Source organism: Pseudomonas sp. BAY1663 (genome assembly GCF_000582595.1).
Classification (GTDB): Bacteria; Pseudomonadota; Gammaproteobacteria; order Pseudomonadales; family Pseudomonadaceae; genus Stutzerimonas; species Stutzerimonas stutzeri_AF.
In genome coordinates, this window is record NZ_AZSV01000013.1 from 1 (window position 1) to 56,107 (window position 56,107).

The following is a 56,107-nucleotide window of genomic DNA, read 5'->3' on the forward strand; positions in this document are numbered from 1 at the left end:
TCCTTGCGGGAGAGGGTGATACAAGGACCGACGCTCATTCGAACGGCCGCGACGGCTACCCGGCCCCGTTTCCACAGGGAGAAGTGCCGCCGGTGCGCACAACGCGCCGGCGGTGCGGTATGAGGAGTTTCGATGCGAACCATCGACAATCTCAGGCCGGCCGGCGGATCGTTAGTGAACGATCCCAAGGTTCGGGCATGGCTGTTTCAGATTATTGCCGTCATCGCCGTCGTGGCGTTCGGCTGGTACCTGTTCCACAACACCCAGACCAATCTTGCCCATCGTGGCATCACCTCCGGCTTCGGTTTCCTGAACAACGCCGCCGGTTTCGGTATTTCCCAGCACCTGATCGACTATAGCGAGAGCGACTCGTACGGACGGGTATTCTGGATCGGGCTGCTCAATACCTTGCTGGTCAGTGTGGTCGGCATTTTCTTCGCCACCATCATGGGCTTCATCCTCGGTGTCGGGCGGCTGTCGAGCAACTGGCTGATTCGCCAGCTGGCGACGCTCTACATCGAGATCTTTCGCAATATTCCGCCACTGCTGCAGATATTCTTCGTCTATTTCGCGGTAATCGGCCCGCTGCCGGGGCCACGCAACAGCCTGAATCTGCTGGATATCATCTTCATCAACAATCGCGGGGTGCAGATGCCGGCGCCGAGCGCCGCCGACGGTTTCTGGGCATTCTGGCTGTCGCTGTTCGCCGCGCTGCTCGCCGTGGTCGCGCTCAATCGCTGGGCGCGTGCACGGCGCCATGCCACCGGCCGGACGTTTCCGGTGTTCTGGAGCAGCCTCGGCCTGTTCGTCGCGATTCCCTGGCTGGTCACGCTGGTCACCGGCGCGCCGTTCCTCTGGGAAGTCCCGCAGTTGCAACGTTTCAATATCCGCGGCGGCTGGGTGGTGATTCCCGAACTGGTGTCGATCGTGGTGGCGCTGTCGGTCTATACCGCGGCATTCATTGGCGAAACCGTGCGCGCGGGTATCCAGTCGGTCAGCCATGGCCAGACGGAGGCCGCGGCGTCCCTCGGCTTGCGCCCCGGCCAGGTGCTGCGGCTGGTGATCGTGCCGCAGGCGCTGCGGGTGATCGTGCCGCCGCTGACCAGCCAGTACCTGAACCTGGCGAAGAACTCCTCGCTGGCCGCGGCCATCGGTTACCCGGACATGGTCTCGCTGTTCGCCGGCACGGTACTCAACCAGACCGGCCAGGCCATCGAGACCATGGCCATCACCATGAGCGTCTACCTGGCCATCAGCATCAGCATTTCGCTGCTGATGAACTGGTACAACAAGCGCATTGCGCTGATCGAACGGTGAGCGCATGACTCTGCATACCTTCAAGCCCGACCTGCCACCACCGACGATCAGCATCGGTGCCCTCGGCTGGCTGCGGGCCAACCTGTTTTCCAGCTGGTTCAATACCCTGCTGACGCTGTTGGGGCTGTACCTGGTCTGGCTGATCCTGCCGCCGGTGCTGGAGTGGGCGATCTTCAAGGCGGACTGGAGCGGGGAAACCCGCGCCGACTGCAGCCGTGAGGGCGCCTGCTGGGTATTCGTGCAGGTCCGCTTCGGCCAGTTCATGTACGGCTTCTACCCGACCGAACTGCGTTGGCGCGTGGATGCCGCGGCCTGGCTGGCGATCATCGGCGCCGCGCCGCTGTTCCTGCGGCAGATGCCGCACAAGCTGCGCTACGGCCTGGGCTACCTGCTGGCTTATCCGTTGCTGGCCTACTGGCTGCTGCACGGCGGCTTCTTTGGCCTGCAGACGGTGTCCACCAGCCAGTGGGGCGGCCTGATGCTGACCGTGGTGATCGCCGCGGTGGGCATTGCCGGAGCGCTGCCACTGGGCATCCTGCTGGCGCTGGGGCGGCGCTCGGACATGCCGGCGATCCGCGTGCTCTGCGTGACCTTCATCGAGTTCTGGCGCGGCGTACCGCTGATCACCGTGCTGTTCATGTCGTCGGTGATGCTGCCGTTGTTCCTGCCCGAGGGCATGAACCTCGACAAGCTGCTGCGGGCGATGTTGATGGTGGTGTTCTTCGAGGCCGCTTATATCGCCGAGGTGGTGCGCGGCGGCCTGCAGGCGATCCCCAAGGGCCAGTACGAGGCCGCGGCGGCGATGGGGCTGGGCTACTGGCGCAGCACGCTGCTGGTGATCCTGCCGCAGGCGCTGAAGCTGGTGATCCCGGGCATCGTCAACACCTTCATCGCCCTGTTCAAGGACACCAGCCTGGTGATCATCATCGGCCTGTTCGACTTCCTCAACAGCATCAAGCGCGCCACTGCGGACCCGGCCTGGCTGGGCATGTCCACCGAGGGCTACGTGTTCGCCGCGCTGGTGTACTGGATGTTCTGTTTCGGCATGTCCCGCTACTCGATGCGCCTGGAGCGCAAGCTGGACACCGGCCACAAGCGTTAGGAGCTTCATATGAACGAGACCAGCAGACAACCCGAGCAAGCGAGCGGGCCGATCATCCAGATGCAGGGCGTGCACAAGTGGTTCGGCCAGTTCCACGTGCTCAAGGACATCAACCTGAGCGTGCGCCAGGGCGAGCGCATCGTGCTCTGCGGCCCCTCCGGCTCCGGCAAATCCACCACCATCCGCTGCCTCAACCGGCTGGAGGAGCACCAGCAGGGGCGTATCGTCATCAATGGCGTGGAGCTGACCAACAATCTCAAGCAGATCGAGGCGATCCGCAGTGAAGTCGGCATGGTCTTCCAGCATTTCAACCTGTTCCCGCACCTGACCGTGCTGCAGAACTGCACGCTGGCGCCGATGTGGGTGCGCAAGTTGCCACGGCGCCAGGCCGAGGAGATCGCCATGCATTACCTGGAACGCGTGCGCATTCCGGAGCAGGCCGGCAAGTTCCCCGGCCAGCTCTCCGGTGGCCAGCAGCAGCGGGTGGCGATCGCCCGCGCGCTGTGCATGAAACCGAAGATCATGCTGTTCGACGAGCCCACCTCGGCGCTCGACCCGGAAATGGTCAAGGAAGTGCTCGACACCATGATCGGTCTCGCCGAGAGCGGCATGACCATGCTCTGCGTGACCCACGAGATGGGCTTCGCCCGCACGGTGGCCGACCGGGTGATCTTCATGGACAAGGGCGAGATCGTCGAGCAGGCCGAGCCGGAGACGTTCTTCAATAACCCGGTCAACGACAGGACCAAGCTGTTCCTCAGCCAGATATTGCATTGAGGGCAGCTTGAAGCCGGAAGCCTGAAGCTGGAAGAAAAAAGCGGGAAAGTGCTTGGCGAGACTTTGGTGTCGGCCCGCACACTGTTTTCCAGCTTCCAGGCGAGCAGAGCCACGGTGGATGTAAAAAGCGACATCCACCCTACGCCAGCTTGCAGTGCCCTTCGGCTGCCGTCATGAGCTAGAATACGCGGCCCGACTGCTCCCCTCCGAGGCTGTTCCGACGATGTTGATCCTGCGCGGCGCTCCCGCTCTTTCCGCCTTCCGTCACGGCAAGCTCCTGGCACAACTGACCGAGAAGGTCCCCGCGGTGAGCGGGTTGTATGCCGAGTTCGCTCATTTCGCCGAGGTATCCGGCGCGCTTGGCGCCGATGAGCAGCACGTGCTGGCCCGTCTGCTGAAGTACGGCCCCAGCGTACCGGTGCAGGAACCCGCTGGCCGGCTGTTCCTGGTGGTACCGCGCTTCGGCACCATCTCGCCCTGGTCGAGCAAGGCCAGCGACATCGCCCGCAACTGCGGCCTGGACAAGATCCAGCGTCTGGAGCGCGGCATCGCCTACTACGTGCAGGGCGATATCGCCGACGCCGACGTGCCGCTGGTCGCCGCCGCGCTACATGACCGCATGACCCAGCTGGTACTGGGTCGCTTCGAGGAAGCTGCCAACCTGTTCAGCCATGCCGAGCCCCGGCCGCTCACTGCCGTGGACGTGCTCGGCGGCGGCCGCGCCGCGCTGGAGCGGGCCAACGTCGAGCTGGGCCTGGCCCTGGCCGAGGACGAGATCGACTACCTGGTGCAGGCCTTCACCGGCCTGGGGCGCAACCCGCACGACATCGAGCTGATGATGTTCGCCCAGGCCAACTCCGAGCATTGCCGGCACAAGATCTTCAACGCCAGCTGGGACATCGACGGCGAGAGCCAGGACAAGTCCCTGTTCGGCATGATCAAGAACACCTACCAGTTGCACAGCGAAGGCGTGCTGTCGGCCTACAAGGACAACGCCGCGGTGATCGTCGGCCACCCGGCCGGGCGCTTCTACCCGAACCCCGCAACCGGCGAGTACGCGGCGAGCCAGGAGCCGGTGCACATCCTGATGAAGGTGGAAACCCACAACCACCCGACCGCCATCGCCCCGTTCCCCGGTGCCTCCACCGGCTCCGGCGGCGAGATCCGCGACGAGGGCGCCACCGGCCGCGGCGCCAAGCCCAAGGCCGGCCTGACCGGCTTCACCGTCTCCAACCTGAACATTCCCGGTTTCGAGCAGCCCTGGGAAAAGCCCTACGGCAAGCCCGAGCGCATCGTCACGCCGCTGGACATCATGATCGAAGGCCCGCTGGGCGGCGCCGCGTTCAACAACGAGTTCGGCCGTCCGGCGCTGACCGGCTATTTCCGCACCTTCGAGCAGGCGATCGAGACCCCGCGCGGCGACGAGGTGCGTGGTTACCACAAGCCGATCATGCTCGCCGGCGGCATGGGCAACATCCGCGAAGACCATGTGCAGAAAGGTGAAATCAGTGTCGGCGGCAAGCTGATCGTGCTCGGCGGCCCGGCCATGCTGATCGGCCTGGGCGGCGGCGCGGCTTCGTCGATGGCCACCGGTACCAGTTCGGCGGACCTGGATTTCGCCTCGGTGCAGCGCGACAACCCGGAAATGGAGCGCCGTTGCCAGGAAGTCATCGACCGCTGCTGGCAGCTGGGCGAGCGCAACCCGATCAAGTTCATCCATGACGTCGGCGCCGGTGGCCTGTCCAATGCCTTCCCGGAACTGGTCAACGATGGCGGCCGCGGCGGGCGCTTCGAACTGCGCAGCGTCCCCAACGACGAACCGGGCATGGCGCCGCTGGAAATCTGGTGCAACGAGTCCCAGGAGCGCTACGTGCTCTCGGTCGACGCTGCCGATTTCGAGCGCTTCAAGGCCATCTGCGAGCGCGAGCGCTGCCCGTTCGCGGTGGTCGGCGAGGCCACCGAAGAACCGCACCTGACCGTCGCCGACAGCCACTTCGGCAACAAGCCGGTGGATATGCCGCTCAACGTGCTGCTCGGCAAGGCGCCGCGCATGCACCGCAGCGCCAGCCGCGAAGCCGAGCTGGGCGATGACTTCAAGGCCGCCTCGGTCTACCTCGACGATGCCGTGTCGCGCGTGCTGCGCCACCCGGCCGTGGCCAGCAAGAGCTTCCTGATCACCATCGGTGACCGCAGCATCACCGGCCAGGTGGCGCGCGACCAGATGGTCGGTCCCTGGCAGGTGCCGGTGGCCGACTGCGCCGTCACCGCCACCAGCTACGACGTGCATACCGGCGAAGCCATGGCGATGGGCGAGCGCACCCCGCTGGCGTTGCTCGATGCCCCGGCGTCCGGGCGCATGGCCATCGGCGAGACGCTGACCAACCTCGCCGCCGCGCGCATCGAGAAGATTTCCGACATCAAGCTGTCGGCCAACTGGATGGCCGCCGCCGGCCACCCCGGCGAGGACGCGCGGCTGTACGACACCGTGCGCGCCGTCGGCATGGAGCTCTGCCCGCAGCTGGGCATCACCATCCGGTGGGCAAGGACTCGATGTCGATGAAGACCCGCTGGCAGGATGGCGATGCGGAGAAGAGCGTGACCTCGCCGCTGTCGCTGATCGTGTCCGGCTTCGCCCCGGTCGTCGACATCCGCCAGACGCTGACCCCGCAGCTGCGCCTGGACAAGGGCGCCACCGACCTGATCCTGATCGACCTCGGCCGCGGCCAGAACCGCATGGGCGCCTCGATCCTCGCCCAGGTCTACGGCAAGCTCGGCCGCCAGGCACCGGACGTCGATGATGCCGAGGACCTGCAGGCGTTCTTCGCCGTGATCCAGGGCCTGAATGCCGACGGCCTGCTGCTGGCCTACCACGACCGTTCCGACGGCGGTCTGCTGACCACCGTGCTGGAAATGGCCTTCGCCGGCCATTGCGGCCTGAACCTGAGCCTGGACGGCCTGCTGGACGATGCCGACGACATTCCGGCCGTGCTCTTCAACGAGGAGCTGGGCGCGGTCATCCAGGTGCGCCAGGACGACACCGAAATCGTCCTCGCGCAGTTCAGCGCGGCCGGCCTCGGCGATTGCGTCGCGGTGATCGGCCAGCCGGCCAACAATGGCTATGTGTCGGTGCGGCTCGACGGGAATGACGTCTTCAGTGGCGATCGCCGCCTGCTGCAGCGCCAGTGGGCCGAGACCAGCTACCAGATCCAGCGCCTGCGCGACAACGCCGAGTGCGCCGACCAGGAATTCGACGCGCTGCTGGAAGAGGACAATCCGGGCCTGAGCGCCAAGCTCAGCTTCGACGTCAACCAGGACATCGCCGCGCCCTATATCAAGCGCGGTGCCCGCCCGCAGGTGGCGGTGCTGCGCGAGCAGGGCGTCAATGGCCAGGTGGAGATGGCGGCGGCCTTCGATCGCGCCGGCTTTAGCGCGATCGACGTGCACATGAGCGACATCCTTTCCGGCCGTGTCAGCCTGGATGCGTTCAAGGGCCTCGTCGCCTGTGGCGGCTTCTCCTACGGCGACGTGCTCGGCGCCGGCGAGGGCTGGGCCAAGTCGATCCTGTTCAACGCCCGTGCCCGCGACGGCTTCCAGGCCTTCTTCGAGCGCAACGACAGCTTCGCCCTCGGCGTGTGCAACGGCTGCCAGATGATGAGCAACCTGCATGAGCTGATCCCGGGCAGCGAGTCCTGGCCGCACTTCGTGCGCAACCGCTCGGAGCAGTTCGAGGCGCGCGTGGCGATGGTCCAGGTGCAGGATTCGCCGTCGATCTTCCTCCAGGGCATGGCCGGTTCGCGCCTGCCGATCGCCATCGCCCATGGCGAGGGGCATGCCGAATTCGAAAGCGAGGAAGCCCTGCTGCAGGCCGATCTGTCCGGCAGCGTGGCGCTGCGCTATGTCGACAACCACGGCAAGGTCACCGAGCGCTACCCGGCCAACCCGAACGGCTCGCCGCGCGGCATCACCGGCCTCACCAGTCGCGACGGCCGCGTGACCATCATGATGCCGCACCCGGAGCGGGTGTTCCGCGCCGTGACCAACTCCTGGCGTCCGGACGACTGGCAGGAAGATGGCGGCTGGATGCGCATGTTCCGCAATGCGCGAGTGTGGGTGGGCTGATCGGCTGAAACCCGGCTCGTTCCCCGCAGGCCCGCTGATGCGACGTATCAGCGGGCCTTTTCAATTGCTCTGCCACTTGCGTGTTGCTCGAAGTGTCGAGGTGTTCTGAGCGTCCGTAGGAGCGGGCCGTGCTCGCGAAGCCTTGCGTGCTGGAATATTCGCGGGCATGGCCCGCTCCTGCAGGGGGACGTCTGTCCGCAACAGCCAACTCAGGCAGAGCCTTTCAATTCGGCCATGCGTTGCCTCGTGAACCGGCCCCGGTTGGCGATGTCTCAGTTTTGATTTGCAACACTTTTTGCTGCAAGCATAAATGGCAAAATGCCACCTTATTTTTGCCCGATGCGCTGGCGCCGGGTTTCTTCCGCACGGAGAGGTCGATGTACAAGCTGTGTTTCTATGTTCCGGAAAGCCATCTGGAAGCAGTCAAGAAAGCAGTCTTCGCCGCTGGGGCTGGCCGCATCGGTGCCTATGACAGCTGCTGCTGGCAAGTGCTCGGGCAGGGGCAGTACCGCCCGCTGGAAGGCAGCCAGCCGTTTCTGGGCCAGTTGGGGCAGGTGCAGCACGTGGCCGAATGGAAGGTGGAAATGGTCGTCGCCGACGAACTGATCCACGACAGCGTCAAGGCGATGAAAAAGGCGCATCCCTACGAAACGCCAGCCTTCGATGTATGGCGGCTGTCGGACATGCAATTCTGAGCGACGGCGTCGCAACATGCAGAAACCCGATCGGAGCGGACCGATCGGTTTTTTTCTTGCGCTTCAGGCGGCGACGTTCAGCTTCACCTGAGTAGGGGCAGGCTTCGTGGGCGGCGGCTACCAGCGCCTCGGCTTTTTTCGGCAAAAGCAACCAGTGGCCCGCTGCTTCGGGCTACGGGCGAATCTCGATCAGGGTGCCGTCCTTGACCAGTGTCCAGATTTCGCGCATGTCGTCGTTCGTCAGCGCGATGCAGCCCTCGGTCCAGTCCAGGGTGTGGAAGAACCACTCCGGATATTCCTCGTCCCGCGGGGTGCCGTGGAGCATGATCATGCTGCCGGGGGTTACGCCTTGTTCCTGGGCGCGGGCGAGGTCGCGGGCATTGGGATAGGAGATGTGCATGGCCAGGTTGTACTTGTCGCTGGTCTTGCGCCAGTCCACCCAGTAGAAGCCCTCCGGCGTGCGCTGATCGCCTTCGCGCAGCTTCGCCCCCCGGGGCTGCTTGCCCAGCGAGACACGGTAGCTTTTCAGGGCCTGGCCGCGGCTGATCAGGTGTAACTGCCGCTCCGACTTGATCACCAGGATCTTGTCGATGGATGTTTCTTCTAGGCTGGGCGTCGCGTTGGCGTGGGAGAGCGCGGTGAAGGTGAGGCAGAAAAGGGCGAACAGCCAACGCATCGAGGCTTTTCCTGAAGTGGACTGCATCAGACCTGTGTTTTGCGCATGGGAGGCATGGCCTCGTTGCGTACCGGGAAGGTCTGCTGCACCCGGTCGGCAAAGAAGCATTCTAGGGTACGGCCGATGGTCGGAAAAGCCAGCTCGGACCAAGGGATGTCCTGCTGCTGGAAGAGCCTCACTTCCAGGCTCTCGTCGCCGGCGCAGAAGTCCAGGTCGACCAGTTCGGCACGAAAGAACATGTACACCTGGTTGATGTGCGGCAGGTCGAACAGCGTATACAGCTGCAGATTCCGGACCCTGGCACAGGCTTCCTCCAGGGTTTCGCGCTGCGCGGCCTGCTGCAGGGTTTCGCCGTTCTCCATGAAGCCGGCTGGCAGGGTCCAGTAGCCAAGGCGTGGCTCGATCGCGCGCCGGCAGAGCAGGATGCGGTCTTCCCAGACGGGCACGCAGCCGGCGACGATACGCGGATTCTGATAGTGCACGGTCTGGCAGCTGTCGCAGACGAAGCGCGGTCGGTTGTCGCCGTCGGGAATGCGTACAAGCACCGGGCTGCCGCACAGGTTGCAGAATTTCATGGGCGATTCCTGTGGCCTCTGGCGAATCTTGGTTCGTGCGTGGCGATTCGGCAAGGCGCGTCGCGGCCGGCGTTGGCTGAAGATGTCATGCCGGGGTCGATAGGTTTCCGGGGAGGCCTTGGGCGGTTGCGCCTTTCATGCCATGATTCCGGTCAAAGACGAAACGAGAATATTCATGCTGGAGACAATACTCCAACGGGTGCGCGACTATTCCCCGCATCTCCTGGAGCCGGAGGGGCGCTTGCCCGAAGCGGCCGTGCTGATGCCGATCACGCGCAGCGAGTCGCCGGAGCTGGTGCTGACGCTGCGCGCTGCCGGCTTGTCCACCCATGGCGGAGAGGTGGCCTTTCCCGGTGGACGACGCGATCCGGAAGACCGCGACCTGCTGCAGACCGCTTTGCGCGAGGCCGAGGAAGAGGTGGGCCTGGCACCGGGAATGGTCGAGGTGGTCGGCCCGCTGAGCAGCCTGGTTTCGGTGCATGGCATCCACGTCACGCCATATGTGGGGCTGGTTCCGGATTACGTCGAGTACCGGGCCAACGATGCCGAGATCGCCTCGGTGTTCTCGGTACCGCTGAGCTTCTTCTGCCAGGACCCGCGCGAGGTCACCCATCGCATCGATTACCTGGGGCAGAGCTGGTACATCCCTTCCTACCGTTATGGCGAATACCAGATATGGGGGCTGACGGCGATCATGATCGTCGAGCTGGTCAACCTGGTATACGACGCCGGTATCGAAATGCGCCGCGCGCCGGACTCCTTCATCGACCTGTCCGGCCGTGGCAAGCCCTGAGTGGCGCCATGCCGAGGCGTTTTCCGGTCTGCCGGCGTTCCATTGATCTGAGAGAGAGGTCCGCTTTGTGAAATATCGTCTGGGAGAGTCGCGTGTCGAGGCCCATCCGCAGAGCTGGGTCGCGCCCAATGCCACGCTGGTGGGCAAGGTCCGCCTGGATGCGGGCGCCAGTGTCTGGTTCGGCGCGGTGCTGCGCGGGGACAACGAGTTGATCCATATCGGCGAGAACAGCAACGTCCAGGATGGCAGCGTGATGCACACCGACATGGGGCACCCGCTGACGTTGGGAACGGGGGTGACCGTCGGCCACAACGCCATGCTGCACGGTTGCACCGTGGGTGACTACAGTCTGATCGGCATCAATGCGTGGTGCTCAATGGCGCGAAGATCGGCAAGCACTGCATCGTCGGCGCCAACACCCTGATCGCCGAGGGCAAGGAAATTCCCGATGGCTCGTTGGTGGTGGGCTCGCCCGGCAAGGTGGTGCGCGAGCTGAGCGAGGAGCAGAAGAAGATGCTCGAAGCCAGCGCGGCCCATTACGTGCACAACGCCCAGCGCTACGCCCGCGATCTGGAGCGCGATGAGTGACCGCCACGGAAAAACCGGTTGCCTCGCCCTGCGTCAGCCTTTGTGCGCTGGACGGGGACGATGTCTGCGTGGGTTGCCAGCGCAGCGCCGACGAGATCCGGCGCTGGGGGCTGATGGATGACCAGGAGCGCCGCGAAGTGCTGCGGCGCTGCAGCGAGCGGGCCCGTCTCGGCGGCCTGCTGATGTGAGGCGTACTGCGCGCCCGGCTTTACTTCAGAAAACGAGGAATCCCATGCCACGAATAGGCACCCCGCTGTCCGCCAGCGCCACCCGTATCCTGCTCTGTGGTTGCGGCGAGCTCGGCAAGGAACTGGTCATCGAGCTGCAACGCCTGGGCGTGGAGGTGATTGCCGTCGACCGCTACGCCAACGCGCCGGCCATGCAGGTCGCGCATCGCAGCCACGTGATCGACATGCTCGACGGCGCCGCGCTGCGGGCGGTGATCGAACAGGAGCGGCCGCATTACATCGTGCCGGAGATCGAGGCGATCGCTACCGCCACGCTGGTGGAGCTGGAGGGCGAGGGCTATACGGTGATACCCACCGCCCGCGCGGCGCAGTTGACCATGAACCGCGAAGGCATCCGGCGCCTGGCGGCCGAGGAGCTCGGCCTGCCGACTTCGCCCTATCGGTTTGCCGATTCGCTGGAGGAATGCCGCGCCGCGACGCAGGCGCTGGGCTTTCCGTGCCTGGTCAAGCCGGTGATGAGCTCCTCCGGCAAGGGCCAGTCGGTGCTGCGCAGCGCCGCCGATGTCGAGGCGGCCTGGGATTATGCCCAGGCCGGTGGGCGGGCGGGCCGGGGGCGGGTCATCGTCGAGGGCTTCATCGACTTCGATTACGAAATCACCCTGTTGACCGTGCGCCATGCGGGTGGCACCAGCTTTTGCGACCCTGTCGGACACCGCCAGGAGAAGGGCGATTACCAGGAGTCCTGGCAGCCCCAGCCCATGGCCCCGGCGGCCATGGCGGAAGCGAAGCGGATCGCGCTGGCGGTCACCGATGCGCTCGGTGGGCGTGGCATCTTCGGCGTCGAGCTGTTCGTCAAGGGCGACCGGGTGTGGTTCTGCGAGATCTCGCCGCGGCCGCACGATACCGGTCTGGTGACCCTGGTTTCCCAGGACCTGTCGGAGTTCGCGCTGCATGCGCGGGCGATCCTCGGCTTGCCGATCCCGGCGATTCGCCAGCTCGGCCCGGCCGCTTCGGCGGTGATCCTGGTGGAGGGCGAGTCGAGCGAGGTGAGCTTCGGCAACCTGGCCGCTGCGCTGGGCGAGCCGGATACCGCATTGCGCCTGTTCGGCAAGCCGGGCGTCAGCGGGCAGCGGCGCATGGGCGTGGCGCTGGCACGGGACGTATCGATCGAAGCGGCGCGGGAGAAGGCGCTGCGGGCAGCAGGGGCGGTGCAGGTTCGGCTTTGATCGAGGGGGAGTCGGCGGTCATGCCGGCTCCCGTCACTCCGCTTCCCGTTCGTCCGTCCGGGCGTCGCCGATGGTCCAGGCACGCACGCTCTTCACGCGATTGTCAGCCGCCTGGAGGATCTCCAGGCGGTAGTCGCCGATCTGCAGGCAGATGCCGCTGTCGGGAATATGCTCCAGCGCCTCGGTGATCAGGCCGTTGAGGGTCTTCGGGCCGTCGCAGGGCAGTTTCCAGCCCAGTGCGCGGTTCACTTCGCGAATGTAGGCGGCGCCATCGATGACCAGCGTGCCGTCGTCCTGCGGGTGAATGTCCGGGCTGCGCAGGGCGTCCTGGTTGCTGAATTCACCGACGATCTCCTCGAGGATGTCTTCCAGCGTGACGACGCCGCGCACGTCGCCGTATTCGTCGACGACGATGCCGATACGGCGCTTCTGCTTCTGGAAATTCAGCAGCTGGGTGGAGAGCGGCGTGTTTTCCGGCACGAAGTAGGGTTCGCTGCAGGCCTCGAGCAGGCTGTCCTTGGTCAGCTGATCGTGGCTGAGCAGGCGGGCGATCTGCCGCATGTGGACGATGCCCTCGATCTGGTTGATGTCGTTGCGAAATACCGGCAGGCGCGTGTGAGGGGTGGTGCGCAGCTGGCTGACGATCGATTCCAGGTCGTCGTCGAGGTCGATGCCGGTGACCTCGTTGCGCGGAATCATGATGTCGTCGACCGTGACGCGCTCGAGGTCGAGAATGCCCAGCAGCATGCTCTGGCGGTTCAGCGGCAGGTCGCTGCCGGATTCGCGTACCACGCTGCGCAACTCCTCGGTGGAAAGGCTGTCGCTGCCCTTGTTGGAGAGATCGAGGCCCAGCAGCCTGAGCAGGCCGTTGCTCACCCAGCTGAGCAGGGCGACCAGCGGATAGAGGACCTTCTGCAGCAGCTTCAATGGCAGGCTGACCGGGTAGGCGACGATCTCCGGGCGCAGCGCCGCGAGGGTCTTGGGCGTGATCTCGCCGAAGATCAGCAGGATCACCGTCAGGCCGATGGTGGCGATGGCGATGCCCGCCTCGCCCCACAGTTGCATGGCCAGCACGGTGGCGATGGAGGAGGCGAGGATGTTGACGAAGTTGTTGCCGAGCAGGATGGTGCCCAGCAGGCGATCCGGGTGGGCCAGCAGCTCGCTGGCGCGTCGCGCGGCCCGATGCCCTTCCTTGGCCTGGTGGCGCAGGCGATAGCGGTTGAGACTGAGCATGCCGGTCTCGGAACTGGAGAAGAACGCCGAGCACAACAGCAGAAAGACCAGCAGTCCGACCAGAAAGCCGGGATGTAGATTTTCCACGAGTGAGCCTGTTCGGGTCAGATGTGCAGGATGAATTCGCGGACCAGCTTGCTGCCGAAATACGCCAGCATCAGCAGGCAGAAACCGGCCAGCGTCCAACGGATGGCCTTGTAGCCACGCCAGCCGAGCTGGTGCCGTCCCCACAGCAGCAGGCCGAAGACGACCCAGGCGATGACCGAAAGCAGCGTCTTGTGGACCAGATGCTGGGCGAAAAGGTCATCGAGAAACAGCCAGCCCGAGAGCAGCGAGGCGGACAGCAGTATCCAGCCGGCCCAGAGGAAGCCGAACAGCAGGCTTTCCATGGTCTGCAGTGGCGGGAAGTTGCGGATCAGGCCCGAGGGATGCTTGTGCTTGAGGTGGTGGTCCTGCAGCAGCAGCAGCAGGGCCTGGAACACGGCGATGGTCAACATGCCATAGGCCAGGATCGACAACAGGATGTGCGCGAGTATGCCGGGTGCTTCGGCGATCGCCGGCGCCGTGCCGGAGGGCGCGAACTGGGCGAAGAGTACGGTCAGGCAGCCCAGCGGAAACAGCAGCAGCAACAGGTTCTCCACTGGCATCCGGTACAGCGCCAGGAGGATCAGCAGGATGACTGCGGCGGCGATCAGGCTGGAGGCGGTGAAGAAATCGAGATGCAGGCCGCTTGGCGACAGCAGCTGGATGAAGAGGCTGAAACTGTGGGCGAGCAGCGCGAGTACGCCGATGACGAGCAGCAGGCGTTTGTCCGGCACGGCGCGTTGCGCCAGACGCAAACTTTGGTAACCCGTGACGCCGGCATAGAGGGCGGCGGCGGCAAGGCTGGGTAACAGAGGGTGCATAAGTTCTGGTAACGAGCTCGAAAGGCCGTGAGTGTGGCACAAAGACTGGAGCCGCAAAAGCGGCTGCTGGGGTCTGTTTCGCCTGCTTGCGACACTTCGCCCCGGCCCGGTCGCCTTCCGGGGCGGATGTGACGAGGCCGTGTTTGCTGGATGAAAAGCATTGCCGGCGGGGTACCGGCCTGGCCCGTCCACCTTCTATAATCGCGCCCTTCAGCACATCCAGCGTGGAATGGCTCATGTTCGAAAACCTAACCGATCGCCTCTCACAAACGCTTCGCCATGTCACCGGCAAGGCCAAGCTGACCGAGGACAACATCAAGGACACCCTGCGCGAGGTGCGGATGGCCCTGCTCGAGGCCGATGTCGCGCTGCCGGTGGTCAAGGAGTTCGTCAACAGGGTCAAGGAGCGCGCCGTCGGCACCGAGGTCTCGAAGAGCCTGACGCCTGGCCAGGCGTTCGTGAAGATCGTGCGCGCCGAGCTGGAAGAATTGATGGGGGCGGCCAACGAGGATCTCGCGCTGAATGCCGCGCCGCCGGCGGTGGTGCTCATGGCCGGCTTGCAGGGTGCGGGCAAGACCACCACGGTCGGCAAGCTGGCGCGCTTCCTCAAGGAGCGCAAGAAAAAGACGGTGTTGGTGGTCTCCGCCGACGTCTATCGCCCGGCGGCGATCAAGCAGCTGGAAACCCTAGCCGCTGAAGTGGGGGTAACCTTCTTCCCTTCGGACATCAACCAGCAGCCGGTGGAGATCGCCCAGGCAGCGATCCGCGAGGCCAAGCTGAAATTCATCGACGTGGTGCTGGTCGATACCGCCGGTCGCCTGGCCATCGATGCCGAGATGATGGCCGAGATCCAGGCCGTGCATGCGGCGATCAAGCCTGTCGAGACACTGTTCGTGGTCGATGCCATGACCGGCCAGGATGCCGCCAACACCGCCCGCGCGTTCGGCGAGGCGCTGCCGCTCACCGGCGTGGTGTTGACCAAGGTCGATGGCGATGCCCGTGGCGGTGCCGCGCTGTCGGTGCGCCATGTCACCGGCAAGCCGATCAAGTTCCTCGGCATGGGCGAGAAGAGCGACGCGCTGGAACCCTTCCACCCGGACCGGATCGCCTCGCGCATCCTCGGCATGGGCGACGTGCTGAGCCTGATCGAACAGGCCGAGCAGACCCTCGACCGCGAGAAGGCCGAGAAGCTCACCAAGAAGCTGAAGAAGGGCAAGGGCTTCGATCTCGAGGACTTCCGCGACCAGCTGCAGCAGATGAAGAACATGGGCGGCCTCGGTGGATTGATGGACAAGCTGCCGTCGATCGGCGGGGTCAACCTGTCGCAGATGGGGCATGCCCAGGGCGCGGCGGAGAAACAGTTCAAGCAGATGGAAGCCATCATCAATTCGATGACTCCGGCCGAGCGACGCAACCCGGACATCATCAGCGGCTCGCGCAAGCGCCGCATCGCCATGGGGTCCGGCACCCAGGTGCAGGACATCGGCCGGCTGATCAAGCAGCACAAGCAGATGCAGAAGATGATGAAGAAAGTCACCGGCAAGGGCGGCATGGCCAGGATGATGCGTGGCATGGGCGGCATGTTCCCGGGCGGCGGGATGCCGAAGTTCTAGAAAAACGGCCTCAGGCTGCAAGCCGTAAGCGTCAAGGAAGCGCGGGAAAGCGCTTGGTGATGCTCCGTTGTCCGCGCGAACCCTGATTCGCTTCCAGCTTGCAGCCTTCCTCTTTTACTCGTAAAATGCGCGGCCTTTCGGGCCCAGGCCCATTTTAAGTGTGTGCCTTAAGTTAGCACCGACTACAGGAACGATGTTCACATGGTAACTATTCGTCTCGCCCGTGGCGGCTCCAAGAAGCGCCCTTTCTACCACCTGACCGTGACCAACAGCCGCAATGCGCGTGATGGTCGCTTCGTCGAGCGCATCGGTTTCTTCAACCCGATCGCCAGCGGTGCGGAAGTGAAGCTCTCCGTCAACCAGGAGCGCGCTGCCTATTGGCTGAGCCAGGGTGCACAGCCGTCTGAGCGCGTTGCTCAGCTGCTGAAGGAAGCTGCCAAGGCTGCTGCCTGAATCGCATGAACGCAGCCTCTGCTCCGGTCGATGAGCTGATCGTCATCGGCAAGATCGTTTCGGTGCATGGCGTGCGCGGTGACGTGAAGGTCTATTCCTTTACCGATCCGATCGACAATCTGCTGGACTATCGCCGCTGGACGCTGAGGCGAGGCGACGAGGTCAAGCAGGTCGAGTTGGTCAAGGGGCGCCTCCAGGGCAAGATCCTGGTGGCAACGCTCAAGGGCTTGAACGATCGCGAAGTGGCGCGTACCTACGCCGACTTCGATATCTGCGTCCCGCGTAGCGATCTGCCCGCCTTGGTCGACGGTGAGTACTACTGGTATCAGCTCCAGGGTTTGAAGGTGATCAACCAATCCGCGCAACTGCTCGGCCAGGTCGACCACCTGCTGGAAACCGGAGCCAACGACGTCCTGGTGGTCAAGCCCTGCGCTGGAAGCCTGGACGATCGTGAGCGACTGCTGCCTTACACCGATCAATGCGTGTTGAAGATCGATCTGGACGCAGGCGAGATGCAGGTCGATTGGGATGCGGATTTCTGACGGCATGGCCGCTTTGCGTGTTGAAGTCATCAGTCTCTTCCCGGAGATGTTCGCGGCGATACGCGACTTCGGGATTACCAGTCGTGCCATGAAGCAGGGGTTGTTGCAGCTCAATTGCTGGAACCCCAGGAGCTACACCGAAGACCGTCACCAGACGGTGGACGACCGCCCATTCGGCGGAGGTCCCGGCATGGTGATGAAGATCGAACCGCTGGAGCGTGCGCTGGCCGATGCCAAGCGGGCCGCCGGCGAGACGGCGAAGGTGATCTACCTGTCGCCGCAAGGGCGTCAGCTGAAACAGGCTGGCGTTCGCGAGCTGGCGAAGGAGGAGGCGCTGATCCTCATTGCTGGCCGCTACGAAGGTATCGACGAGCGCTTCATCGAGGCGCACGTGGATGAGGAATGGTCGATCGGCGACTACGTATTGTCCGGTGGCGAGCTGCCGGCGATGGTGCTGATCGATGCCGTGACCAGGCTGCTTCCGGGCGCTCTGGGTCATGCTGATTCCGCCGAGGAGGATTCGTTTACCGACGGCCTGCTCGACTGCCCGCATTACACGCGACCGGAAGTGTATGCGGATAAATGTGTTCCTGAGGTGCTGCTTAGCGGCAACCATGAGCACATCCGGCGCTGGCGCTTGCAGCAGTCCCTTGGAAGGACCTGGGAGCGCAGGGCCGATCTTCTGGATAGCCGCTCGCTTTCTGGAGAAGAACAGAAGCTGCTGGCGGAATACATCCGTCAGCGGGACGATAGTTAACGTATCGATGGCAACCCGGTGGGTTGGCCTTAGGAGCACAGCATGACCAACAAGATCATTCAGCAGCTCGAAGCCGAGCAGATGAACAAGGAAATCCCGTTGTTCGCCCCGGGCGACACCGTGATCGTCCAGGTGAAGGTGAAGGAAGGCGATCGTCAGCGTCTGCAGGCCTTCGAAGGTGTAGTGATCGGCAAGCGCAACCGCGGCCTGAACAGCGCCTTCACCGTGCGCAAGATCTCCAACGGCGTGGGCGTGGAGCGTACCTTCCAGAGCTACAGCCCGATGGTCGACAGCATCAGCGTCAAGCGTCGCGGCGACGTGCGCAAGGCCAAGCTGTACTACCTCCGCGCGCTGTCCGGCAAGGCCGCCCGCATCAAGGAAAAGCTGGTCTGAGGATCGCTCCTCGGAACAGGAAAAAAGCAGCCTTCGGGCTGCTTTTTTCGTTTGGCGTCCTTGGTTTTCCGGGCTCGCGCCGATCTCCGGTAACGTGCGCGAGCTGGATGAGCCGGCACTGGCCGAATGCGGACCGGCTATGGAACACTGTCGCGCCCGTTTCTGGTGAGGCCGTCCATGCCCGCACTCGACGATCCCGTCATCGACCGCTTTCTCGATGCTCTCTGGCTGGAGAAGGGCTTGGCGGACAATACCCGCGAGGCCTATCGAAGCGACCTGGCACTGTTCAACGGCTGGCTCGACGAACGCGGCGTGCGCCTGGCCGCTGCCGGACGCGAGATCATCCTCGATCATCTCGCCTGGCGCCTGAACAATGGCTACAAGGCACGCTCCACGGCCCGCTTCCTGTCGGGGCTGCGCGGCTTCTATCGCTACCTGCTGCGCGAAGGCGAGATCGCGGTCGACCCGACCTTGCGGGTCGACTTGCCACGCCTCGGCCGCCCGTTGCCGAAGGCGCTGTCCGAGGCGGACGTGGAGGCGTTGCTGGCTGCGCCGGATATCGGCGACCCGCTCGGCCTGCGTGACCGGGCGATGCTCGAAGTGCTGTATGCCTGTGGCCTGCGGGTGACCGAGCTGATCAGCCTGACGCTGGAGCAGGTCAGTCTGCGCCAGGGCGTGCTGCGAACCTTCGGCAAGGGCAACAAGGAACGGCTGGTGCCGCTGGGCGATGAGGCGCTGCACTGGCTGGAGCGCTACCTGCGCGATGCGCGCGAGCTGCTGCTTGCCGGCAAGCCCGGCGACGTGTTGTTTCCCAGCCTGCGTGGCGAGCAGATGACGCGCCAGACCTTCTGGCACCGGATCAAGCTGCATGCGCAGGTAGCGGGCGTCGCCACGTCGATTTCCCCGCATACCCTGCGGCACGCCTTCGCCACGCATCTGCTCAACCATGGGGCCGACTTGCGCACGGTGCAGATGCTGCTCGGCCACAGCGACCTGTCGACCACGCAGATCTATACCCACATCGCCCGGGCACGTTTGCAGGAACTGCATGCAGCGCACCATCCGCGTGGCTAGGCCCGATGTATGCGGCATGCGTCGCGCCTGCCGGTGAAGCAGCCGGCAGTTTGCCGGGCAGGGCTGTGGTAATCTGCATACCTTCCCTCGATCGTCGCTGCCAGGAGTTCCCATGGGCGTGATTCGTTTGTTCGCTGCCGCCGCCGTTGCCGGTCTGGCCAGCACCGTTGTCATGGCTGCCGATCCCGACCAGGCGATTCGCCAGTCGCTGCAGAAGATCCAGCCGGACATGCCCATCGAGGCCGTCGCCGAAAGTCCGATGCCGGGTGTCTATCAGGTCCAGCTCCAGGGCGGCCGCCAGCTGTACGCCAGCGCCGATGGGCAGTTCGTGATCCAGGGCTACCTGTATCGGTTCCAGAACGGCCAGGCCATCAACCTGACCGAGCAGGCGCAGAGCGAGTCGATCGCCAAGGAAATCAATGCGATCCCGGTGAGCGAGATGGTGGTGTTTGCGCCGAAGCAGCCGAAGACGCATATCACCGTCTTCACCGATACCGATTGCGGCTATTGCCAGAAGCTGCACAGCGAGGTGCCGCAGCTGAACCAGCTCGGGGTGGAGGTGCGCTATGTCGCCTTCCCGCGCCAGGGCATGGGCAGCCATGGCGCCAACACCCTGGCCAGCGTGTGGTGTGCCAAGGATCGCCAGGCGGCGATGAACAAGGCGAAGGCCCGCCAGGAGCTCGCCGCCGCCAACTGCGAGACACCAATCGCCAAGCAGTACGAGCTGGGCCAGATGATCGGCGTACAGGGCACGCCGGCCATCGTCCTCGCCAACGGGCAGATGATTCCCGGCTATCAGCCGGCCGCACAGCTGGCCGAGGTCGCACTCAAGGCCGAATGATCCCTGGCGCCGTCGGTCCGATGGCGCCAGGCCGGTCGTGGAACGCTGGAACTGGCCGGCTCGCTGCGTTCAAACCCTGTGATGAGGGTTCGAACGAGGAGGGTCGCGATGAAACTCGAAGGTTCCTGTCACTGCCAGGCCGTGCGGTTCAGTCTCGAATCCGCACAGCCTTATCCCTTCATGCGCTGCTATTGTTCGATCTGCCGCAAGACCGCGGGAGGCGGTGGCTATGCGATCAATCTCGGCGGTGATTACCGTACGTTGCAGGTCGAGGGCCGGGAGCATATCGGCGTCTATCAGGCGCGGCTGACCGATCCGCAAACCGGCGAGGTCAGGATCAGCGAAGGGCGTCGTCATTTCTGCCGGCAGTGCGGCAGCGCCCTGTGGTTGTGGGACCCGACCTGGCCCGAACTGGTACACCCGCACGCCTCGGCGATCGACAGCGAATTGCCGGTGCCGCCGGAGCATACGCACCTGATGCTCGGCTCCAAGGCGGGGTGGGTGGAACCGCAGGTCGGCGCACGCGATCGCTGCTTTTCCGAGTACCCCGACGAGTCGCTCGCCCAATGGCACCAGCGCCTGGGGCTGGATGGTGCATAGCCGGATGGCCCGGCCGATTGACTAAAGCCCGCTCCCTTCGTAATGTGCGACTCTTTTGTCGGCCGGCAGGTCCGGCCGTTTCGCTGTGAAGGGGGAGTTCAGCTTGAAATCGGTGAAAGTTGGCATCTGTGGGCTGGGAACCGTCGGTGGCGGTACCTTCAATGTGCTCGAACGCAACGCCGAGGAGATTGCCCGCCGTGCCGGGCGCGGAATCGAGGTTGCGCAGATTGCCACCCGTCAGCCGAATCCCAAGTGCAATACCGGTGCTACGCCCATCACCGCGGACATCTTCGATGTCGTCAACAACCCCGACATCGACATCGTCGTCGAGCTGATCGGTGGCTATACCCTGGCCAAGGAGCTGGTGCTCAAGGCCATCGACAACGGCAAGCACGTGGTCACCGCCAACAAGGCGCTGATCGCCGTGCATGGCAACGAGATCTTCGCCAAGGCGCGCGAGAAGGGCGTCATCGTCGCCTTCGAGGCCTCCGTCGCCGGTGGCATCCCGGTGATCAAGGCGATCCGCGAGGGCCTGGCCGGCAACCGCATCAACTGGCTGGCCGGCATCATCAACGGCACCGGCAACTTCATCCTCACCGAAATGCGCGAGAAGGGCCGCACTTTCGATGACGTGCTCAAGGAGGCGCAGGCGCTCGGCTACGCCGAGGCCGACCCGACCTTCGACGTCGAGGGCATCGATGCGGCGCACAAACTGACCATCCTGGCGTCCATCGCCTTCGGCATTCCGCTGCAGTTCGACAAGGCCTACACCGAGGGCATCACCCAGCTGACCACCGCCGACGTCAATTATGCCGAGGCGCTGGGCTATCGCATCAAGCACCTGGGCGTGGCCCGCCGTACCGATAGCGGAATCGAACTGCGCGTGCATCCCACGTTGATTCCCGCCGACCGGCTGATCGCCAACGTCAACGGCGTGATGAACGCGGTGATGGTCAATGGCGATGCCGTCGGCAGCACGCTCTACTACGGTGCCGGTGCCGGCATGGAGCCGACCGCTTCGGCGGTGGTGGCCGACTTGGTGGACGTCGCGCGCGCGCTGACCACCGATCCGAACAACCGCGTGCCGCACCTGGCGTTCCAGCCCGATTCGCTGTCCGACCATCCGATCCTGCCGATCAGCGCCTGCGAGAGCGCCTACTACCTGCGCATCCAGGCCAAGGACCATCCGGGCGTGCTGGCGCAGGTGGCGACCATCCTTTCCGAACGCGGGATCAACATCGAGTCGATCATGCAGAAGGAAGTCGAAGAGCAGGACGGTCTGGTGCCGGTCATCCTGGTCACGCACCGGGTGATCGAGCAGCGCATCGACGACGCCATCGCCGCGCTGGAAGCGCTCGACGACGTGGTGGACAAGGTCGTGCGGATTCGTGTCGAACAATTGAACTGAGGGCAGCCGCAAGCTGCAAGCTTCAAGCTGCAAGTAAAGAGCGCCAGAGGCTCGCTGCTCGCTTGATGCGATGAACTTGAACATGGCGGCAAGGTACGGTGATACGCGGCAGGCGGAGGCGGTTTTGCTTTTGCTTGCCGCTTGAAGCTCGTGGCTTGCAGCTCAAACCAAAGGTTTGAAATCCAATGCGTTACATCAGCACCCGCGGCCAGGCGCCGGCCCTGAATTTCGAAGATGTCCTGCTGGCCGGCCTGGCCAGCGACGGTGGTCTCTACGTGCCGGAGAACCTGCCGCGCTTCACGGTCGAGGAGATCGCCTCCTGGGCCGGCCTGCCGTACCACGAGCTGGCCTTCCGGGTGATGCGCCCGTTCGTCGCCGGCAGCATCCCCGATGCCGACTTCAAGAAAATCCTCGAAGAAACCTATGGCGTCTTCGCCCATGCTGCCATCGCCCCGCTGCGCCAGCTGGACGGCAATGAATGGGTGCTCGAGCTGTTCCACGGCCCGACCCTGGCCTTCAAGGACTTCGCCCTGCAGCTGCTCGGCCGCCTGCTCGACTACGTGCTGGCCAAGCGCGGCGAGCGCGTGGTGATCATGGGCGCCACTTCCGGCGACACCGGCTCGGCCGCCATCGAGGGCTGCCGCCGCTGCGAGAACGTCGACATCTTCATCCTGCACCCGCACAACCGCGTATCCGAAGTGCAGCGCCGGCAGATGACCACCATCCTCGGCGAGAACATCCACAACATCGCCATCGAAGGCAACTTCGACGACTGTCAGGAGATGGTCAAGGCCAGCTTCGCCGACCAGGGCTTCCTCAAGGGCACCCGGCTGGTGGCGGTCAACTCGATCAACTGGGCGCGGATCATGGCCCAGATCGTCTACTACTTCCACGCCGCGCTGCAGCTCGGCGGGCCGGCCCGCTCGGTGGCCTTCTCGGTACCGACCGGCAACTTCGGCGATATCTTCGCCGGCTACCTGGCGCGCAACATGGGGCTGCCGATCAACCAACTGATCGTCGCCACCAACCGCAACGACATCCTGCACCGCTTCATGTCCGGCAACCGCTACGACAAGGACACCCTGCACCCGTCGCTGTCGCCGTCGATGGACATCATGGTCTCGTCCAACTTCGAGCGCCTGCTGTTCGACCTGCACGGGCGCAACGGTCGGGCGGTGGCCGAGCTGCTGGACGCCTTCAAGGCCAGCGGCAAGCTGTCGGTGGAAGAGGACCGCTGGACCGAGGCGCGCAAGCTGTTCGACTCGCTGGCGGTGGACGACGAGCAGACCTGCGCGACCATCGCCCAGGTATTCGCGCAGACCGGCGAAGTGCTCGATCCGCATACCGCCATCGGTGTACATGCCGCCCGTGAATGCCGTCGCAGCCTGAGCTCCCCCATGGTTACCCTGGGCACTGCGCATCCGGTGAAATTCCCCGATGCGGTGGAAAAGGCCGGCATCGGCAAGGCGCTGGAGTTGCCGGCGCATCTGGCGGACCTCTTCGAGCGGCCCGAGCGCTGCACGGTGCTGGCCAACGAGCTGAAAGCCGTGCAGGCCTTCGTCGGGCAGCACGGCAATCGCGGCAAGCCGCTGTAAGGCGGCTATAAGCGGCAAGCTACAAGCTGCAAGTGGAAGCCGTCAGACTGTGCTCTGGCGGCTTTTTCTTATTCTTATGCGTCCAGTACAGGTGAAGCTTGAAAGCATCGCCCCGGGGGCGGGGCTCCCACAAAAAAAAAGCGGCCGGCAACACCGAATCCTGTGGGAGGCGCGCCCTCGCGGCGATGCGGGCCGCAGGCCTGCCTCACGCTCAAGAGCATCGCCCCGGGGTCGGGGCTCCCACAAAAAAAGCGACCGGCAACACCGAATCCTGTGGGAGGCGCGCCCTCGCGGCGATGCGGGCCGCAGGCCTGCCTCAAGCTCAAGAGCATCGCCCCGAGGTCGGGGCTCCCACAAAAAACGGCCGGCAACACCGAATCCTGAAACGCAGGCTGCGGGCTACGCCGGGCATTCGGCGACTCGTCGTCAATCGGGGCTGATCACGCCGGCTAGGTTGATCGCCTCGAGCTTGTGGCTCAGGTGCCCCCTGAGGATGTCCCCCAGGCGTTTCCCGTCCCGATCGCGCAGCGCTTCGATCATCTCCTCGTGCTCGTTCATCGCCTTGCGCCAGAACGCCTCGTGCATTTCCATCGTGTAGCGGATCCGTTTGATGCGCTGGCTGAGATTGTTGTACATCTCGAGCAGGATGGGGTTGCGCGATGCCTGGAGGATGCACTCGTGGATCTGCTGGTTGGCCTGGAAGTAGGCCTGCAGTTCCTTGCGCTGGTAGTGCCCGACCATCTGCTGGTGGAGCGCGCAGATATGCGCCAGTTCGTCGTCGTCCAGATGGCGGCAGGCCGTCTCGCCGGCAAGCCCTTCCAGAGCGCCCATCACGTCGTAGGTGTGCTCGACGTCGCTCAGGGTCAGCAGGCTGACGCGTGCCCCGCGGTTCGGCAGGATTTCCACCAAGCCCTCGGACGTCAGCACCTTCAGGGCTTCGCGTAGCGGCGTGCGCGAAATGCCGAATTTCTCGCAGAGCCGCTTTTCCGAGATCTTTTCACCGGCCACAAGTCCCCCATGCTCGATCAGCTCGCGGATCCGGTTGGCGGCTTCCAGATAGAGAATCTTGTGCTGGATCTTTTCCACACTGGTTTCCTGGACGGGTAACGTCATATCGGCACCTGCTGGATGGCTGGGACGGCGGATTGGCTAGGCTGTGCTAGCTTTTGTATTAAGAATTCAAAATAGCGCAAAGCGCCGCCGGCGGAAACTTTCTCGCGATCCTGCGTGCCGGCCGGTTCATCACGCGCACCGGCCGTCGTCGCGGCGAGCCGGTGCGCAGGACGACGTGGAAGACCATCACAGCCGAGAGGAACCAGGGTATGGCCGGAAAAGTTTATCGTGCAAGCGTAGTCATCTCCCGCAGTCAGGCGCGCCGTATCCTCGATGCGGCCTTCGCCGAGGCGAGGGCCCAGGAACTGGAGCCACTGACCGCATACGTCATGGACGGCGGCGGCAATCTCGTTGCCGCTGAGCGCGAGGACGGTTGCGCACCGCTGCGCCTGCCGGTCGCCCGGGGCAAGGCGTTCGCCGCGCTGGGCAACGGCGTCTCCAGCCGGACGGTGGGTGAGCGCAATGAACTGCGTCCGGCATTCCTCGCATCGGTCGCCGCGGCTTCCGACGGGCATTTCATTCCCGTGCCCGGCGGCGTGCTGATCCTCGACGAGCGCGATCAGGTCATCGGGGCGGTGGGGGTCAGCGGTGCCTCATCGGACGAAGACGAGCACGTGGCCATGGTCGGCATCGAGGCGGCCGGTTTCAAGGCCGGTATCTTGCCGGCCTGAACGGGGCCTCGCGGCCCCCTTTCTCACGAAGCGTACCCGCCACTCGAGCGAGCGGCGGGGCGCCCGGTGGCGCCTGCACCGGGACCCTGCCGAATGCACGGCTCGCGGCACCTTTCCCCGTACGGACCGTTGGTCTTGCGAGCGCGGAAAATTTTTCCTTCCAATTGGCGCAGGGAAAAAAGCTGAACTACTGTCTGTTTCTGGAAATGAATAATGAATTCATTTTCTGCGATGGCTGGCCTTGGTTCGTGCGGTCTCAACGCATCTGCTGGCGGCAGGGCGGCCTGAACGACGGGTAATTGCGGTACCACCTCATAAGAACAAGAGTGGAGGCAGCAGCATGAAAATCTTCAAATCGGTGTTGATCGGGTCGCTGTTGGGGCTCACCGCCTCGGTGGTGCAGGCCGCGGAGATCCAGATCAAGTTCGGCCATGTCGGTGGCCCGGGCTCCCTGTTCGAACTCTCGGCCAACGAGTTCGCGCGCATCGCCAATGAAAAGCTCGAAGGCAAGGCCAAGGTCGTGGTCTACGGCTCCAGCCAGCTCGGCGACGACTCGCAGATGCTCAACAAGCTCAAGCTCGGCTCGCTCGACCTGGCGCTGCCCTCGACCGTGATGAGCAGCGTGGCGCCGGAATTCTCGCTGTTCGAAATGCCCTACCTGATCAGCGATCGCGAACACATGAAGCGTGTGCGTGACGGGCTGGTCCGCGACGTGATGTACAAGGCCGCGGAAAGCAAGGGCTACACGATCATCGGCGTCTGGGAGAACGGCGTCCGGCAGATCACCAACAACACCCGCCCCATCGTCGTGCCGGGCGATCTGAAAGGCCTGAAACTGAGAACGCCGAACGGTATCTGGCGCGTCGAGATGTTCAAGAGCTACGGCGCCAACCCCGCCCCGATGGCGCTCTCCGAAGCGTTCGTGGCGTTGCAGACCGGTGCGATGGATGGCCAGGAAAACCCGCTGGTGCAGAGTTATTCGCAGCGCTTTCACGAGGTGCAGAAGTACCTCTCCATGTCCAACCACGTCTACACCCCCGCCTTCGTGCTCAGCGGCGCCAGCTGGAAGCGCTTCCCCGAGGACGTGAGGCAGGCGCTGAGCGAAGCCGCCGAGCAGGTGGAAGCCTATGCCCTGGAACAGGGGCAGGCACTCGACGAGAGCCTGGTGGCGAAGATGGAAGCCGCCGGCATGCAGGTGAACGAGGTCGACCAGCAGGCCTTCATCGATGGCTCCGCCGCGATCTACGCCAAGTTTGCCGCAGAAGTCGAAGGCGGCCAGGCGATGCTCGACAAGGTGAAGCAACTTCGCCAGATGTGACCCCCCCACCTACCTCCGCATCGCCGCATCGGGTCCGGTGCGGCGATGCCCCAGATAGAGCGGAGAGAGCTGATGAATTCCATCGCTGCTTTCAGAAAGGTTTTTTCCCGGTTTCTTGAAGCCATCGTGGTGCTCAACGTCGTGGCATTGGCGCTGGTGGTCACCATCGGCTTCGTCTCGCGACTCGCCGGTTCGCCCTTCAGCTGGTACGACGAGGTGGCCTCGGTCGGGTTGGCCTGGCTGACCTACTACGGCGCGGCACTGGCCGCCGCCAAGGGGGCGCACATCGGCTGCCCGAGCGTGGTGAACTACTTCTCCCCCAAGCTGCGCCTGCCGATCGCGCTGGTCGCCGAGGCGATCACCCTCGGCTTCTTCGTGCTGCTGGCCTACACCGGCACGCAGGTGCTCATCATCCTGGAGGGATCGACCCTCGTCAGCCTGACCAGCGTGTCGCTGCAGCTGACCCAGTCCGTGCTGCCGATCGGCTCGGCGCTGTTCATCCTCGCCGAGCTGTTGCGCTTGCCGGAGGTGATCGAGAGTGCCAAGGGTGACGGGTTCGTCGATCACGAGCTGGAAGAGGCCGGTATCAAGCTTGCCAAGGCCTGAGTTCCGAATGGGTACAGAGCGCCCGGACGGGCGCTCGGGAGAATAAGAAATGACCATCCTCTACATGTTTCTCGGCCTGATCCTGCTGATACTGATCAACGTCCCGGTGGCCATCGCCCTGGGCGTGGTCGGTGCGGTTGCGATCTTCCTGAGCTACGGCGAACTGGCACTCCCCAATATCGGGATGGTCATGTACGACGGCACCACCAGCTTCCCGCTGATCGCCATCCCGCTGTTCATCCTGGCCGGCGCGATCATGAACGCCTCGAGCATTTCCCGGCGCCTGATCGACCTGGCCTCGGCCATGCTCGGCTTCATCAGGGGTGGGTTGTCGATGGTGACCATCGGCGCCTCGATCTTCTTCGCGGAAATCTCCGGCTCCGCCGTGGCCGGCGTCTCGGCCATCGGCAGCATCATGATCCCGGCGATGAGGAGCAAGGGCTACTCGAAGGAATTTTCCGCCGCGCTGTCGTCCTCGGCGGCGAGCCTGGCGATCATCCTGCCGCCGTCGATCCCGATGATCCTCTATGCGGTGATGTCCGGTGAATCGGTGGTCAAGATGTTCGTCGCCGGCATATTCCCGGGCCTGCTCGGCGCCCTTGGCCTGGCTTGCATGTGCTATTACCTGGCGCGCCGGCACGGTTTCCCTTCGGAGGGCCGCTTCCAGGCCAAACGGCTGTGGGAGTCCTTCAAGGGAGCGATCTGGGCGCTGTCGATCCCGGTGATCATCCTCGGCGGCATTTTCGGCGGGATCGTGACGGCTACCGAAGGCGCCGCGCTGGCGGTGGTGGTGGCGATCTTCATCAGCGCCGTGGTGTATCGGGAATTCACCCTCGCCACCTTCTACAAGGCTTGCCTCGACGCCGGCGTGCAGACGGCGGTGGTGATGCTGCTGGTGGCGAGCTCGGCGGTGGTCGGGCTGTACCTGACCGAAACGCAACTGCCGCAGCAACTGGCCAGTTCGATCGGCGAGCTGACCAACAACAAGTACGTCATCCTGGCGTTGCTCAACATCATCTTCCTCATCCTCGGCATGTTCCTGCACTCGGCGGCGGCGATCATCCTGGTGGTGCCGATCGTGCTGCCGCTGGTGCTCGCCGTCGGCATCGACCCGATCCACTTCGGCCTGATCGTCACGCTGAACCTGGCCATCGGCCAGCAGACGCCGCCGGTGGCCAGCGTGCTGATCGCCTCCTGTTCCATCGCCAAGGCGGACATCTGGGCCACGACCCGGACCAACCTCTGGTTCCTCGGCGTGCTGGTACTGATCCTGCTGATCAACACCTACGTGCCGGCCTTCGCCATGGCCCTGGTGAATGCCATCTATGGCTGACGGTTTCGACGGAGGCAAGAACATGACCGATATATCCAAGGGGCAGGTCGACTGCCGTATCGAGCAGGGCGTCGCCTGGATCGGCTTCAACCGGCCGCAGAGCCGCAACGCCATGACCTGGGAGATGTACGACGCGCTGGCCCGACTGTGCCGGGAAGTGGAGGCCGATCGAAGCATCGTCGCCGTGGTGTTCCATGGTTGCGGCGGCCAGGCGTTCGTCGCCGGGACCGACATCCGCCAGTTCGCCGACTTCGGGGATGGCGAGGCGGGGGTGGCCTACGAGCGTGGGATCGACAGCGCCATCGCCGGGCTGGAAGGCCTGCGCAAGCCGACCATCGCCCTGCTGGAGGGCTTCTGCGTCGGCGGCGGGGCGGCCATCGCCCTGGCCTGCGATTTCCGTTATTGCACGCCGTCGCTGAAATTCGGCGTGCCGATCGCCGAGACGCTCGGCAACTGCCTGTCGGTGAGCAACGTCTCGCGGCTGATGGACCTGCTGGGCGTTGCGCGGACCAAGGAAGTCCTGATGGCGGCGAAGCTGATCGAAGCTCCCGAAGCCGCGGCCATGGGGCTGGTCAGCGGGGTATTCGAGCCGGAAGCGATCTACCACGAGGTCGCGCACAAGGCGCAGGCGTTCGCCGGCCGGGCGCCGCTCACCGTGCAGGCGTCCAAGGACCTGATCAACCGGGTGCTGGAACAGCGGCGCACGGCGGCGCAGGCCGGCGACGACTGGATACGGGCCTGCTACGGCAGCCAGGACTTCAAGGCCGCCGTCGAGCGCTTCGTCAGCAAGACTCCCTTCCAATGGAGCGGTGAATGACATCGCCACTCAATGCCTGGAGAACACCCATGCTTGCACTGCAGAACATGAAAGTCCTCGATATTTCCCAGATCATGGCCGGGCCGTACTGCACCATGGTGCTGGGCGACCTGGGCGCCGAGGTGATCAAGGTCGAGAAGGCCAACGGCGGCGACGATAGCCGGCAGATGGGGCCCTACGTCAATGGCGAGTCCAGCTGCTTCTTCCAGATCAACCGCAACAAGAAGAGCATCTCGCTGAACCTCAAGGACAGCCGCGCCCGGGACATCTTCTATCGCCTGGCCCGCGAGGCCGACGTCATCGTCGAGAACTACCGGCCGGGCGTCAGCCGTTCGCTGGAGATCGACTACGAGACCATCAGCCGGATCAACCCCGGCATCATCTACTGCTCGATCTCCGGCTACGGCCAGACCGGGCCGTACCGCAACAAGGGCGGTTTCGATCTCGTCGCCCAGGGCATGAGCGGGTTGATGTCGATGACCGGCGAGCCGGGCCGCAGCCCGTTGAAGACCGGGGTCGCGGTCTACGACATCGGCGGCGGCATCACCGCGATCTACTCCATCCTGGCCGCTTACATCCACAAGCTGAACACCGGCGAAGGGCAGCACATCGACATCGCCATCACCGAATGCGGCCTGCCCTGGTTCAGCTGGGAGGCGGCGGCCTATTTCGCCGAGGGCAGGGTGCCGCAACCCACCGGCTCGCGCCATAGGGTCTCGGCCCCGTACCAGGCGATCAAGGCCCAGGACGGCTACCTGATGCTCGGCTGCGCCAACCAGCGCACCTGGGAGCGCCTGTGCCGCGACGTGATCGGCCGCGACGACCTGCTGGCCGACGAGCGTTTCGTCACCAACAGCGACCGGGCGCGCAACGTCGAGGCACTCGAAGACATTCTCCAGGACATCCTGTCCCGGCAACCGATCGCGCACTGGCTCGAGCGCTGCGACGAGGCCGGCGTGCCGGCCGGGCCGATCAACGACTTCGCCCAGGCCATGCAGGACGAGCACTACCTGGCCCGGGGAATGGTCCAGCAGATCGAGCACCCGGTGATCGGCACCATGAAGACGATCGGCTTCCCCAGCAAGTTCTCCCGCACGCCCTCGCAGATCCGCCGTCCGGCGCCGTTGTTCGCCGAGCATACCGACGAGGTGCTGCAGGGCATCGGCATCAGCGCCGAGGAGATCCTCGGCCTGCGCAACGAGGGCTGCATCCGCTGAACAGGCTTTTCGTTTTTTGAGTGATTTTGAATTCAAAACACAAAATACAAAATCAAAAACAATCGGAGAACCGCCATGTTGAAGCTCGATTTCCACCCATCCGGCCGCCATTTCCTGCAGATTCCCGGACCCTCGCCGGTACCGGATCGCATCCTGCGTGCCATGAGCCTGCCCACCATCGACCACCGCGGCCCCGAATTCGGCGCGCTGGGGCTGGAGGTGCTGCGCAAGATCCGCGAAATCTTCCAGACCCGGCATCCGGTGGTCATCTATCCCGCCTCCGGCACCGGCGCCTGGGAGGCGGCGCTGGTCAACACGCTGTCGGCAGGCGACCGGGTGCTGATGTTCGAGACCGGCCACTTCGCCACGCTATGGGAACGGATGGCCCGCCGCCTGGGGCTCGAACCGGAATTCCTCGGGCTACCGGGCTACGACGGCTGGCGCAACGGGGTGCAGGCCGACATGATCGAGCGGCGCCTGCGGGAGGACAGCGGCCACACGATCAAGCCGTCTGCGTGGTGCACAACGAGACCTCCACCGGCGTGACCAGCGACATCGCCGCCGTGCGTCGCGCGATCGACGCGGCCGGCCACCCGGCACTGCTCATGGTCGATACCATCTCCGGCCTGGCCTGCGCCGACTACCAGCACGACGGCTGGGGCGTCGACGTGACCATTTCCGGCTCGCAGAAGGGCCTGATGCTGCCGCCGGGCATCAGTTTCAATGCCGTCTCCGACAAGGCCATCGAGGCCAGCCGCCGCGCACAGTTGCCGAAGAGTTTCTGGGCCTGGGACGAGATCCTGGAAATGAACACGAGCGGCTACTGGCCCTACACGCCCAACACCAACCTGCTGTATGGCCTGAACGAGGCGCTGGACATGCTGCTCGAGGAGGGGCTGGCGCAGGTGTTCGCCCGCCACCAGCGCTGGGCGGCCGGTGTGCGCACGGCCATCGAATGCTGGGGGCTGGAAGTGCAATGCCAGGACCCGAGCGTCTACTCGCCGGTGCTGACCGGCGTGGTGATGCCCGAGGGGATCGACGCCGACGCCGTGCGCCGGCTGATCTACCAGCGCTTCGACCTGTCGCTGGGCACCGGCCTGGGCAAGGCCAGGGGCAAGATGTTCCGCATCGGCCACCTGGGCGATTGCAACGACCTGACGCTGATCGCCACCCTCGGCGGCTGCGAGGCCGGCCTCAAGCTCTCCGGGGCCAAGCTCGAGGGCAGCGGCGTGCTTGCCGCGCTGGACTATTTCGCCGCGCATCCGCTGGACGGCGCGCGCTGATATTCCCCTCGACCGCTGACATGGGAGGTCATGATGACTTCGTTTACCGAACCCAGAATACCGGCGAGCAAGGTGCCGCCCGAGCGGACCTCCGCGCTGGCGGCACGGCTGCGCCGCGAGATCGCCGGTGAGGTGCTGTTCGACACGGCGTCGCGCGGCCGCTATGCCACGGATGCCTCGATCTACCAGGTCATGCCGGTCGGCGTGGTGATCCCGCGCCACCAGCACGACCTGCAGGTGGCACTGGATATCGCCCGCGACGCCAAGGTGCCGCTGCTGGCCCGTGGCGGTGGCACCAGCCAGTGCGGCCAGACCGTGGGCGATGCGCTGGTGGTCGATGCCAGCCGCTGGCTGAACCAGATCGTCGAGTTCGATCCGCAGGCGCTGACGGTGGTGGTCGAGCCGGGGATGGTGCTCGACGACCTGAACCGCTGGCTCAAGCCGCACGGCCTGTGGTTCCCGGTGGACGTCTCGACTTCCGCCCAGTGCACCCTCGGCGGCATGGCGGGCAACAATTCCTGCGGGTCGCGCTCGATCCGCTACGGCAACATGGTGCACAACGTACTGGGCATCGACGCGCTGCTGGCCGACGGCAGCGAGGGCCGTTTCGGCTTCCTCCACGAGCTTGCCCAGGGCGACCGGGTGCGCCAGATCGCCCGCGAAGTGCAACGCATCGCCGAGCGCGAGCGATCGAACATCCGCGAGCACTACCCCAAGGTGCTGCGGCGGGTCGGCGGCTACAACCTCGACCTGTTCGACTGCCAGAACCCGCGGCCCTACGATCCGGAGGGGCAGACCAATCTGGCGCACCTGCTGGTCGGTTCCGAGGGCACCCTCGGCGTGACCCGGCGGATCAAGCTCAGGCTCGCGCCGCTGCCACGGCACAAGGTGCTGGGGGTGGTGAATTTCCCCACCTTCTACCAGTCGATGGACCTGACCCAGCATATCGTCAAGCTCGACCCCACTGCGGTCGAGCTGGTCGACCGCACCATGATCGAGCTGGCGCTGGAGAACCCGGCGTTCAAGCCGGTGATCGAGAAGGCGCTGATCGGCCGGCCGGATGCGCTGCTGCTGGTCGAGTTCGCCGGCGAGGACGCGGATGCGCTGCGCCGGCAGCTGCAGCGGCTGAACGAGCTGATGGCCGACCTCGGGCTGCCGGGCAGCGTGGTCGGCATGGTCGAGGGCGGCGAACAGACGGCGCTGTGGAACGTGCGCAAGGCCGGTCTGAACATCATGATGAGCATGAAGGGCGACGGTAAGCCGGTGTCCTTCATCGAGGATTGCGCGGTACCGCTGGAGCACTTGGCCGAATACACCGCCAAACTCACCGAGGTGTTCCACAAGCACGGCACCGAGGGCACCTGGTACGCCCATGCCAGCGTCGGCACGCTGCACGTGCGGCCGATCCTCGACATGCGTCGCGACGGCGCGGACAAGATGCGCGCCATCGCCGAGGAGGCCTCGGCACTGGTGCGCGCCTACAAGGGCGCGTTTTCCGGCGAGCATGGCGACGGCCTTTGCCGCGGCGAATGGGTGGCCTGGCAGTTCGGCCCGCAGCTCAATGCCGCGTTCAAGGAGATCAAGCAGCTGTTCGACCCGGAGAACCTGCTCAATCCGGGCAAGATCGTCGACACCCCGCGGATGGACGATCATGGTTATTTCCGCTTTCCCAGGAGCTACCGGCCGATTCCGCTCAAGCCGGCGCTGGACTGGTCGGAATGGGATGTGCTGCGCGATCCGCTCACCGGCGAGCAGAGTGCGCCGGGCAGCGGCGGCGACCCCACCGGCGGGCTGATCAAGGCCGTGGAGATGTGCAACAACAACGGCCATTGCCGCAAGTTCGACGCCGGCACCATGTGCCCCAGCTATCGCGTCACGCGCAACGAGCAGCACCTGACCCGCGGCCGCGCCAACACCCTGCGCCTGGCGCTGTCCGGCCAGCTGGGCACGGAAGGGCTGGCCAGCGCCGACGTCAAGGCCGCCCTCGACCTGTGCGTCTCGTGCAAGGGCTGCAAGCGCGAATGCCCGACCGGTGTGGACATGGCGCGGATGAAAATCGAGGCGCGCGCCGCCTGGGCGAAGAACAGCCCGCTGCCGCTGCGCGAACGGCTGGTGGCGGAGATGCCGCGCTATGCGCCCTATGCCCGTCATCTGGCTGGCCTGAGCGCCGCCGTCGAGCGCCTACCGCTGCTGTCACGCTGGCTCAAGCGTGGGCTCGGCCTGGCCGAGCAGCGGGCGCTGCCGCGCTTCGACGGCAACTTCCTGGCGACCACCCGTGCGAGCTCGCCGACGTCGACCCGGGAAGTCCTGTTGTTCGTCGACACCTTCAACAACTACATGGAGCCCGAGAATGCGCGCGCAGCCTGCCGGGTGCTGGAGGCGGCCGGCTATCGCGTGCACTTCAACCAGCCGCCAGAGCAGCGGCCGCTGTGCTGCGGGCGCACCTACCTGGCTTCGGGGCAGGTCGACAAGGCCAAGGCCGAGGCGCGGCGCACGCTCGACCACCTGCTGCCGTTCGTCCAGCGCGGGGTGAGCATCGTCGGGCTGGAACCCTCGTGCCTGCTGACGATGCGCGACGAGTTCCTGCGCTATGGCTACGGCGAAGAGGCCAGGGCGCTGGCCAAGGCATCCCTGCTGTTCGAGGAGTTTCTCGTCCGGGAACACGATGCCGGCCATCTGCAGCTCAGGCTCAAGGCCCTGGAGACGCCGCGGGCGCTGTTGCACGGCCATTGCCATCAGAAGGCGTTCGACGCGCTGCGGCCGGCGGAACGGGTACTGCGCTGGATACCGGACCTGCAGGTCAGGACCATCGAAACCTCCTGCTGCGGCATGGCCGGCAGTTTCGGCTACGAGCACGAGCACTACGAGGCCTCGATGCAGATGGCGGAGCTGGCGCTGCTGCCGGCGGTCCGTCAGGCCGAGGCGGGCGACCTGGTGGTGGCCGACGGCACCAGTTGTCGGCACCAGATCCAGGATGGCGCCCAGCGCACGGCGTTGCATGTGGCGAGGGTACTGGAGCGGGCGCTGGCCTGAGGTGACCGCTGGCAGGCCCGCGCACCGATGGCGCGGGCCTTGCCGGCAATCAGATGCAGGCCGCCCGCGCCGGGCGGCCCTTGGCTGGGGGCGACGCGCTCAGTCGTCGAACTCTTCCCAGCCGCCCATCTCCTTCCAGCGGTTGACGATGCCGCAGAACAGCTCGGCGGTTTTCTCGGTGTCGTAGCGGGCCGAGTGGGCCTCGCGACCGTCGAAGTCGATTCCCGCCGCCTGGCAGGCCTTGGCCAGCACGGTCTGGCCGTAGGCGAGGCCAGCCAGAGTCGCGGTGTCGAAGCTGGAGAAGGGGTGGAAGGGGTTGCGCTTGATCTCGCAGCGGGCGATGGCGGCGTTGAGGAAACCCAGGTCGAAGCTGCTGTTGTGGCCGACCAGGATCGCGCGCTTGCAGCCACTGGACTTCACCGCCTTGCGCACGCTGCGGAAGATCTCGCCGAGCGCGTGCGATTCGGCCACCGCCATGCGCAGCGGGTGGTCGAGCTTGATGCCGGTGAACTCCAGCGCGGCAGCCTCGATGTTGGCGCCGGCGAAGGGCTCGACGCGATAGAACAGGGTGTCCTGCGGGTAGAGCAGGCCCTGTTCGTCCATGCCGATGGTCACCGCGGCGATTTCCAGCAGGGCGTCGGTGGCGCAGTTGAAGCCGCCACACTCGACATCGATCACCACCGGCAGGAAACCGCGGAAGCGCCGCGCCATGGGCGAGCGCGGCTTGCCGGGCAGATGGCCCTCGAGTTCGTCGTCGAAACTGTCGTCGCTCATACGCTCTCCTCCAGGCGCCAGTGCAGGCGTTCACCGGCGCGCAGCGGGACGACCACCTGCTCGCCGAACGGCAGGCTGGCCGGTACGTCCCAGTCCTGGCGGACCAGGGTGATCTGCTCGGTGTTGCGCGGCAGGCCGTAGAAGTCCGCGCCGAAGTGGCTGGCGAAGGCCTCCAGCTTGTCCAGCGCCTGGCGTTGCTCGAACGCGGCGGCATACAGCTCGATGGCGGCATGCGCGGTATAGCAGCCGGCGCAGCCGCAGGCGGCTTCCTTGGCGTGCCGGGCATGCGGCGCCGAGTCGGTGCCGAGGAAGAATTTCGGGTTGCCGCTGGTGGCCGCGTCGAGCAGCGCCTCCTGGTGCAGGTTGCGCTTGAGCACCGGCAGGCAGAACAGGTGCGGGCGGATGCCGCCGACCAGCATGTGGTTGCGGTTGTACAGCAGGTGGTGCGCGGTGACGGTGGCGCCGACGTTGTTGCCGGCCGCCTCGACGAACTGCACGGCATCGCGGGTGGTGATGTGCTCGAAGACCACCTTCAGCGTCGGGAAGCGCGCGGTCACCCGGCTCAGTTGCTCGTCGATGAAATATTTTTCGCGATCGAAGATATCGATTTCGCCACGGGTCACTTCGCCGTGGACCAGCAGCGGCAGGCCGACCTCGGCCATGGTTTCCAGCACGCCGAAGATGTTGTCGATGGCGGTCACGCCGGAGGCCGAGTTGGTGGTGGCGCCGGCCGGATACAGCTTGGCCGCATGCACGAAGCCGCTGGCCTTGGCCTGCCGGATGTCGTCGGGGCTGGTGCTGTCGGTGAGATAGAGCACCATCAGCGGTTCGAAGCGACTGCCCGCCGGGCGCGCGGCGAGGATGCGCTGGCGATAGGCCGCGGCTTCGTCGGCGTTGCGTACCGGCGGCACCAGGTTGGGCATGATGATCGCGCGCGCGAACTGGCGGGCGGCGTCGGCCACCGTATGGGGCAGGACCGCGCCATCGCGCAGGTGGATGTGCCAGTCGTCGGGGCGCAACAGTGTGAGTCGGTCGGACATGCGGGTTTCCAGGCGGGTGAAACGTGCGCGAATGCTACCGGAAAAGCCCGCTCACGGCATCTTGCCGAAGGACGGGCCGCTGCATTCGCGGCCTGCGGGCCGGATGCCGTACTCAAGTTTTGCCCATGCGCACCGATACGCAACAGGAACACGCATCCTCCCGGAGCTCATCGTGCGCCTGCGTCCTCTCGTAATGCTGTGCCTGCTGGCCTCACCGGCCAATGCCCTGACGTTCCAGACCCGCCTGGAACGGGTGCAGTGGCAGGTCGAGGGCGATCAGTTCGAGTGCCGGCTGGTGCAACCCATCGCCGGTTTCGGCAGCGGTGAGTTCGTGCGGCGCGCCGGCGAGCAGGCGATCTTCCGCCTGCAGTCGCCGCAGCGCTGGCTCGGCGCCGGCTCGGCGACCCTGCTCGCGGCCGCCGCGCCCTGGCAACCGACGCGCAGCGATATCAACCTGGGCGTGGTGTCCGTGGGCGGCGGCGAGATTCCATTCAACAGCACCCACCTGCAGGCCGGCCGGTTGCTCAGCGGCTTGCTCGAAGGCCGCAGCCCGGTGGTTCGCCATCGCGCGCTGCACGGTGGCGAGGCCCTGGAGATTCGCCTGCTGCCGGCGCGCTTCGGCAAGGCCTACGAAGATTACCGGGCCTGCACCGCCAAGCTGCTGCCGGTGAATTTCGATCAGGTACGCCAATCGCAACTCGGTTTCCCCAGCGCCGACGTGGTGCTGGACCCACGGGCGCGGGCGCGGCTGGATATCGTCCTGCAGTACCTGCGCGCCGACCCCAGCGTCAATCGCATCCTCCTCGACGGCCACTCCGACAACAGTGGCAATCGCCTGCTCAACCGCGACCTGTCCCGCCGCCGCGCCCTGGCGGTGCAGGACTACCTGCTCGCCAACGGCGTGCCGCAGGAGCAGATCACCGTGCGCTTCCATGGCGAGCGCTACCCGCTGGTGGCCAACAGCAGCGAGGCCAACCGGGCGAAGAACCGCCGCGTGACCCTGCGCCTGGAGCGCGAAGCGATACCGGCGGCCGCCTCGGCCGCCACGGCAGGCCCATCGTCCTGAGCAGGCTCTCCGCATGTCGACATGGCCGCGCGCCCCTGTAAAACCGCGGCCGCGATCGGTAGAATCACGAGTTTTCCGTACAACCCGTGGAGCTGATGGCATGGCGGACGTTAAGAAGGTGGTTCTGGCCTATTCCGGTGGCCTGGACACCTCGGTGATTCTCAAGTGGCTGCAAGACACCTATAACTGCGAAGTGGTGACCTTTACCGCCGACCTCGGCCAGGGCGAGGAAGTCGAGCCGGCCCGTGCCAAGGCCCAGGCGCTGGGCGTGAAGGAAATCTTCATCGACGACCTGCGCGAAGAGTTCGTCCGCGATTTCGTCTTCCCGATGTTCCGCGCCAACACCGTCTACGAAGGCGAGTACCTGCTGGGTACCTCCATCGCCCGTCCGCTGATCGCCAAGCGCCTGATCGAGATCGCCAACGCCACCGGCGCCGACGCCATCTCCCACGGTGCTACCGGCAAGGGTAACGACCAGGTGCGCTTCGAGCTGGGCGCCTACGCGCTCAAGCCGGGCGTCAAGGTCATCGCCCCCTGGCGCGAGTGGGACCTGCTGTCGCGCGAGAAGCTGATGGACTACGCCGAGAAGCACGGCATCCCGATCGAACGCCACGGCAAGAAGAAGTCGCCGTACTCCATGGACGCCAACCTGCTGCACATCTCCTACGAGGGCGGCGTGCTGGAAGACACCTGGACCGAGCACGAAGAGGACATGTGGCGCTGGACCAAGTCCCCGGAAGCCGCGCCGGACGCCCCGACCTATATCGAGCTGACCTACCGCAAGGGTGACATCGTCGCCATCGACGGCAAGGACATGACCCCGGCCCAGGTGCTGACCGAACTGAACCGCATCGGTGGCGCGAACGGCATCGGCCGCCTGGACATCGTCGAGAACCGCTACGTCGGCATGAAGTCGCGCGGCTGCTACGAGACCCCCGGCGGCACCATCATGCTCAAGGCCCACCGCGCCATCGAGTCGATCACCCTCGACCGCGAAGTGGCCCACCTGAAAGACGAGCTGATGCCCAAGTACGCCAGCCTGATCTACAACGGCTACTGGTGGAGCCCGGAGCGCAGCATGCTGCAGCAGATGATCGATGCTTCCCAGGTCAGCGTGAACGGCGTGGTGCGCCTGAAACTGTACAAGGGCAACGTCATCGTCGTCGGCCGCAAGTCCGACGACTCGCTGTTCGACGCCAACATCGCCACCTTCGAGGACGATGCCGGCGCCTACGACCAGGCCGATGCCGGTGGCTTCATCAAGCTCAACGCGTTGCGCATGCGCATCGCCGCCGGCAAGGGCCGCACCTTGTTGTGAGCTTCAAGCTTCAAGCTTCAAGCTTCAAGCGGCGGGAGCGCGCTTGTGGCTTGAGGCTTGCCGCTTGCAGCTAAAAAGCCCTGGCCCATGACGCCGGGGTTTCATTTTCTGACCGTGAGGAAGATGACATGCGTCTTTTGCATACCATGCTGCGTGTCGGCGACATGGACAAATCCATCGCCTTCTACACCGAAGTGCTGGGCATGACCCTGCTGCGTCGCAAGGACTACCCGGAAGGCAAGTTCACCCTGGCCTTCGTCGGCTACGGCGACGAGGCGCACAACAGCGTCATCGAACTGACCCACAACTGGGGCGTGGACAGCTACCAGCTGGGTGACGGTTACGGGCATATCGCACTGGAAGTGGAAGACGTCTACAAGGCCTGCGAGGACATCCGTGCCCGTGGCGGCAAGATCACCCGCGAGCCGGGCCCGATGAAGCACGGCTCGAGCATCCTCGCCTTCGTCGAAGACCCGGACGGCTACAAGATCGAGCTGCTGTCGCCGCAGCGGGGCGACTGAGCGGCCGATACCAAGCCTATGCCCCCGTGTTGCTCGCAGTGCGGATGTGTTTCGGATGTCCGTAGGAGGCGCCTCCGGGTCTTCGACGCAGCGCCGTCGCGCAGCAAGCAGAGTGCAGTCGCAGGTCACTCTTCGAGAAAGCCGCATTGAACACGGCGCCCGTAGGCGCCGGGGGGATGCCGAGTCCTTGCCGGCGATCATCGGCGCTGCGGCGGATCGCCCGCAAGCGGGCTCCTACAAGCGCCCCGGGCTTCACTGCGGGCCATGCCCGCTAAGCTTTTGTGCGCTGGGTGTTCGCGGCATGGCCCGCTCCTCCGGGGGGTATGTCCATCCGTAACAGCCAGCCCTGCCGTAGCCTATGAAAAAGCCCCTTACGGGGCTTTTTCGTTTACAGGTCGAAGTCGAAGTCGTTCAACTGTTTCTGCAGGCGGCGTTCCTCGAGCAGGTTGTCGATGATCCGGCGCTTGGTCAGATTGGTCTTGGCGACCTCGACCGGGGCTTCGCTGCTCTCGTCGTCATCTTCGGCGATGAAATCGTCTTCGATCTGAATGTCTTCTTTCTCGGCCACTTGTTCACTCCAAGGCTACGGGGGCGCTCTTGGCGCACCTTATAGCGGCAAATCCGGGGCCGGTAAAAAAGTTTTTTTCAATCGCCAGGCAAGATTTTTACGTGCGCGATCAATCGTCCGAAGTCTTGTGCTGGTACTCGCACAGGTCCTCGATCCGGCAGCTGCCGCACTGCGGTTTGCGCGCCTTGCAGACGTAGCGCCCGTGCAGGATCAGCCAGTGATGGGCATCCAGCAGGTATTCCTTGGGCACGAACTTGATCAGCTTGCGCTCCACCTCCAGCACGTTCTTGCCCGGGGCGATGCGGGTGCGGTTGCTGACCCGGAAGATGTGCGTGTCCACCGCCATGGTGAACTGGCGGAACGCGGTGTTGAGCACCACGTTGGCGGTCTTGCGGCCGACGCCGGGCAGGGCCTCGAGCGCTTCGCGGTTGTCGGGGACCTGGCTGCCATGCTTCTCGATCAGGATGCGGCAGGCTTCGATGACGTTCTTCGCCTTGCTGTTGTACAGGCCGATGGTCTTGATGTATTCCGACAACCCCTCGACGCCCAGTGCATGGATCGCCTCCGGTGTGTTGGCGACCGGGAACAGCCTGGCGGTGGCCTTGTTCACGCCGACGTCGGTGGCCTGCGCCGAGAGGATGACGGCGATCAACAACTCGAAGGGCGTGCTGTAGGCCAGTTCGGTCTTCGGCTCGGGGTTGTCCTCGTGGAAGCGGCGGAAGATTTCCCGGCGTTTCTCGGCGTTCATGCAAACAGCTCCAGGCTTCGGGCCACAAGCGCCAAGCCGGAGGCCGATGTCTGAACCGCTGCCGCTTCTGCTTGCCGCTTGAAACTTGCCGCTTGCCCCCTCATTCGATCACTCCAGTCACGCGTACCCGGCGGTTGACGGTGGGCGCGACGGGTTGCGTGGCGCGGGCCCGCTCGGCGAGCCGCTCGTCGATACGGTTCTTCAGGGCGATCAGCAGGCCGAGCACGATGAATGCGCCAGGCGGCAGGATCGCCAGCAGGAAGCCCTTGTAGTCGCTGAACAGGGTGAGCTGCCAGTCGCTGGCGACGGGGCCGAATAGCAGGTGCATGTTGGCGAACAGGGCGCCGGTGCCGAACAGCTCGCGCAGGCCGCCGAGCACCACCAGCACCAGGCAGAAACCCAGCCCCATGACCAGGCCGTCGAAGCCGGCCACCAGCGGGTTGTGCTTGGCGGCGAAGCCGTCGGCGCGGCCGAGGATCACGCAGTTGGTGGTGATCAGCGGGATGAAGATGCCGAGGATCTGGTACAGCTCGTAGGTGAAGGCCTGCATCAGCAACTCGATGCAGGTGGTCAGCGCGGCGATGATCATCACGAAGGCCGGCAGACGCACGGCGGTGTTGACCACGCCACGTACCAGCGACACGCTGATGTTGGAGCAGGTCAGCACCAGCATGGTGGCCAGGCCCAGGCCGAGGGCGTTGACCGTCGAGTTGCTCACCCCGAGCAGTGGGCAGAGCCCGAGCAGCTGCACCAGTGCCGGGTTGTTCTTCCACAGGCCGTTGACGGTCAGTTCGCGGTAGCTGGGCGCACTCATGGCTGGTCCCCCTCCGGTTTGACTTCAGGTTCGCTCGCGCGCAGCGCGTCGCGTGTCGCGGCGTCGCCGCGCGGGAATGGGTGGTGACTTCGGCGGGGTCGCTCTGGTCGTCGAGCGGCCCCGACGCTTCCGCCGTGCCGGCATCGGTCGTCAGCAGTTCGGCCTTGTGCGCATCGAAGTACTGCAGCGCGCGGTGCACCGCGGCGACCACCGCGCGCGGCGTGATGGTGGCGCCGGCGAACTGGTCGAATGTGCCGCGGTCCTTCTTCACGGCCCAGCCCTCGGCTTGCGGGTTCTCCAGCGACTTGCCGTCGAAGCTGCGAATCCACGGGCTCTTGGTCAGCTCGATCCTGTCGCCTAGGCCGGGTGTCTCGCGGTGCCCGAGGACCCGCACGCCCGCTACCCGGCCATCGGCCCAGATGCCCACCAGCAGGTGGATGGCACCGCTGTAGCCATCCGGGGCGATGGCCTGGAGGATCACCGCGCTGGGGCGACCGTCCTTGATGGCGATATAGGCCGGTAGCGGGCTCTTGTTGCCCAGCAGGCGATCCTGGAGCAGGACGCTGTGGTCCGGCAGGGCGTTGTCGTAGCTGCCGGCGGGAAGGATCTCGCCCAGTGCGCGCACCTGCGCGGCACGTTCGGCGGCCTGGATGCGCGCGGCGGTACCTTGCTGGAGCAGGGTCACGACGCCAACGGTGACGATGGCGAACAGGCCCAGTACCGCGGCGTTCTTCAGCATCGAGCGGCTGATTTCCGGAAGCATCATGTCATTCGCCCAGCTTGAAGCCGCGCTCGGCCTTGCGATGGCCGTAGGTGCGCGGGCGGGTGTAGTAGTCGATGGTCGGCGCGGCCAGGTTCATCAGCAGCACGCTGAAGGCCACCGCGTCCGGGTAGCCGCCCCAGGCGCGGATGACGTAGACCAGGATGCCGACGCCGGCGCCGAAGATCAGGCGGCCGCGCGGGCTGGTGGCGCTGCTCACCGGGTCGGTGACGATGAAGAAGGCGCCGAGCATGGTGGCGCCGCTGAGCAGGTGAAACAGCGGCGAGCCGTTGCTGTCCGAGCCCGAGCCGTTCCAGAACACCAGGCTCATCAGCGCCAGGGCGCCGAGCATGCCGACCGGCGCATGCCAGCTGAACAGGCGCTTGTGCAACAGGAACAGGCCGCCGGCGAGGAACGCCAGGTTCACCACTTCCGAACCGATGCCGCCGAAATGGCCGAAGGCGGGATTGCGCCAGAGCTCGTCGATGGTGAGGCTGTTGTTCACTTTCAGCACGTCCAGGGCGGTGGCCTGGGTCCAGCCATCCGGCAACGAGGCGATGCCGAGGATGTGCTGCAGGCCGCTGCCCAACCCGACGCTGTGCGGCACGGGCCAGGTGGTCATCTCCACCGGGAAGGAGATCAGCACCACCACGTAGCCGATCATCGCGGGGTTGAAGGGGTTCTGCCCGAGCCCGCCGTAGAGCTGCTTGCCGAAGACGATGGCGCAACCGCTGGCGATCAGCGTCAGCACCATGGCGAATACGGCGGCAATGCCAATGCCAGCAGCACGGCGGTGACCAGTGCGCTGCCGTCACGCAGGAAGAAGCCGACCGGGCGCTGGCGCAGCCTGAGGATCGCGGCTTCGAAGGCGAGTGCGGTGGCGCAGGTCCAGGCCAGGTTGATCAGGGTGCCGGCGCCATACAGCCAGGTCAGGGCGACCACCCCGGGCAGGGTAGCCGCGAGTACCAGCAGCATGACGCGCTGGGTCCGGTTGGCGCCCTTGGCGTGGGGCGAGGTGATGCGGGGCAGGGCCATTGGCTCTCCGGTCTAATGCTTTACCTGAAGCGGGCCCTGGATGGGCCCTCTCCATCAGTGATCCTGGTATTCCGCCAACTGACGCTCGGCCTGGTCCAGACGCGCCCGGGCGGTTTCCAGCGCGGCCGGCTCGGCGTTTTCCTCGCGCTCCAGCTTGCGCAGGTCGGCACGGGCGAAGGCGACTTCGGTCTTGAGCTCGCGCTGGCGCTCGTCCACGCCGGGCTTGGCGGTGCGCACCAGCTGCGGTGCCGGTTTGGCCGAGGCGTCTTCGGCGGCATGCAGGGCCTGCTCGGCAGCGGCCAGGGCGTCGCGCAAGCGGCCCAGTTCGGCTTCCTCGGCACCGGCCTTCTCGGCCTTCTTCAGCTCGGCGCGCTTCATTGCCAGCTCGATCTTGGCCTTCTTCAGCGCTTCGTCGCCGGCCGGCTTTGCGGGCGCGGTCGGCGCCGCGCTCTGGGCTGCGGCCAAGGCCTGCTCGGCCTCGTGCAGTTGCTGGCGCAGACGGGCGAGTTCGGCCTGCTGGTCGTCATCGGGGGTTTCGAGCTTCTCCAGCTTGCGGATCTGCGCCTTGAGCATGGCGGCCTCGATCTTGGCCTTCTTCAGCGCTTCGTCATCGGCCGGCTTGGCCGGGGCGGTCGGTGCCGCACTCTGGACTGCGGCCAAGGCCTGCTCGGCCTCGTGCAGTTGCTGGCGCAGACGGGCGAGTTCGGCCTGCTGGTCGTCGTCGGGGGCTTCGAGTTTCTCCAGCTTGCGGATCTGTGCCTTGAGCATGGCGGCCTCGATCTTGGCCTTCTTCAGCGCTTCGTCGCCGGCCGGCTTTGCGGGCGCGGTCGGCGCCGCGCTCTGGGCTGCGGCCAAGGCCTGCTCGGCCTCATGCAGTTGCTGGCGCAGACGGGCGAGTTCGGCCTGCTGGTCGTCATCGGGGGTTTCGAGCTTCTCCAGCTTGCGGATCTGCGCCTTGAGCATGGCGGCTTCGATCTTGAGCTTCTTCGCCGCCGCGTCGTCGGCTGCCGGTGCCGCGGCAGGTGCCGGCGTCTCGGCCATCGCGGCATCGAGTGCCCGCTGTGCGGCCTCGGCGGCGCTGCGCAGCTCGGTGACCTGGGCTTGCAGTTCCGCGGTGGCGTGCGTCGCCAGCTGTTTTTCGGCTTTCTTCAGCGCGACCTGGGCCATGCTGGCCTCGATCTTGAGTTTCTTCTGCATGTCCGACAGGCCGCCGGCCTTCGGCGCCTCTACGCTTGCGGGCGAATCGCCGGCATTCGCATCCTGCGCCTGCGCGGCCTTGGCGCGGGCTGCCCGCTCGGCACGGGCCTTGCGTTCGGCCTCCTTCTGCTCTTCGGCCCGGCGCAGACGCTCCTGCCGCAGTTCGAAGCGTTGTTTGGAATGCTCGGCTTTCCGGTGCTTGTGTTCCTGTTCGCGAATCTCGCCCTTGGCGGCGCGGTAGTACTGCACCAGCGGGATGCTCGACGGGCAGACGTAGGCGCAGGCGCCGCACTCGATGCAGTCGAACAGGTGATGGGCCTTGAGCTGCTCGTGTTCCTGGCCGAGGGCGAAGAAGTGCAGCTGCTGCGGCAGCAGGCTCACCGGGCAGGCTTCGGCGCACTCGCCGCAGCGGATGCAGGGCAGCGCCGGAGGCGGCGCGGGGAGCTCGTCGAGCGTGCTGGCCAGCAGGCAGTTGGTGGTCTTGATTACTGGCACGTCCAGCGCGGGCAGGGTAAACCCCATCATCGGCCCGCCCATGATCAGGCGGTTGAGCCTGGCCGGCTCGAGCCCGGCGAGGGCCAGCAGTTCGTTCACCGGCGTGCCGATCAGCACCTCGACGTTCATCGGGCGCGCCAGGGCTTCGCCGGTCAGGGTGGTGATGCGCGAGATGAGCGGCTTGCCGAGCAGCACCGCATCATGGATGGCGACGCAGGTGCCGACGTTCTGGCAGAGCATGCCGATGTCCGCCGGCAGGCCACCGCTGGGCACTTCTTCGCCGGTGAGGATCTGGATCAGCTGTTTTTCCCCGCCGGAGGGATACTTGGTCGGGAATGCCTTGAGCACGAACGGGCGTTCGCCGATGGCCGCGCGCACGGCGGCGATGGCTTCGGGTTTGTTGTCCTCGATGCCGATCAGCACTTCCTGCGGTTGGAGCAGGTGCGCCAGGACCTCGATGCCGGCCACCAGCTCGGCGGCCTTTTCGCGCATCAGCAGGTCGTCGGCGGTGATGTAGGGCTCGCATTCGGTGCCGTTGATGATCAGGGTGCGAATCTGCTGCGTCGGCGGTGGCGTCAGCTTGGCCGCGGTGGGAAAGCCTGCGCCGCCGAGCCCACTGATACCGGCCTGGCGGATGATTTCCAGCAGCGCTGGCCGCTCCAGTTGGCGGTAATCGGCCTGTGGCTGCAGTTCGATCCATTGGTCCTGGCCGTCGCTTTCGATGACGATGGCCTCGCCGAGCATGCCCGAGGCATGCGGATAGGGCTGCGCGCCGATGAAGCTGACCACGCCCGAGGTTGGCGCGTGCAGCGGGGCACTGACGAAGCCGTTGGCCACGGCGATCCGCTGGCCCTTGAGCACCCGTTCGCCGAGCGTCACACAGGGTTCGGCCGGCGCGCCCAGGTGCTGCGCCAGCGGCAGGATCAGGCGCTTGGGCAAAGGCGCAGGTTGGATCGGGGCGCGATTGGACAGTTCCTTGCGCTCCGGCGGATGAATGCCGCCGTGGATGTCCCAGACTTTGAAGGAGGTCATGCGGCCTGCTCCCGATCGGTGGCGATCAACTGGCCGGGCGCCGGCGGCCGATTCCATTTCCAGCTTTGCAAATTGCTGCCCAGCGCGATCATGTCGATGCAGTCCACCGGGCAGGGTTCGACGCAGAGGTCGCAGCCGGTGCATTCGGAAACGATGACGGTATGCATCTGCCGTGCGGCGCCGACGATGGCATCCACCGGGCAGGCCTGGATGCACTTGGTGCAGCCGATGCATTCGGCTTCGCGGATGTAGGCGACCATCTGCGGTTTTTCGCCACCTTCGGCGTCCAGCGGCTCCGCCTCGACATCGAGCAGGTCGGCCAGCGCCTGGATGGTCGCCTCGCCGCCCGGCGGGCACTTGTTGATCTTGTCGCCGCCGGCAATCGCCTCGGCGTAGGGCTTGCAGCCCGGATAGCCGCACTGGCCGCACTGGGTCTGCGGCAGCAGGGCATTGATCTGTTCGGCGATGGGGTCGCCCTCGACGCGAAAGCGCACCGCGGCGAAGCCGAGAATGGCGCCGCCCAGCAGGCACAGGGCGAGCAGGGCGAGCACCGCGATGATGACCGCGCTCATAGCTTGATCAGCCCGGTGAAGCCCATGAACGCCAGCGACATCAGGCCCGCCGTGACCATGCCGATCGCTGCGCCCTGGAACGATTTCGGTACGTCGGCGATGGCGATGCGCTCGCGCATGGCGGCGAACAGCACCAGTACCAGCGAGAAGCCCAGGCCGGCGGCGAAACCGTTGACCGTGGCGGTGAGGAAGGTGAATTCGGCCTTGTTGGCGTTGAGCAGGGCAACGCCGAGCACGATGCAGTTGGTGGTGATCAGCGGCAGGAAGATGCCCAGTACGCGATAGAGCAGCGGGCTGGTCTTGTTCACCACCATCTCGGTGAACTGGACCGTGACGGCGATCACCAGGATGAAGCTGATGGTGCGCAGGAATTCGAGATCCAACGGCTTGAGCACATACTGCTGCACCAGATAGCTGCACATGGCGGCCAGGGTCAGTACGAAAGTGGTGGCCAGGGACAGGCCGATGGCGGTCTCGATCTTTTTCGAGACGCCCATGAACGGGCACAGGCCGAGGAACTGCACCAGTACGAAATTGTTGACCAGGATGGCGCTAACCATGATCAGGGCGAGTTCGGTCATAAGGTTCCGTCGCGCGCTGCGAGAGCCGTGGAGCTAAAGGGTCGCTATTATCGGGAAGCGGCCGCGGCCATACAAGCTGCGACAGCCCGTCGCGGCGAGCGGATGGTGCGAGCGGCCGGTTGTCCGCGGTCTCAGCACATGCCTCGCCATTGTGGTCTGATGCATGGAAGCCGGTGACACCGTTCGGAGGTGCCCATGAACATGCGTTCTGCCTTGATCCTGCTCTGCCTGAGCCTGGGGGCCACCTTGCCGGTGCATGCGGATCGGCGCGACGGGGTCTGGGTTTTCCAGTCCGAGAGCCCCCGCTACTACAGCCCCGGCTATCGTTATGACAGCCGGCCATACCAGTACGATCCGCGCAGTCCCTATCCGCAATACCCGCATTATCAACGTAACCTGCCGCCGCGTTATCAGGGGCAACTGCCGCCGCAGTACTACGACCGTCACCGGGGCTTCGAGCGACGCCAGTACTGGCGCCAGGAGCATCGTTATCAGCGCCCGCCCTCGATCCGGGATGGGCGCGATCAGCGGCTGCGGCCGCATTACGACCGGGGTGGACGCTACTACCGGCGTTGATACGTAGGTTGGGTCGGGGCGCGCAGCCTGAGGCGCGCAGCGACGAAGCCCAACAGAACCGTGCCGATCCCGTTGGGCTTCGCTGCGCTCAGCGCCAACCTATCCGTTCAGGCCAGGTCGACCAACGGGTGCGCACCTCCCAGGTCGGCTCGAAATGTGCCGCGACCACCGCCGGGGGAACGCTCTGGACGTCGCGCCAATGCCAGTGTGGCAGGTCATCCCGGTCGAGCAGGTAGGCACGCACGCCTTCAGCGAACTCCGGGTGACGGCAACAGTTCAGGCTCATTGTGTATTCCATCCGCAGCGCTTGGGGCAGTGAGAGCCGGCGGCCGCGCTGCAGCTGCTGCCAGAGCAGATGGGCGCTCAGCGCCGAACCCCCTGCAAGGCGAGTGGCGGCCTGGGCGAACAGCGCGTCGGCGTCGCCGGCCAGTGCGGTCACCGCATGCCAGGCATGGGGCAGTTCGGCGACGTCGAGCAGGCTGTCGATGCGACTGCGGCGGGGCAGCAGCTGCGCAGGCGGCAATTGCTCGACGGCCTGGTTGGCCAATGCCCGGAGCAGGCTGTTGAGCTGGCTGGCGGCCTGCTCCTGCCAGTTGATCTGCGCCAGGCCCTCGATCAGGGCGGGTTGCTGCTGCGTGGCGAGGCAGCGATCGGCGAGTCCGAGATCCAGCGCGTCGCGGGCGTTGGCCTGGATGCCGGTGAGGCCGATGAACAAGCCCAGCTTGCCCGGCAGGCGCGGCAGGAACCAGCTGGCGCCGACGTCGGGGTAGAGGCCGATGGCAACCTCTGGCATGGCCAGGCGGCTGTCCGGTGTGACGATGCGAATCGCCGCGCCTTGCAGCAGGCCCATGCCACCGCCCATGACGTAGCCGTGGCCCCAGCAGAGCAGCGGCTTGGGATAGGCATGCAGCAGATGGACGAGACGGTACTCGTCGGCGAAGAAGCGCTCGGCCAGGGACGGTACCGTGCCCGGCGTCTTGCGGCAGGCTTCGGCCAGGCGGCGAACGTCGCCGCCGGCGCAGAACGCCTTGGGGCCATGGCCGCGCAGCAGGACGCAAACGATGGCCGGATCGCTGGCCCAGCGCCGGAGTTGATCGAGCAGCGCCTCGATCATCGGCAGGCTCAGGGCGTTGAGGGTACGCGCCGCGTCCAGGCTGGCGATGGCGATGCGGCTACCCTGCAGGGCGGAGTGCTCTTCGAAGCTGACGTTCATGGACATCCTCGACGCTGGGGGCTGGCGACGGGCATGGCGGCGGTCGACGCCGCGACGCGCGGCAGGGCGGTCATCGGTTGCGCCAGCGCGGGTCGCGTTTTTCCAGGAAGGCGTTGACGCCCTCGAGCGTGTCCTCGGCCTCGAACAGTCCGACGAAGGCCTCGCGTTCAGCTGCGGCGAAGGTATTCGGCAGCCGACGGCGGGCCCCGTCGATCAGTGGCTTGATGGCGCGTATCGCGACCGGGCTCTGCTGGGCGACGCGTGCGGCGAGCAGCAGGGCGTGCCCCCGCGCCTCGCCCGATTCGACCACCTGTTCGACCAGGCCGATGCGCAGAGCGGTGTCCGCGGTGATGCGTTCGCCGCAGAGGATCATGCGCTTGGCCCAGCCTTCGCCGACCAGCCAGGCCAGGGCCTGGGTGCCGCCGGCGCAGGGCAGCAGGCCGACCGCAGCCTCCGGCAATCCCAGCTGCGCCTGCTGTTCGGCGATACGCAGGTCGCAGGCCAGCGCACACTCCAGGCCGCCGCCGAGGGCGAAGCCGTTTATCGCGGCAATGGAGACGCCGCGGAAATCGCGCAAGGCTTCGAAGGCTTCGCCGAAGCGCCGGGCCATTTCCTGGGCGCGGTTGCGATCGCCGTCGGCGAACAGCTTGAGATCGGCACCGGCACTGAAGAATTTCTCGCCCTGGCCGCAGATGACCAGGGCATAGATTTCATCATCGCGGTTCAGGTGTTCGATGACCTGCTTGAGGCCGATCAGGGATTCGCGATCCCAGGTATTGGCGGGGGGATGGTTGATGGTGATCAGCGCGGTGTGACCGTGCTTCTCCACGGTCAGCTTGTGGGTCAGGTCGAAGACGCCGGCTTGATAGGGCTCTACAGCAGTGCTCATGGACGCAATCCTCGTGAGTAGGGGCTCCGTTGCTGGCGGTTCTGCCGCTGCTTCTGTTCAGAGTCCTTCTGCTGCCCAGGGTTGCAGCCGTCACGAGCCGGAAAGCCCCGCCGGGATCGCCGCATGGTGGGCGATCCCGTGCTTGTGTCACTGTAGCCCAGTCGGCTGGCTGCCCGCGCGACGCTCTTCCTGCCACTCGGCCAGGGAGGGGGCTGCCTGGTCGCCCGCCAGGCGGTGGACGATTTCGAAGTAGTCCTGCTTGAAGCGATCCTTCAGAACCTCTTCGCGTGGCTTCACGCGTACCGCATAGACGGTCTGCACGTTCTGGTGGTCGAAGCCGCGCCATTGCTGCTGGTCCTTGAGCAGGCGGTAGTTGTGATTCTCCAGGGCGGCAATCACCTGCTCGCTGCTGATGCTCTTGGCGCGGGTGGCGGCATCGGCCCACTGGTAGACGATGCTGTAGGCCGAGGCGGCGGAGCTGGAGGGATGGATCTGGTAGCGCTCGCCGAAGTTCTTCACGAAGGCCTTGCCGGGTTCGGAGCCTTCGAGGTCGGGCACGCGCCAGGTCCAGGGCTCGGTGCCGAGCACGCCGCGCATGATGTCGGGGCCCGCCAGCTCGACCATTGACAGCGTCAGGTTGGGAATGGCGATCTGCATCTTCTTGTTCAGGCCGAGTTCGTCGGCGATACGCATCGCACGCACCATGTCCTCGCCGAAAAGCACCAGGACCAGTACGTCGGCTCCGCTGTCGGCGGCTTTTTCCAAGGCGGCCCGATAATCGGAGAGGCGAGCGCCGGGAAAGGCGGTCTTGATACCGGGGTGCCTGTTCTGGTCGACGGTTCCGGTGGCCTGGCGCAGCGAGCTCTCGCTGGTGTGTCCCCAGGTGTAGTCGGAGGTGATGTAGAAGTAGTTCTTGCCCGGCATGTTCTCGTTCAGGTACTGCCCCAGCACCCGCGCACTCATCCAGGCGTTGTTGCACTCGCGGAACATGTAGCGGTGGCCGTCCTTGCCGGTGGTGTCGTTGGAGTAGGTGAGCGTGCCGAAGTACAGCAGGCCGCGCTCCTTGGCGCGCTTGCTGGCCGCGATGGCGACGGCACTGGACACGCCACCGAAGAGCATGGCCGCGCCTTCGTCGGCCATCTTGTCGACGTTGGCGATGGACTTGTCGGGGCGTGAGGCGCTGTTGCGGCTGATCAGCTGCAATGGGCGGCCCAGGACGCCCCCCGCCGCATTGATCTCGTCGATGGCCATGAGGGCGCCGCGCATCTGCGCCAGGCCTTCTTCCTTGTAGCTGCCGGTACGGGGGTAGTTGAGGCCGAGCGTGATGGGGTCGGCAGCCTGAGCCGTAAGGCAGAACCCCAGCCCTAGCGCCAAAAGGGTAATCCGCTTCATTGCATGTTCCTTGTTTTATCGCTTTTGTTATTGGTTTATTGGCAGTGGGCCTTTTTACCCCCGAGAGGCAGGGCCGTCACTCTTTATGTGGCTTCACGGAGTGCGGTTGCATCAGTACGTGAGCCAAGTGCGATTATGACTAAAGGAGGGGGCCGGCATTTGCGCTGAAGCAATGCATGCGCAGCTGCGAGCGTTGACAACCATGGGCGACTTTTTTAGGGTTCGGCGGTTTGGCCAACCGGAAAATCCCATGACTCAAGATGATCGCATCAAGCTCGAGGCGGGCTGGAAGGCCGCGCTGCGGGACGAGTTCGACAAGCCCTACATGCAGCAGCTCGGAGCATTCCTGCGCAGCGAGAAGGCGGCCGGCAAGGTGATCTATCCGCCAGGGCCGATGATCTTCAATGCGCTCAATTCGACGCCGCTCGATCAGGTCAAGGTGGTCATTCTCGGCCAGGACCCCTATCACGGTCCCGGCCAGGCCCATGGCCTCTGCTTTTCCGTGCAGCCGGGCGTGGCGCCGCCACCATCGCTGCAGAACATCTTCAAGGAGCTCAAGCGCGATCTGAACCTGGACATCCCGCGGCATGGCTATCTGCAGCACTGGGCGGAGCAGGGGGTATTGATGCTCAACACCTCGCTGACCGTGGAGCGGGGGATCGCCGGTTCGCATGCCAATGCCGGATGGCAGCGCTTCACCGACCGGATCATCGAGGTGGTCAGTGAACGGTGCCCGCATCTGGTGTTCATGCTCTGGGGCGCGCATGCACAATCGAAGGCGAAACTGATCGACGCCACTCGGCACCTGATGCTGAAGTCGGTGCACCCGTCACCGCTGTCGGCGCATCGTGGCTTTTTCGGCAATGGTCACTTCAGCCGTGCCAATCAATTCCTCGCGCAGCAGGGGCTGACGCCGATCGACTGGCAGTTGTCGGCAGAGGTGTGACCCGATGCCTCCGGGCGCGGCATCGGGCGCGGGGTGCGATCAGTCGTTTGCGCCGTGCTTGGCTTGCAGCTCCTTGGCATGCTGCAGGTGCTGTTCGAGCTTGGGCAGCGTGGTTTCGGCGTACTGCTTGAGGTCGGGGTTCTCGCCGCTTTCCAGGTACTGGCGGTACAGTTTGATGGTCTGCTCGTGGGCGACGACCTGGTTGTTGGAGTAGGCCTGGTCGAAGTTCTCGCCATCGCGCCACTTGAGGATCATGACCTTGGCCTTGTCCATCAGGGTCGCCTCATCGGACATTTCCAGATCCTTTTCCTGGGCCAACTGCGCGAGTTGCTGATTGGCCTGGGTGTGGTCATCGATCATCATCTGTGCGAATTGCCTCACATCCTCGGAGGTGCCTTTGTCCAGGGCGATTTTCGCGGTTTCGATTTCGGCAATGCCTTTGGTGGAGGCCTCATCGACAAAGTTTTCCCCTTCTGCAGCCAGGGCCATGTTGGCGGCCAGTCCGAGCAGCAGAGCGAAGGCGCCTGAGAAGATAGTCTTGGTTGTTGTTGTAGCCATAGCGTTCTCCTTCATCTACCTGAGGGCTCGTGCCGGCCTGGAGCGCGATGCACGAAGCGCGATGCGGCGAGATTGCCGTCCCTTTCTGTGACTGGAGCGTCGCAGGGGCGGTTCCTCGCCTTCGGGCGGACGGTGGGCTGGTGGGCTGGGGTGGCGCTGAACTGACCAGGCAGGCCCCTGGGGCGCGCCAGGGGAAAGGCTTACTGGAGCATGGTCATGGCGGCATCCATGGCCGCCGAAAGATCTTCGTCTTCGTGCATCAGCGAGCTCGGGTCCAGGCCCAGCTTGGCGAAGGCCGGTACCTGGCGCCAGTCCAGCTGGGTATAGGGATGGCTGCTGCGAGGTGGCTTTGCAGCGTGGCGACCTGGACGATGTCGACGTAGTCGACCGCGGCGGAGTTGCGCTGGAAATCGGTGTATTGCCCCGCCACCGCGGCGATCGCGTCGGGGAAATCCCAGGTGCGCAGGATTTTCTCGCCGACCAGTGGATGGATCTTGTCGATGACATGGTTGAGGCTGATGGAGTCGGCGAGCAGCGCGCCGTGCTCTTCGGCATAGGTCAGCACCGGCAGGATGCCGATCTGGTGGACCAGGCCGGCGAGCGTCGCCTGGTCCGGCATCAGCCGGGTGTAGTGGCGGCAGAGCACATGGCTGATGGCCGCGACCTCGGTGCTCTTGTTCCAGACCTCGCGCATCTTGCGGTCGACGACGTCGGTGGTGGCCTGGAACATCTGTTCCATGGCCAGGCCGGTAGCGAGGTTGCAGGTGTAGTTGATGCCCAGACGGCTGATCGCCGTTTGCAGATCGTCGATCTCGCGGCTGGTGCGCAGCAGTGGGCTGTTGACCACCTTGATAATGCGCGCGGTGAGGGCGGCGTCGTTGCCGATCACCTTGCTCAGCGCGGGGATGCTGATGTCCGGGTCTTCGGCGGCTTCGCGGACCCGCAGCGCTACCTCGGGCAGGGTGGGCAGGACCAGTTCATCGTTCTCGATGGCCAGGGTCAGTTCGCGCTGGACTTTTTCGGCAAGGGTGCTCATGTCATTCCTTTCATGTGTCGGTCGGCATCGCCCGGGCGTACGGCAGGCTCGCCTATCGCTGGATTTCCCGGTCCGGATCGAGGGCGTAGGGCAGTTCGAGCAGGCTCAGCGGCAGCCCGTCGGGGGAGCCGAGGAATATCTGGCCGTCGGCAACGGCATCTTCCTGCAGCACGGCCAGCAGCTCCATGCCGTCGGCGCTGGGGGCCGCCAGCACTACCTCGCCGACGCTCGAGCCGTGCACCGGCGAGAAGAGTTCCACGCTGGGGGCGGGCAGGGCATCCTGGCCACTGTCGCCGGCCAGGTGGTACAGGCGCCGTTTGAGCTTGCCCAGATACTGCATGCGCGCGACGATTTCCTGCCCGGTGTAGCAACCCTTCTTGAAGCTCACGCCGCCGAGTGCCTGCAGGTTGATCATCTGCGGGATGAACAACTCGCGGGTGCTGCCGAACACCTGGCCGATGCCGGCGCGAACCTGGTCGAGCAGCCAGCGTTGCAGGGGTGCTTCTTGCAGTTGCGCGCCCAGGCGCAGGCGGGCTTCTTCGGCCTCGGCGGCGGGAACCCAGAGTTCGGCGCGGCCATCGGGCAGGCGAATCGCAAGCAGTCCGTTTGCGCGTACCACCCGGTCTGCGGCCTGCGGCAGATCCAGCCCCAGGCTGACCAGAGCGCCATCGCCATCGGCGAGGCCGAAGCGGCACCAGGCCGCGCTTTCATCGGTCAGGCGCGATTTGGAAAACACCGCATATTTGCCGAGATCGGCCTGTTGCGGCTGCAGCAGTTCGCTGGCCATGGCCAGCAGGTAGCCGTCGTTGTCGGAGAGGATGCGGAAGCTCGACTGCATGCGGCCCTTGGGCGTACAGCGCGAGCCGAGGCTGGCATGGTCGGCGTCGAGATAATTGAGGTTGCAGGTCAGCTGGCCTTGCAGGAACTTGCTGGCATCCGGGCCGCGCACGGCAAGGACGCCTTCATGAGACAGGACGCAAAAATAAGCAGTGTCGGTCATGATGAGTCGTCGTCAGAATCCGGAGGCTCATCATAGCAGGCCGTGCAAACGGGTTGCGTGGCGGCTGGTTCGCTGTTCGGCGAAAAAAACCGACTAGTGGGCGCAGCGACAGCCGTTATAATGCCGGCCTTCCCCAAAGGAGCCGATGTATGGCCGAGCAATCCGAACTCAATCGCCTGTTCTGGCAGAGCCGCCGCGGCATGCTCGAACTGGATGTGCTGCTGGTGCCCTTCGTCAAGGAGGTCTATCCCAGTCTGGACGAAGAGGATCAGCGCCGCTACCGCAAATTGTTGAGTTGCGAGGATCAGGATATGTTCGGCTGGTTCATGCAGCGTGGCGAGCCCGAGGATGAGGACCTGCGCCGCATGGTTCGCATGATCCTCGATCGTGTCCAGCCCAAGTAGGCAACCCTTCGAGTGCCACTGGCGACCGTCCGGTCTGCTGCTGGCGCTCTACTTCGCCGTCCAGGGCCTGGCCCTGATGGTCGTTCTGCTGTCACCTGCGCCGTTCTGGCTGCGGTTGGTCTGCCTGTCGTTATGTCTCGCCCATGCGCTGCGCGTGTTGGCGAGCGGTGCTCTGTTGTTCGGTCCGGGGGCCTGGCGTGGGCTGCGACACGACGAGCGCGGCTGGCAGCTGTGGAGCGCAAAACGGGGCTGGCAAGCGGTCCAGTTGCTGCCCGATAGCCTGGCCTTGCCTGGCGTGGTGATCCTGCGTTTCCGTCCCGTGGGGCAGCGTTTGGCGCGCAGTGTCTGCATTGCGCGCGATGCGCTGCCGTACGATCAGCACCGCCGGCTGAGGGTGCGTTTGAAGTTCAGCCGCAATAGGTGGGCGGCACCAGAATAGTGTCGACGGCCTCCGGCAGCAGCTCCGGGTAGTCGAGGGTGTAGTGCAGGCCGCGGCTCTCCTTGCGTTGCATGGCCGAGCGGATCATCAGGTCGGCCACCAGGGCAAGGTTGCGCAGCTCCAGCAAGTCGCGGCTGACCCTGTAGTTGCTATAGAACTCGTCGATCTCGCTGAGCAGCAGGCGTACGCGGTGTTGGGCGCGCATCAGGCGCTTGCTGGTACGGACGATGCCGACGTAGTCCCACATGAAGCGCCGCAGCTCATCCCAGTTG

General features: G+C 65.2%; 51 protein-coding genes and 6 pseudogenes (1 of these 57 cut by a window edge). 35 read left to right on the forward strand and 22 right to left on the reverse strand.

Annotated elements, in window-relative coordinates:
* The first annotated feature begins 132 nt into the window (after positions 1–132).
* The 5 genes and pseudogenes from BAY1663_RS06010 to BAY1663_RS06030 all read left to right on the forward strand — a co-directional run bounded on the left by BAY1663_RS06010 (position 133) and on the right by BAY1663_RS06030 (position 8,010).
* Positions 133–1,317, forward strand: a complete 1,185-nt coding sequence (locus BAY1663_RS06010) for an amino acid ABC transporter permease (protein WP_037038596.1) — start codon at positions 133–135, stop codon at positions 1,315–1,317.
* Positions 1,318–1,321: 4 nt separating this feature from the next.
* Positions 1,322–2,419: an amino acid ABC transporter permease gene (locus BAY1663_RS06015; RefSeq protein ID WP_037038598.1), complete on the forward strand. Its 1,098-nt coding sequence runs from the start codon at positions 1,322–1,324 to the stop codon at positions 2,417–2,419.
* Between the two features lie 9 nt (positions 2,420–2,428).
* Positions 2,429–3,196: an amino acid ABC transporter ATP-binding protein gene (locus BAY1663_RS06020; RefSeq protein WP_037038601.1), complete on the forward strand. Its 768-nt coding sequence runs from the start codon at positions 2,429–2,431 to the stop codon at positions 3,194–3,196.
* Between the two features lie 223 nt (positions 3,197–3,419).
* A pseudogene (gene purL, locus BAY1663_RS06025) lies at positions 3,420–7,315 on the forward strand (phosphoribosylformylglycinamidine synthase).
* A gap of 377 nt (positions 7,316–7,692) precedes the next feature.
* Positions 7,693–8,010, forward strand: a complete 318-nt coding sequence (locus BAY1663_RS06030; RefSeq protein ID WP_037038603.1) for a YqfO family protein — start codon at positions 7,693–7,695, stop codon at positions 8,008–8,010.
* Positions 8,011–8,182: 172 nt separating this feature from the next.
* Here the strand turns inward: BAY1663_RS06030 and BAY1663_RS06035 are convergent, their stop codons facing one another.
* Together BAY1663_RS06035 and BAY1663_RS06040 are read right to left on the reverse strand one after the other, a co-directional pair.
* Positions 8,183–8,686 (reverse strand): murein L,D-transpeptidase family protein, encoded by a 504-nt coding sequence (locus BAY1663_RS06035; RefSeq protein WP_037038605.1) that lies wholly within the window; start codon positions 8,684–8,686, stop codon positions 8,183–8,185.
* A gap of 26 nt (positions 8,687–8,712) precedes the next feature.
* Positions 8,713–9,261 (reverse strand): NUDIX hydrolase, encoded by a 549-nt coding sequence (locus tag BAY1663_RS06040; protein ID WP_037038607.1) that lies wholly within the window; start codon positions 9,259–9,261, stop codon positions 8,713–8,715.
* A 175-nt stretch (positions 9,262–9,436) separates the two neighbouring features.
* Here BAY1663_RS06040 and BAY1663_RS06045 point away from each other — a divergent pair, with 175 nt between their 5' ends.
* The 4 genes and pseudogenes from BAY1663_RS06045 (at position 9,437) to purT (ending at position 12,056) form a co-directional block, all read left to right on the forward strand.
* Positions 9,437–10,054, forward strand: a complete 618-nt coding sequence (locus BAY1663_RS06045) for a CoA pyrophosphatase (protein ID WP_037038611.1) — start codon at positions 9,437–9,439, stop codon at positions 10,052–10,054.
* Between the two features lie 67 nt (positions 10,055–10,121).
* Positions 10,122–10,642: pseudogene (locus BAY1663_RS06050) on the forward strand (gamma carbonic anhydrase family protein).
* Complete coding sequence (locus BAY1663_RS06055; RefSeq protein WP_037038614.1) at positions 10,639–10,830, forward strand: DUF1289 domain-containing protein; 192 nt, start codon at positions 10,639–10,641, stop codon at positions 10,828–10,830. The pseudogene BAY1663_RS06050 and the gene BAY1663_RS06055 overlap by 4 nt, the downstream one beginning before the upstream one ends.
* 44 nt (positions 10,831–10,874) lie before the next feature.
* Positions 10,875–12,056 (forward strand): formate-dependent phosphoribosylglycinamide formyltransferase, encoded by a 1,182-nt coding sequence (purT, locus tag BAY1663_RS06060; protein WP_037038616.1) that lies wholly within the window; start codon positions 10,875–10,877, stop codon positions 12,054–12,056.
* A 33-nt stretch (positions 12,057–12,089) separates the two neighbouring features.
* On the opposite strand, the gene BAY1663_RS06065 is transcribed toward purT, so the two are convergent.
* The gene (locus BAY1663_RS06065) at positions 12,090–13,376 is read right to left on the reverse strand and encodes an HlyC/CorC family transporter (protein ID WP_037038618.1); all 1,287 of its coding nucleotides are present in this window, start codon (positions 13,374–13,376) and stop codon (positions 12,090–12,092) included.
* Positions 13,377–13,393: 17 nt separating this feature from the next.
* Positions 13,394–14,194: an inner membrane protein YpjD gene (locus tag BAY1663_RS06070; protein ID WP_037038620.1), complete on the reverse strand. Its 801-nt coding sequence runs from the start codon at positions 14,192–14,194 to the stop codon at positions 13,394–13,396.
* Positions 14,195–14,430: 236 nt separating this feature from the next.
* Here BAY1663_RS06070 and ffh point away from each other — a divergent pair, with 236 nt between their 5' ends.
* From ffh to thrC, 10 genes are all read left to right on the forward strand, one after another.
* Positions 14,431–15,807 carry a signal recognition particle protein gene (gene ffh / locus BAY1663_RS06075; RefSeq protein ID WP_037038622.1) on the forward strand — a complete coding sequence of 459 codons (1,377 nt, stop codon included), beginning with the start codon at positions 14,431–14,433 and terminating at the stop codon, positions 15,805–15,807.
* A gap of 201 nt (positions 15,808–16,008) precedes the next feature.
* Positions 16,009–16,260, forward strand: a complete 252-nt coding sequence (rpsP, locus tag BAY1663_RS06080) for a 30S ribosomal protein S16 (protein ID WP_009867795.1) — start codon at positions 16,009–16,011, stop codon at positions 16,258–16,260.
* A gap of 5 nt (positions 16,261–16,265) precedes the next feature.
* Positions 16,266–16,802: a ribosome maturation factor RimM gene (rimM, locus tag BAY1663_RS06085; RefSeq protein WP_037038624.1), complete on the forward strand. Its 537-nt coding sequence runs from the start codon at positions 16,266–16,268 to the stop codon at positions 16,800–16,802.
* A 4-nt stretch (positions 16,803–16,806) separates the two neighbouring features.
* On the forward strand, positions 16,807–17,559 hold the full coding sequence (gene trmD / locus BAY1663_RS06090; protein ID WP_037038731.1) for a tRNA (guanosine(37)-N1)-methyltransferase TrmD: 753 nt from the start codon (positions 16,807–16,809) through the stop codon (positions 17,557–17,559).
* Positions 17,560–17,601: 42 nt separating this feature from the next.
* Positions 17,602–17,952, forward strand: coding sequence for a 50S ribosomal protein L19 (rplS, locus tag BAY1663_RS06095; protein WP_037038626.1), 351 nt, complete (start codon positions 17,602–17,604; stop codon positions 17,950–17,952).
* Between the two features lie 177 nt (positions 17,953–18,129).
* Positions 18,130–19,026: a site-specific tyrosine recombinase XerD gene (xerD, locus tag BAY1663_RS06100; RefSeq protein WP_037038629.1), complete on the forward strand. Its 897-nt coding sequence runs from the start codon at positions 18,130–18,132 to the stop codon at positions 19,024–19,026.
* Between the two features lie 112 nt (positions 19,027–19,138).
* On the forward strand, positions 19,139–19,867 hold the full coding sequence (locus tag BAY1663_RS06105) for a thioredoxin fold domain-containing protein (RefSeq protein WP_037038631.1): 729 nt from the start codon (positions 19,139–19,141) through the stop codon (positions 19,865–19,867).
* A gap of 108 nt (positions 19,868–19,975) precedes the next feature.
* Positions 19,976–20,467: a GFA family protein gene (locus BAY1663_RS06110; RefSeq protein WP_037038633.1), complete on the forward strand. Its 492-nt coding sequence runs from the start codon at positions 19,976–19,978 to the stop codon at positions 20,465–20,467.
* Between the two features lie 103 nt (positions 20,468–20,570).
* Positions 20,571–21,875 (forward strand): homoserine dehydrogenase, encoded by a 1,305-nt coding sequence (locus BAY1663_RS06115; RefSeq protein WP_037038635.1) that lies wholly within the window; start codon positions 20,571–20,573, stop codon positions 21,873–21,875.
* 185 nt (positions 21,876–22,060) lie between these two features.
* A complete protein-coding gene (thrC, locus tag BAY1663_RS06120; protein WP_037038637.1) occupies positions 22,061–23,470 on the forward strand; it encodes a threonine synthase in 1,410 nt (469 codons plus the stop codon).
* A 426-nt stretch (positions 23,471–23,896) separates the two neighbouring features.
* Here the strand turns inward: thrC and BAY1663_RS06125 are convergent, their stop codons facing one another.
* Positions 23,897–24,583: a GntR family transcriptional regulator gene (locus BAY1663_RS06125; RefSeq protein ID WP_128576109.1), complete on the reverse strand. Its 687-nt coding sequence runs from the start codon at positions 24,581–24,583 to the stop codon at positions 23,897–23,899.
* 209 nt (positions 24,584–24,792) lie between these two features.
* Between BAY1663_RS06125 and BAY1663_RS06130 the strand changes: the two genes are divergently transcribed.
* The 9 genes from BAY1663_RS06130 to BAY1663_RS06165 all read left to right on the forward strand — a co-directional run bounded on the left by BAY1663_RS06130 (position 24,793) and on the right by BAY1663_RS06165 (position 34,861).
* Complete coding sequence (locus BAY1663_RS06130; protein ID WP_037038648.1) at positions 24,793–25,254, forward strand: heme-binding protein; 462 nt, start codon at positions 24,793–24,795, stop codon at positions 25,252–25,254.
* Positions 25,255–25,594: 340 nt separating this feature from the next.
* On the forward strand, positions 25,595–26,572 hold the full coding sequence (locus BAY1663_RS06135; protein WP_037038650.1) for a TRAP transporter substrate-binding protein: 978 nt from the start codon (positions 25,595–25,597) through the stop codon (positions 26,570–26,572).
* Between the two features lie 72 nt (positions 26,573–26,644).
* Positions 26,645–27,178 carry a TRAP transporter small permease gene (locus tag BAY1663_RS06140; protein ID WP_128576111.1) on the forward strand — a complete coding sequence of 178 codons (534 nt, stop codon included), beginning with the start codon at positions 26,645–26,647 and terminating at the stop codon, positions 27,176–27,178.
* A gap of 49 nt (positions 27,179–27,227) precedes the next feature.
* The gene (locus BAY1663_RS06145) at positions 27,228–28,511 is read left to right on the forward strand and encodes a TRAP transporter large permease (RefSeq protein WP_037038653.1); all 1,284 of its coding nucleotides are present in this window, start codon (positions 27,228–27,230) and stop codon (positions 28,509–28,511) included.
* Between the two features lie 22 nt (positions 28,512–28,533).
* Positions 28,534–29,328: an enoyl-CoA hydratase/isomerase family protein gene (locus BAY1663_RS06150; RefSeq protein WP_037038655.1), complete on the forward strand. Its 795-nt coding sequence runs from the start codon at positions 28,534–28,536 to the stop codon at positions 29,326–29,328.
* A gap of 29 nt (positions 29,329–29,357) precedes the next feature.
* Complete coding sequence (locus BAY1663_RS06155) at positions 29,358–30,545, forward strand: CaiB/BaiF CoA-transferase family protein (RefSeq protein ID WP_037038657.1); 1,188 nt, start codon at positions 29,358–29,360, stop codon at positions 30,543–30,545.
* 75 nt (positions 30,546–30,620) lie between these two features.
* Positions 30,621–31,091 carry a hypothetical protein gene (locus tag BAY1663_RS25035; RefSeq protein WP_256206566.1) on the forward strand — a complete coding sequence of 157 codons (471 nt, stop codon included), beginning with the start codon at positions 30,621–30,623 and terminating at the stop codon, positions 31,089–31,091.
* A complete protein-coding gene (locus BAY1663_RS25040) occupies positions 31,064–31,828 on the forward strand; it encodes an alanine--glyoxylate aminotransferase family protein (protein WP_256206568.1) in 765 nt (254 codons plus the stop codon). The genes BAY1663_RS25035 and BAY1663_RS25040 overlap by 28 nt, the downstream gene beginning before the upstream one ends.
* Positions 31,829–31,861: 33 nt before the next feature.
* Positions 31,862–34,861, forward strand: a complete 3,000-nt coding sequence (locus BAY1663_RS06165; protein ID WP_037038659.1) for an FAD-binding and (Fe-S)-binding domain-containing protein — start codon at positions 31,862–31,864, stop codon at positions 34,859–34,861.
* Between the two features lie 99 nt (positions 34,862–34,960).
* Here BAY1663_RS06165 and rnt read toward each other — a convergent pair whose 3' ends face one another.
* Positions 34,961–35,635, reverse strand: coding sequence for a ribonuclease T (rnt, locus tag BAY1663_RS06170; protein ID WP_037038661.1), 675 nt, complete (start codon positions 35,633–35,635; stop codon positions 34,961–34,963).
* Positions 35,632–36,675: a dihydroorotase gene (gene pyrC, locus BAY1663_RS06175; protein ID WP_037038662.1), complete on the reverse strand. Its 1,044-nt coding sequence runs from the start codon at positions 36,673–36,675 to the stop codon at positions 35,632–35,634. The genes rnt and pyrC overlap by 4 nt, the downstream gene beginning before the upstream one ends.
* A gap of 172 nt (positions 36,676–36,847) precedes the next feature.
* Between pyrC and BAY1663_RS06180 the strand changes: the two genes are divergently transcribed.
* The 3 genes from BAY1663_RS06180 to gloA all read left to right on the forward strand — a co-directional run bounded on the left by BAY1663_RS06180 (position 36,848) and on the right by gloA (position 39,580).
* Entirely contained in the window at positions 36,848–37,741 is an 894-nt protein-coding gene (locus BAY1663_RS06180) for an OmpA family protein (protein WP_037038664.1), read from the forward strand.
* Positions 37,742–37,841: 100 nt separating this feature from the next.
* Positions 37,842–39,059 carry an argininosuccinate synthase gene (locus BAY1663_RS06185; RefSeq protein ID WP_037038667.1) on the forward strand — a complete coding sequence of 406 codons (1,218 nt, stop codon included), beginning with the start codon at positions 37,842–37,844 and terminating at the stop codon, positions 39,057–39,059.
* Between the two features lie 128 nt (positions 39,060–39,187).
* Positions 39,188–39,580 carry a lactoylglutathione lyase gene (gloA, locus tag BAY1663_RS06190; RefSeq protein WP_037038671.1) on the forward strand — a complete coding sequence of 131 codons (393 nt, stop codon included), beginning with the start codon at positions 39,188–39,190 and terminating at the stop codon, positions 39,578–39,580.
* A gap of 388 nt (positions 39,581–39,968) precedes the next feature.
* Here the strand turns inward: gloA and BAY1663_RS06195 are convergent, their stop codons facing one another.
* The 8 genes and pseudogenes from BAY1663_RS06195 to rsxA all read right to left on the reverse strand — a co-directional run bounded on the left by BAY1663_RS06195 (position 39,969) and on the right by rsxA (position 47,382).
* Positions 39,969–40,148, reverse strand: a complete 180-nt coding sequence (locus BAY1663_RS06195) for a PA3496 family putative envelope integrity protein (protein ID WP_003282969.1) — start codon at positions 40,146–40,148, stop codon at positions 39,969–39,971.
* Between the two features lie 109 nt (positions 40,149–40,257).
* Positions 40,258–40,896: an endonuclease III gene (gene nth, locus BAY1663_RS06200; RefSeq protein WP_037038674.1), complete on the reverse strand. Its 639-nt coding sequence runs from the start codon at positions 40,894–40,896 to the stop codon at positions 40,258–40,260.
* A gap of 100 nt (positions 40,897–40,996) precedes the next feature.
* Positions 40,997–41,710, reverse strand: a complete 714-nt coding sequence (locus tag BAY1663_RS06205) for an electron transport complex subunit E (protein WP_037038676.1) — start codon at positions 41,708–41,710, stop codon at positions 40,997–40,999.
* A pseudogene (gene rsxG, locus BAY1663_RS23340) lies at positions 41,707–42,476 on the reverse strand (electron transport complex subunit RsxG). The gene BAY1663_RS06205 and the pseudogene rsxG overlap by 4 nt, the downstream one beginning before the upstream one ends.
* A 1-nt stretch (position 42,477) precedes the next feature.
* Positions 42,478–43,505 (reverse strand): annotated as a pseudogene (locus BAY1663_RS06215) (RnfABCDGE type electron transport complex subunit D).
* Between the two features lie 54 nt (positions 43,506–43,559).
* Positions 43,560–46,229: an electron transport complex subunit RsxC gene (gene rsxC, locus BAY1663_RS06220; protein WP_037038681.1), complete on the reverse strand. Its 2,670-nt coding sequence runs from the start codon at positions 46,227–46,229 to the stop codon at positions 43,560–43,562.
* Complete coding sequence (gene rsxB, locus BAY1663_RS06225) at positions 46,226–46,801, reverse strand: electron transport complex subunit RsxB (RefSeq protein ID WP_037038683.1); 576 nt, start codon at positions 46,799–46,801, stop codon at positions 46,226–46,228. The genes rsxC and rsxB overlap by 4 nt, the downstream gene beginning before the upstream one ends.
* The gene (gene rsxA, locus BAY1663_RS06230; RefSeq protein WP_003282096.1) at positions 46,798–47,382 is read right to left on the reverse strand and encodes an electron transport complex subunit RsxA; all 585 of its coding nucleotides are present in this window, start codon (positions 47,380–47,382) and stop codon (positions 46,798–46,800) included. Before rsxA ends, rsxB begins: the two co-directional genes overlap by 4 nt.
* A 195-nt stretch (positions 47,383–47,577) precedes the next feature.
* On the opposite strand from rsxA, the gene BAY1663_RS06235 reads away from it, so the two are divergent.
* Positions 47,578–47,958 (forward strand): hypothetical protein, encoded by a 381-nt coding sequence (locus BAY1663_RS06235; protein WP_037038685.1) that lies wholly within the window; start codon positions 47,578–47,580, stop codon positions 47,956–47,958.
* 107 nt (positions 47,959–48,065) lie between these two features.
* Here the strand turns inward: BAY1663_RS06235 and BAY1663_RS06240 are convergent.
* The 3 genes and pseudogenes from BAY1663_RS06240 to BAY1663_RS06250 form a co-directional block, all read right to left on the reverse strand.
* Positions 48,066–49,171: pseudogene (locus BAY1663_RS06240) on the reverse strand (enoyl-CoA hydratase/isomerase family protein).
* 70 nt (positions 49,172–49,241) lie between these two features.
* A complete protein-coding gene (locus BAY1663_RS06245; RefSeq protein ID WP_037038687.1) occupies positions 49,242–50,060 on the reverse strand; it encodes an enoyl-CoA hydratase in 819 nt (272 codons plus the stop codon).
* A gap of 147 nt (positions 50,061–50,207) precedes the next feature.
* Positions 50,208–51,452, reverse strand: a complete 1,245-nt coding sequence (locus BAY1663_RS06250; RefSeq protein ID WP_037038689.1) for a substrate-binding protein — start codon at positions 51,450–51,452, stop codon at positions 50,208–50,210.
* 250 nt (positions 51,453–51,702) lie between these two features.
* Between BAY1663_RS06250 and ung the strand changes: the two genes are divergently transcribed.
* Positions 51,703–52,398, forward strand: coding sequence for a uracil-DNA glycosylase (gene ung / locus BAY1663_RS06255; protein WP_037038692.1), 696 nt, complete (start codon positions 51,703–51,705; stop codon positions 52,396–52,398).
* 39 nt (positions 52,399–52,437) lie between these two features.
* On the opposite strand, the gene BAY1663_RS06260 is transcribed toward ung, so the two are convergent.
* The 3 genes and pseudogenes from BAY1663_RS06260 to BAY1663_RS06270 all read right to left on the reverse strand — a co-directional run bounded on the left by BAY1663_RS06260 (position 52,438) and on the right by BAY1663_RS06270 (position 54,992).
* Positions 52,438–52,956 carry a DUF4142 domain-containing protein gene (locus tag BAY1663_RS06260; protein ID WP_037038694.1) on the reverse strand — a complete coding sequence of 173 codons (519 nt, stop codon included), beginning with the start codon at positions 52,954–52,956 and terminating at the stop codon, positions 52,438–52,440.
* Between the two features lie 200 nt (positions 52,957–53,156).
* Positions 53,157–53,992, reverse strand: a pseudogene (locus BAY1663_RS06265) (HDOD domain-containing protein).
* A 52-nt stretch (positions 53,993–54,044) separates the two neighbouring features.
* The gene (locus BAY1663_RS06270) at positions 54,045–54,992 is read right to left on the reverse strand and encodes a folate-binding protein YgfZ (protein WP_037038697.1); all 948 of its coding nucleotides are present in this window, start codon (positions 54,990–54,992) and stop codon (positions 54,045–54,047) included.
* 149 nt (positions 54,993–55,141) lie between these two features.
* On the opposite strand from BAY1663_RS06270, the gene BAY1663_RS06275 reads away from it, so the two are divergent.
* The gene (locus tag BAY1663_RS06275) at positions 55,142–55,396 is read left to right on the forward strand and encodes a succinate dehydrogenase assembly factor 2 (RefSeq protein ID WP_037038699.1); all 255 of its coding nucleotides are present in this window, start codon (positions 55,142–55,144) and stop codon (positions 55,394–55,396) included.
* Complete coding sequence (locus tag BAY1663_RS06280) at positions 55,380–55,835, forward strand: protein YgfX (RefSeq protein WP_037038701.1); 456 nt, start codon at positions 55,380–55,382, stop codon at positions 55,833–55,835. Before BAY1663_RS06275 ends, BAY1663_RS06280 begins: the two co-directional genes overlap by 17 nt.
* Here the strand turns inward: BAY1663_RS06280 and nadB are convergent.
* Positions 55,804–56,107 carry the 3' portion of an L-aspartate oxidase gene (gene nadB, locus BAY1663_RS06285; RefSeq protein WP_037038703.1) on the reverse strand. It continues 1,313 nt past the right edge of the window, so the window shows 304 of its 1,617 coding nt (coding positions 1,314–1,617); its start codon lies off the right edge, out of view; the stop codon is at positions 55,804–55,806. The two genes, BAY1663_RS06280 and nadB, sit on opposite strands and share 32 nt — an antisense overlap.

Coding starts and splice junctions, on each gene's coding strand:
- BAY1663_RS06010 (WP_037038596.1), top strand. CDS start 133: ATGCGAACCATCGACAATCTCAGGCCGGCCGGCGGATCGTTAGTGAAC.
- BAY1663_RS06015 (WP_037038598.1), top strand. CDS start 1,322: ATGACTCTGCATACCTTCAAGCCCGACCTGCCACCACCGACGATCAGC.
- BAY1663_RS06020 (WP_037038601.1), top strand. CDS start 2,429: ATGAACGAGACCAGCAGACAACCCGAGCAAGCGAGCGGGCCGATCATC.
- BAY1663_RS06030 (WP_037038603.1), top strand. CDS start 7,693: ATGTACAAGCTGTGTTTCTATGTTCCGGAAAGCCATCTGGAAGCAGTC.
- BAY1663_RS06035 (WP_037038605.1), bottom strand. CDS start 8,686: ATGCGTTGGCTGTTCGCCCTTTTCTGCCTCACCTTCACCGCGCTCTCC.
- BAY1663_RS06040 (WP_037038607.1), bottom strand. CDS start 9,261: ATGAAATTCTGCAACCTGTGCGGCAGCCCGGTGCTTGTACGCATTCCC.
- BAY1663_RS06045 (WP_037038611.1), top strand. CDS start 9,437: ATGCTGGAGACAATACTCCAACGGGTGCGCGACTATTCCCCGCATCTC.
- purT (WP_037038616.1), top strand. CDS start 10,875: ATGCCACGAATAGGCACCCCGCTGTCCGCCAGCGCCACCCGTATCCTG.
- BAY1663_RS06070 (WP_037038620.1), bottom strand. CDS start 14,194: ATGCACCCTCTGTTACCCAGCCTTGCCGCCGCCGCCCTCTATGCCGGC.
- ffh (WP_037038622.1), top strand. CDS start 14,431: ATGTTCGAAAACCTAACCGATCGCCTCTCACAAACGCTTCGCCATGTC.
- rpsP (WP_009867795.1), top strand. CDS start 16,009: ATGGTAACTATTCGTCTCGCCCGTGGCGGCTCCAAGAAGCGCCCTTTC.
- rimM (WP_037038624.1), top strand. CDS start 16,266: ATGAACGCAGCCTCTGCTCCGGTCGATGAGCTGATCGTCATCGGCAAG.
- trmD (WP_037038731.1), top strand. CDS start 16,807: ATGGCCGCTTTGCGTGTTGAAGTCATCAGTCTCTTCCCGGAGATGTTC.
- rplS (WP_037038626.1), top strand. CDS start 17,602: ATGACCAACAAGATCATTCAGCAGCTCGAAGCCGAGCAGATGAACAAG.
- xerD (WP_037038629.1), top strand. CDS start 18,130: ATGCCCGCACTCGACGATCCCGTCATCGACCGCTTTCTCGATGCTCTC.
- BAY1663_RS06105 (WP_037038631.1), top strand. CDS start 19,139: ATGGGCGTGATTCGTTTGTTCGCTGCCGCCGCCGTTGCCGGTCTGGCC.
- BAY1663_RS06110 (WP_037038633.1), top strand. CDS start 19,976: ATGAAACTCGAAGGTTCCTGTCACTGCCAGGCCGTGCGGTTCAGTCTC.
- thrC (WP_037038637.1), top strand. CDS start 22,061: ATGCGTTACATCAGCACCCGCGGCCAGGCGCCGGCCCTGAATTTCGAA.
- BAY1663_RS06125 (WP_128576109.1), bottom strand. CDS start 24,583: ATGACGTTACCCGTCCAGGAAACCAGTGTGGAAAAGATCCAGCACAAG.
- BAY1663_RS06130 (WP_037038648.1), top strand. CDS start 24,793: ATGGCCGGAAAAGTTTATCGTGCAAGCGTAGTCATCTCCCGCAGTCAG.
- BAY1663_RS06135 (WP_037038650.1), top strand. CDS start 25,595: ATGAAAATCTTCAAATCGGTGTTGATCGGGTCGCTGTTGGGGCTCACC.
- BAY1663_RS06140 (WP_128576111.1), top strand. CDS start 26,645: ATGAATTCCATCGCTGCTTTCAGAAAGGTTTTTTCCCGGTTTCTTGAA.
- BAY1663_RS06145 (WP_037038653.1), top strand. CDS start 27,228: ATGACCATCCTCTACATGTTTCTCGGCCTGATCCTGCTGATACTGATC.
- BAY1663_RS06150 (WP_037038655.1), top strand. CDS start 28,534: ATGACCGATATATCCAAGGGGCAGGTCGACTGCCGTATCGAGCAGGGC.
- BAY1663_RS06155 (WP_037038657.1), top strand. CDS start 29,358: ATGCTTGCACTGCAGAACATGAAAGTCCTCGATATTTCCCAGATCATG.
- BAY1663_RS25035 (WP_256206566.1), top strand. CDS start 30,621: ATGTTGAAGCTCGATTTCCACCCATCCGGCCGCCATTTCCTGCAGATT.
- BAY1663_RS06165 (WP_037038659.1), top strand. CDS start 31,862: ATGACTTCGTTTACCGAACCCAGAATACCGGCGAGCAAGGTGCCGCCC.
- rnt (WP_037038661.1), bottom strand. CDS start 35,635: ATGAGCGACGACAGTTTCGACGACGAACTCGAGGGCCATCTGCCCGGC.
- pyrC (WP_037038662.1), bottom strand. CDS start 36,675: ATGTCCGACCGACTCACACTGTTGCGCCCCGACGACTGGCACATCCAC.
- BAY1663_RS06185 (WP_037038667.1), top strand. CDS start 37,842: ATGGCGGACGTTAAGAAGGTGGTTCTGGCCTATTCCGGTGGCCTGGAC.
- gloA (WP_037038671.1), top strand. CDS start 39,188: ATGCGTCTTTTGCATACCATGCTGCGTGTCGGCGACATGGACAAATCC.
- nth (WP_037038674.1), bottom strand. CDS start 40,896: ATGAACGCCGAGAAACGCCGGGAAATCTTCCGCCGCTTCCACGAGGAC.
- BAY1663_RS06205 (WP_037038676.1), bottom strand. CDS start 41,710: ATGAGTGCGCCCAGCTACCGCGAACTGACCGTCAACGGCCTGTGGAAG.
- rsxC (WP_037038681.1), bottom strand. CDS start 46,229: ATGACCTCCTTCAAAGTCTGGGACATCCACGGCGGCATTCATCCGCCG.
- rsxB (WP_037038683.1), bottom strand. CDS start 46,801: ATGAGCGCGGTCATCATCGCGGTGCTCGCCCTGCTCGCCCTGTGCCTG.
- rsxA (WP_003282096.1), bottom strand. CDS start 47,382: ATGACCGAACTCGCCCTGATCATGGTTAGCGCCATCCTGGTCAACAAT.
- BAY1663_RS06235 (WP_037038685.1), top strand. CDS start 47,578: ATGAACATGCGTTCTGCCTTGATCCTGCTCTGCCTGAGCCTGGGGGCC.
- BAY1663_RS06245 (WP_037038687.1), bottom strand. CDS start 50,060: ATGAGCACTGCTGTAGAGCCCTATCAAGCCGGCGTCTTCGACCTGACC.
- BAY1663_RS06250 (WP_037038689.1), bottom strand. CDS start 51,452: ATGAAGCGGATTACCCTTTTGGCGCTAGGGCTGGGGTTCTGCCTTACG.
- ung (WP_037038692.1), top strand. CDS start 51,703: ATGACTCAAGATGATCGCATCAAGCTCGAGGCGGGCTGGAAGGCCGCG.
- BAY1663_RS06260 (WP_037038694.1), bottom strand. CDS start 52,956: ATGGCTACAACAACAACCAAGACTATCTTCTCAGGCGCCTTCGCTCTG.
- BAY1663_RS06270 (WP_037038697.1), bottom strand. CDS start 54,992: ATGACCGACACTGCTTATTTTTGCGTCCTGTCTCATGAAGGCGTCCTT.
- BAY1663_RS06275 (WP_037038699.1), top strand. CDS start 55,142: ATGGCCGAGCAATCCGAACTCAATCGCCTGTTCTGGCAGAGCCGCCGC.